This is a genomic window from Hymenobacter miniatus (assembly GCF_016427455.1).
In the GTDB taxonomy this organism is placed as follows: Bacteria; Bacteroidota; Bacteroidia; order Cytophagales; family Hymenobacteraceae; genus Hymenobacter; species Hymenobacter armeniacus.
Window position 1 is genome coordinate 56,794 of record NZ_JAELXR010000016.1, and the last position, 54,649, is coordinate 111,442.

Consider the following 54,649-nt stretch of genomic DNA (forward strand, 5'->3'; position numbering starts at 1 on the left):
GACGCCCTAAAAGATTCACTCCCCTTCGATTTGGAGGCCCTTTTTGCCTTCGACTGGGAGTCTCCTGCGGCCCCGCCCGTTTAACCTTTGTACCAAACTTTTAACCAAGGCCAACCTTGGCCAGCAGCTCGGGCAGGCGGCGCTGCCCGGCGGTGCGGCGGGAAGACATTTCTACTTCAATCCACTCGTCGAGGGTCCAGCGGTGCTCGACCAGATAGCGGGCGATGAGGCTCTTCTGGCTCTCGGCCGATTGGGCGCTCGTGGAGACGCGGACGTAGCCAAATAGCATGGGCAAAACGGGCAGGTTAGCGATAAGGTAAATGCGCTTCGTAAAGGTACCGGTTTTCGATGCCTTTACATGGACGTTAACGCTATCATTGGTGGGTAGAAATAACGGTCGTTTATACCATCGCCTTCTGGGTAGCTTATGGCCACGCACCTGCGGATTCACCTGGGCAAGGAACGTGAGCTCTACGAGCAGCCCCCGCTGGTACCAGCGGCCGAGCAGGCCCGGGTCTTTGCCGTCCCGGATTGGGCGGATGCGCACCTGGCCCGGATGCTGGCGCCGGCCAACCGCGTCGGGTTTGTCTTGCAGCTGGGCTACTTCCAGATTAGCCAGCGCTTCTACGTGGCCACCCGCTACCACGCGGCCGATGTGGCGTACGTGGCCCAGCAGCTGGGCCTGGGGCCCGCCGACTTTGACCCGTTGCGCTACGCTGATGCCCGCTATTATGCCCACCAGCAACTCATCTGCGAGCAACTGGGTATTGCGCGGTTCGAGGCGGCCGCCACGGAGCGTTTGTACCAGGAGGCCGTGCGCCTGAGCAGCCAGCACCTCAAGCCGTCGACTGTCTTCGACTACCTGGTGCTGTTTCTGCACGAGCACCGGCTGGAACTGCCCACCTACAACACGCTGGCCGACCTCATCACGCGGGCCCTGCTCGCGTTTGAGAAACGGCTGCTCCACCGCTTGCAGCAGCACCTGCAGCCCGGCGAGCAGCGCTTGCTGGACCGGCTGCTGGCCGCCGACGACCCCGACGCCCGCGAGGCGGATGCGGACCGGCGCTACCCGCTCACCTTTCTCAAGCGCATCCGCCAGGGCCTGCGGGCCGGGGAAATCCGCGAACGGGTCACCCATTTCGCCTCCCTGCGGCAGCTCTTTGAGCAGCTGCAGCCGTTCTGGCAGCGGTTGCGCCTCTCCGACCAGGCCGTCACCTACTACGCCGAGTACGTGCTGCGGGCCCAGGCCGCGCAGCTCTACCGCCGCGACGAGCGGCGCTACCTCTACCTGCTCAGCTTCGTGGTGCACCAGTACTACGAGCTGGGTGATGCCCTGGTCGATACGCTGCTGCAAACCATGACCAGCGCCGCCAATCAGTGCCGCGAGCAGGTCAAGGAGACGCTTTACCAGCAACGCACCGCCACGCAGCAGCTAACCAATCAGGTCACGGGCCGGGGCTACCGGCACCTGCAGGCCCTGACCCAGATTCGCGCCCTGGTCGACGCGCCCGACGTGCCGGCCGAGCAAAAGCTGGCCCGTATCGACGCGCTGCTGCAGCGCCACCAGGTCACGGCCGCGCAGCTGAGCGAAGACCACCAGCAGCTGGAGCAATTACGCCAAGCCACCGAGCAGCAGGCGGGCGAGGCGCTGTTTCACGAGGCGTTGGCCGGGGCGTCGCTGCGCCTGCAAACCAAGCTCGGGGCCCTGGTCAAAGCGCTGGTCGTCGACGAAGCGACCACCCGCGCCGACCTGTGGCGGGCCGTGCACTACTACCAGCAGCACGACGGGCACCTGGGCGCGCAGGTGCCGCTGGACTTTCTCTCGCTCACGCAACGGGCCTACGTCCTCGATGCGCAAGGTCGGTTACGCACCTCCCTTTATAAAGCCCTCCTTTTTTTGGAGATGGCCACGGCCATCAAGTCCGGCCAACTCAACTTTACGTGCTGTTACCAGTACCGGGCGTTTGAGCACTACCTGCTGCCGGCCGCGCAGTGGGCCAAGCAGCACGAGGCCTTGCTGGAGCAGGCGGGCCTGAGTGCCTGGCGCGACTTTGCCACGGTCCAAACGACCCTACAGGCGCAGCTGAGCAAACCGGCGTAGGGCCGAGTCGGAGGTTTTACCCTATTTGTTTAACAACACCCTGGGAAGCCGTTCAGGTCGCCAAGCGCGGCGGGCAGCTGCCGTTGGGAGATGGGTGGAAATCGAAGTATGTGGAGCCGGAAGCGGTGGATACGGAAGAACTGCCGGAGCTTCCCGCAGGATGGGCTTGGGCAAGTCTACCAGAGCTTGGTGAATTGAACCGCGGAAAATCAAAGCACCGGCCTCGTGACGATAAACGCCTTTACGGCGATGCTTACCCTTTTATTCAAACCGGTGATGTTCGTCATGCAAATGGCGTTATCAGGTCTTATACCCAATCATATAGCGAGTTTGGATTAGCCCAGAGCCGTTTATGGCCTACAGGGACCTTATGCATCACCATCGCGGCGAACATCGCTGAAACCGCGCTACTAGGGTTTGATGCTTGTTTCCCAGATAGTGTTGTAGGTTTTCTCACCCCTAAAAATCACAGCAATATCAAATTCATCGAATTCTTCTTGAGAACCGCCAAGGAGAACATCGAGCGTTATGCACCAGCCACCGCACAGAAGAACATAAACTTGGAAATCCTCTCCAAGGTGGGTGTTCCTGTTCCATCCTTAGAGGAGCAGAAGCAAATTGTAGATGAAGCTGAAAGCCGCCTCACTGTGCTCGATGCGCTGAGTAAGACCCTCGCCGACGAGTTGAAACGCGCCGAGCGCCTGCGCCAGAGCATCCTGCACCGCGCCTTTACCGGTCGCCTCGTGCCCCAGGATGCCACCGACGAGCCGGCCGCTGCGCTGCTCGCGCGGCTCCAGAATGAGTCCACGGCCCCGCCGAAAGCCCGCAAGGCCCGGGAGCCCAAAACCTCGCCGGCATCAAAGCAGCTCTCCATGCCCTTATAGGCGCGTGCCTGCTTCTGGTTACCTTACCCCTTCCTAACCCCATGCGTCTTTCAACTCTTCTGGCCCTGGCCATTCTGCTGGCTCCGTTTCGCGGCTTCTGCCAGAGCTACTCCTCGCTGCGCTCCCATTTCGTGGACGCTCTGTTTAGCGACGACGCGGACCGGTACAAGCACGATGTCGAGTCGTTCATCAGCGAGCCCGAAAATGCGGCGCAGAAAGCCGATGCGGAGGCGCTGCTGTCGGTGTTCAAGCTCCTGAACGATGACACCAGCGAGCAGCCCTACGTGTGCCAATTCAACCAGATAATGCGCGAGGTGGGGCTGAGTTATAGCGCCGCGGCCACGACCAACCCCTACCTGCAGGTCCTCAAGGTGAAGGTGAACGGCCGCTACGTGGTGATTTTGAAAAACACCCACCGCCAAAGCGGCTACATGGCCAATTTCACCGGCGCTTCGCTCGATAAAACCAGCACCTCGCGCATCAGCCGCGGCATCGGTCTCTACAGTTGCGCCCGCATGACCCGCACCGACAAGCCCTTCTCCTACGCCTACGTCGGCGCCAAGAAGAGCGAGTACCTCTCCAACGAAACCGTCCCCTGCCCGTAACGGCCGCCCCTTATCACCGGTCCCCGTACGGGGCCACCCCTCTTTGCCACCTACGCCATGCTCCACCCAACCTTGAATGCCACCGCCCAATCCCTCGTCCAACGCGTCTGGGGCTACGCCACCGTGCTCCGCGACGACGGCGTGGGCTACGGCGACTACGTCGAGCAAATCACCTACCTGCTCTTTCTGAAGATGGCCGACGAGCAGGCCGGCGCGCCCAACGCCCCGGCCGTGCCGGAAGGAAAGGACTGGGCCAGCCTGCGTCCCCTCGAAGGCGACGCGCTGGAGGTGCAGTACCGCCACCTGCTCACCGACCTGGGCAAGGAGCCCGGCATGCTGGGCGTCATCTTCAAGAAGGCCCAAAACAAGATTCAGAACCCGGCCCGCCTCAAGCACCTGCTGGCCCTGATTGACCGCGAGAACTGGTCGGGCCTGGGCTTCGACGTGAAGGGCGAGATTTACGAAGGCCTGCTGCAGAAGAACGCCGAAGACGTGAAGGGCGGCGCCGGCCAGTACTTTACCCCGCGCCCGCTCATCCAAGCCATTGTGGAAGCCGTGGCCCCCGCCCCGGGCCAGACCATCTGCGACCCGGCTTGCGGCACGGCCGGCTTCCTGCTGGTGGCCCGCGACTACCTCGTCGACACCCACGGCAAGGACTTGGACCGCGAGCAGCTCAAGTTCCTGCGCGACCACACCTTCCACGGCACCGACATCGTGGACTCGGTGGTGCGCCTGGCGGCCATGAACCTGTACCTGCACGGCGTGGGCTCGACCGAAAGCCCGGTGCAGAACCGCGACTCCCTGCTCTCCGACCCCGGCGAGCGGTACGACTTTATCCTGGCCAACCCGCCCTTCGGCAAGAAGAGCAGCATCACGGTGATGAGCGAGGAAGGCCAGACCAGCAAGGACACGCTCAGCTACGAGCGCACCGACTTCGTGGCCACCACCAGCAACAAGCAGCTCAACTTCGTCCAGCACATTTATACCATCCTCAAGGTGGGCGGCACGGCCGCCGTGGTGCTGCCCGACAATGTGCTATTCGAGGGCGGGGCCGGCGAAACCATCCGCCGCAAGCTGTTGCAGGACTGCAACGTGCACACCCTGCTGCGCCTGCCCACGGGCATCTTCTACGCCCAGGGCGTGAAGGCCAACGTCATCTTCTTCGAGAAGCGCGCCGCCGCCGAGCAGGCCCAGACCAGGGAAATGTGGGTGTACGACCTGCGTACCAACCAGCACTTCACTCCCAAAGGCAACCCGCTCACCCTGGCCCACCTGCAGGATTTCATTCAGTGCTACGGCCAGCCCGGCCAACGGGCCCAGCGCCAGGAAACCGAGCAGTTCCACCGCTACGAGCTGGCTCAGCTGCTGGCACGCGACAAGGTCAACCTCGACATTTTCTGGCTCAAGGACGACGCCCTGGAAGACAGCGCCACCCTGCCCGCCCCCGACGTGCTGGCCCTAGAAATCACCGAGAACCTGCAGGCGGCGCTGACGCAGTTTGCGAGCATTGCGGAGGAGCTGGAAACTGAAGTTTAAGTAAGTAGAACCTTAGTGACTGTTGGAGCAATTCACCAACTGCCCTCGCTTTCTTAAGTCTTGAAGGTTTTAAGCCATAGGAGTTGCGTCTGAAACGAGGCCAGCGCCTCGGCATCCGTCAACACAAAACAAGGGGTCTTACTTGTAGGGGGAAATCGGAGCAGTTGCGTCGGCATGTCTAAGCTACCGAGCACGCGCTGCACTAGGCGCGGCTCTTCGCGCTTGAGTTTGCCGTTTTTCAGGTTGACGATGTTGGTGTAGGTAAGCTGATGGGCCTCACAAAAAGGCTTCAATTCCCCACTGCCCAACATTTTTAACCTTGATTGGGCATAGAGCAGTGCATCAGCATAGGAAACAGTCAAACTCAGGTCTGGGAATGGAAGAGGGGCAACGTCGGCCTGGCGGGTTACTTCTTCAGTCATGTGTGGTGTATCTTCTTCCTGGCTACGCCGTGCGGGGCTCAAGAGTAATTGTTAAGGTCAGTCAGGACGGTAACCGTGAGGTGCTTTTGGCGCAAAGGAAACAAGTCAAAGCGGTTCGACCTACGTCCCAATGCCCTTCAGAGGCACGTAGAAGCCACTTGTTAGTGCTGATATGCTTACTGCCGCCTAGTTGCAGTCCAGGAAACTTGATAATGCCTCGCTGCGCTCTTCTTTAGCACTTCAAAACCTACTACCAGATGATGCTACCCCGCATTTTGGCTTATAAAACCTATTAGTTCACTTACCTGCTCAGCTGAACTGTAGGCCGTCAAGCCTGCTAAAAAATAGGTTTTATAAGCCCAGAGAGTCCTGTGAGCATTGTTATCATGCCCAGCGGCCCCTTCCTGGTCTGTTTCGGGTGCTGCTGAAGAAGCTGTCGAGAGCATCTTATGAGACTTATAAAATCTATTAATGAGCCGTCTGTAAGCTTTCAGCGTAGTATTTGACTTACCTTTGAGTTATACAGAAATGCTCTAATTAGTAGAAAAAGGTAAAAAAATCTTTAAAAAGTGCAATCCCATTTTGTGCTTGTTTAGACTCCCTTTTTTGTTGTTTTCGTTCGGGTATCGCCCTAAACCACCACTTTATAAGCTTTTGTACTTCAGCTTCAACAAGCTTGTGAGTATTTTAAGTATTTAAAGTATTTGCAGGGCTCGCAACTTTTTGTACCTCAGCGTCTTAAGCAGCTTTAGTAATAGGTTTTATAAGCCAACTAATAGGTTTTATAAGCCGGGTAATAGGTTTTATAAGCTGACTAATAGGTTTCATAAGCCAAACTAATAGCTTTGATAAGCTAATTAATAGGGCCAGAATCCGGGACTATCACTACCCCTCCTTTCGGCGAACTAATAGATTTTATAAGTCACGGGTAGTTAGTGGTTTTCGAGACTCCCTGCTGGCTGGCTTCCAACTAATAGCTTTTATAAGTCTAACTAATAGCTTTTATAAGCCTCGGCAAAAACTCGCGGCGGGCTAACTAATAGGTTTCATAAGTCTAACTAATAGCTTTTATAAGCAGGTGAAGCTACCAGCTTTCCGCTTACTCATAGATTCAGGATTTGGCTCTATTAGTTTCCGATTTAAGCCGTATGTTTGCTTTGTTTCACCACAGTAGCTGCGTATGGCCGCGCCCGAATCCACCGTCCCGATAGAAATTCGGCAGCATAACGCGCTGACGACGGCCCGCTACGAGATGAGTGCCTGCGAGATGGACATCGTCTTCTCGCTGCTCTCCAAGCTCACCAAACAGGACAAGTCCGGCACCATCTACGAAATCCGGGTGCAGGAGCTCATGGAGCTGACCGGCCGCACCTGGAACTACAAGCAGCTGCTCGAATCCACGGAGAACCTCAACAGCCGGGTCTACCACATCGAGACCGGCAAGACCCTGCTGCAGGTAAGCCTGTTGGCCTCGGCGCTGTACCGCAAGGGCGAGGGCACCATTGAGTTGGAGATATCCGAGCGCATGCGCCCCTTCCTGATTGACCTGAAGAGCAACTTCACGTCTTACCGGCTGCAGGCGGCCTTTAGCCTGAGCAGCAAGTACGCCAAGCGCATCTACCAGCTGGCCTCGCAGTGGAAGGACATAGGCGAAACCAAGACCTACTCGTTGGATGAGTTCAAGGGCATGCTCAAGCTCAAGGACCCCGCTGGCAAGGAGCCCGAGCAGTACGCCCAGATTTCCTCGCTGCAGAAGTACGTGCTCGACGTGGCCACGACGCAGATAAACGAGCACACCGACCTGCGCATCAAGTACGAGCTGCTTAAGAAAGGACGCTCCTTCCAGAGCATCAAGTTCTACGTCAACACCCAGGTCCCCCAGCAGCTGCCCATCCCCTTCGAGCTGGAGGCGGATGACGCCAAGGTGCAGCTGGCCCGCAAGCACCTGGAAACCCTAGGTATTGCCGAACCTAAGCTGGTGCAGGACATCCTGCAGTCGACCAAGCACGTGGATGCCTTGTTTGCCTTCATCTACAAGCTGAAGACCGATAAAATCAAGGCTACCAAGAATCCGGGAGGCCTTTTCCTGAAAATGCAGGGCCTACGCTAGCAGGCTTGAAATCGGTTCCTTTTGTCGCCCACTATTTGGTGGTATAGCAAAACTGTTACTCCGACATTTCCAGCTGCATCCACGAGCGACGGGTACCACAAGCGGTGCATTCCATCAGTAACTCCGTAGCGTGAGCATACCGCTCTAGCACCTCCACATGGGCGTGTAGCGTCTCCTGTCGACAGGTGGCACAGGGTAGCAATTCAGTAGCCTCAAGCTGTTCCTGCAGAAACTGGAGTTCATCATCCTTCATCGGTGCCAAGGTAGCCATTAGCTGCGGTTGAGTGTAGACTACTCTTCACGCACCTAGTTTTCCCGGGCAGCTAAGGCCTCCTTGGCTTGAGCCAAGTTGAGCAGATACTGCCGGGACAAAGCAGGATTTTCGCGGTGGGCCCAGGCCCTAGCCCGACGCGCCTCATCAATCGGACCTTTGGGCAGACGCGGCGGCTCCGGCGTGGGCCAGTGGCAAGCGCCCTGCCGAAAGAACTCCTCAATCGCCGCCAATAGCGTCAGCGTGCGCTCAGCTTGCTGCGGCCACTGGTCCAGTAGCTGCTCCAGCTCCCAGCTGGCTGCTTCGTACTCGGCTTCGATGTAGAGATTCATAAACGGGTCGAAAGGTTGAGTATGGGAATACCGGGTGCTTACCGTTCGGGGCCATCATTGTCCCGGCCCGGCGCTGGTGGGGCTACACTCCGCTGTGTTTCCTGCAAACTGCGCCCGGCACCACGCAGGGCAGTCGCGTCGTCGGTCAGTGCGGGTATCTTCTCCGCCCTAGTTAAAGCCTCGCTCACCGCCTGCAAATTGGCGCCGCCCAGGTAGGAGGATTTCTCGACAGCCTTGGCTGCCCGCGACAAGGAATCGGCCGGCCCGGGGTAGCCCTGTTCCTCCAGTCCCTCGACCAACCGCTTAGCGGCTTGCACAAACGCGGCTGTCCCCGCGGGCGGTGGTGCAGTAGTAGGCAAAGCCGGCGGGGACACCAGGGCTTTCGTTGGCTCCGGGAGCTGCAAGACCGCTAGCGCGACTCCAAAGCGCGCCGCCTCGCGCTGCGACTGCGGGTCCTGAAAGCGTTTGTCCTGTACGACCTCCTGTAGCAGCTGCTGCAGGCCGGTTCCATGCTGGGCCATGCCCGCCGGCGGGTTGCGGTCGATGTCGAGAACCTGGCTCAGCAAGGCGTCCGCGCGCTGGTTGCGCCGGTAGTCCACACCGGCCACCAACTGCTGCAGGGCCGGGGTGGCGGCCACCAACTCGCGCAGCTGCTCTATCTGCCGGACAGCGGGGGTCGGTCCGTCAGGCAGGGGGCGGGCCTGGCTGGGGTGGCGAGCCGCCTCGGCTTCCGGCCCGGGCAGGGGCGTGGTGTTGCGGGCAAACAAGTCGCGTAGGGCCTGCAAGTCCTTCTCGCGGTGCGGCGCTCCGTGCATACTCACAATGCCCTGGTCCCGGGCGGGGTTGAGCAGTTCGTGCTCCCGGCTAAAGTCAACCCGATAGCCCGCCTGCTGCGCCAGCTCACTAAAAGCGGCCTGCAGGGTGCGCCCGTTGCCCTCGCGGAAGGCGTGTACGTGGTTGTAGTGGTCAAAGTAGTAGGCCGCCCGCTCGGCAAAGGCGGCCGAAGTGGGCAAGCCCTTAAGGTTGTTTTCCTGCTTGAGCTGCTCACCAAGCGCGTTGAGGCGCTCGTCGATGCGCTCGTAGGACGCGAAGTGCATGGGCCGCTCCATGCCCGGCAAATCGGCCGCTTTGACCCCTTGAAAAGCACCCTCCCGGCGGGTCTGTCCGGCCCACTCAAACGTGTCCTGGAACAGGTACTGGTGCGTCGCGCGCAGCCGCGCGGCATCGAAGCTGTCGCCTTGCGGGCCGCGGCCGGCGGCCAACTCCGAGAGCCGGCGCAGGGAAAGGCGCTTGGTTTCCCGGTCCAGCTCGTCAGGTTCGGTGAGGCCGAGTCGGTTGTAGAAAACGCCGGTTTCCGGATTGGTGAAGCGGTCAGTCATAGGCGTGCCGTGCCCGGCGCTCGGCAACCGAGAAACGCCGGGGCAAAACCGCGCGGCGCTGGTGGCCGGGCTGAGGTGTCACGAAAAAGAATTACTTGCTTACCGCGGCGGCATGCGCCTGGCTCGCGATGAGCTGAGCGCGGTATTCGTCGTGACGCGCTCCCACGTAGTCCAAGTCAACGAGCCCAGCTATGTACTGCTCGTGCAGCGCGGCCTGCCACTCCGGTACTTCGTAGGAACCCTGGCTGCGGGTGATGCCCAGCGACTGGCTGATGATAAACTGCCGCTGCTCGCGGGTCTGCTCGCGGGGGCCAAACTGCGGGGTCGGATAGGCGGGCGTTTCCATCATGCAAAATACGTAAATGGGAGGAAATAGAGGCATTTAATTAACAAAAAATCGGCCCTGAAGGTGCCTCAAATGCCGCCTAAAGTATGGGCTCATTGTCCGGCATCTGGCCCGGCTTGAGGGTGTTAGCGTACTGCCCCACAATGCCGGCTACGTCCTCGCGTATCAGGGCAAAGTTGGCCTGAATGACGGCCTGCAGGGCGCCGACCGCCTCGGCTGCGGGCTGGCTCCCGGCCTGCCGCGCCGCCCGGCGCTGGCTCAGCCAGTCCCGGCTGGGCTCCTCCCCTGCTGGTGCCGCTTCCAGTACCGGCGCGGGCCCGCCCTCGAACGTGGCCAAGGGGTGCAGCGGGTAACTGCCCGGCGTGGCCTGACGTGCCACTTTCCCCTGGAAAAAGGGCTGCTCCGTTTCCACGGTCTGCCCGATGAACTCGCCGGTCTCCAGCGTAATGGTATCCTGCAGGCGCACCAGGTTGCGTTCCTGCCAGCTCACGCTCTGGTTGCTGCTGCTTCCCGCGCCGCGGGCGCCGCCGCTTTGGCTACGGCCCAGGCTGGCCGACACCATCTCCCGGTCTTCCTTGCCCACAAGCTCCGACACAAATTTGGCAGTTTCCAGGGAGTTGACCTTGCCGAAAAACTGGTTATTGAGGTTGCTCACCATCACCTGCATCTTCTCCCGGCCATAGGCGTCAATCATCTGGCTCAAATCCTGAGTCATGTAAATCATGGCCACCTTGTTGCTGCGCGCCGTGGCCGGTATCACCTCCAGGTTGGGCACGTAGATGGTGGCGGCCTCGTCGAGAAACACGTAGCTCGGGTGCTTGTGCTGCTGGTTCATGAGCTTCAGGGCCACGGCCACGATGCAGCTAATGACCGGCGAGAAGGTTTCCTTGAGCGTGGGGTCGTTGCCCACCACCAGCACCTTGGGGGCTTTTTTGTCGTTCAGCTCCAGGCTGAACCCCTCCCCTCTCGCCTCGTCGGGCGTGAGCACCCAGGCAATTTCCGGCGAGTTGATGCGGGTGAGCACAATCTGCAGCGAGGCAATGACGCCGGCCACCTGCTTCTCAGCCCGCTGCTTGACGGCCGTAGTGATGGAGCGCACCATATCCCCGCACTCGGGGTCCGAGTCGAGCATGCTCAGCACGTGGGTAAAGTCCGGGTGCAGGGCCGTGTTCACCACGTGGGGCAGGGTGCAGAACGTGGGAAAGTTCTTCTTGTAAAACCAGATGATGGCCGTGAGAAAAGCGTTGGCGCTGGTGTCAAAGAAGTCCATCTTTTTGATGCTCTCCGGGTTCAGGTTGGCCATGATGGCGCGGGCGTACTCGTTGGCGTACGCCACCACCGGCATCTTGTCGGCCCGCAGCGGGTTCACCCGCTCGCTGCGTTCCAGGTCTTTAAAGTTGATGATGTGCAGCTGCACTTGAGCGGGCTCCTGCCCGGCCGCCCTGGCTTTGGCATCGGCCAGCACAAAAGCCTTCTGCGCGGCCTCGGCCAGCACTGGAAACTTAAAGTCGTAGATGAGGCCGGCAAAGCCCTTCTCGGTGAATTGCTCAATCAAAGGCTCACCGATGGAATACGACTTGCCCGCCCCGGCGCCGCCCAGCACCAGCGTGCCCCGGAACGGGTTGGGAATGTTAATCCAGCCCCCGTCGGTCGTGGCCAAACTAAAGCCGTGCTCGGACTGCTGCTGCTGGCGCTCGGTGCGCAGCCCAAACCGCTCGGTTTTGTGCAGGGCTCGCACCACCCCCGCAACCAGGCCCGCGCCCAGTACCAGCCCGGCGGCCGTGGGGTAAAGCCAGGCGATAACGCCCGCCGAAAACGACGCCAGGGCCAGCAGCAGCGTCCCGCTGAGTGAACCCACTCCCGCGGCCGCCAGCTGCACGCGCCGCAGCTGCAGCTGCGTGGGCTGCCAGCGCCGCTGCCCGGGCCGGGCGGGGGGCATTTTCAACAGCACGGCCAGCAGCCCCCCTCCTACTAGCACCGCACCGCGGACCAGTAGGCCGTAGCGCCGATAGAAGCTCCCCAGCCCGCCCAGCAGCCGGGTGGTAATCGAGGTGCCCAAGTCCGCTTTCGGGCCCGCAGCGGACGCGGCCCCCGCCACCAGGTCCGGGTGGGTCAGAAAGTAGTACTCGCCGCCGGCCAGCACCATCAGAAGGAAGGTCAGGCCGACGTAGAAGCCAGTCAGGCGGTGGTTGCCCGGCTGCCGAGGGGCGCTCATCATGCTCATGCAGAGTTTAGCTAAAGGGTAGGGTTTGATTGAATCACAGCTCGGCTTCCCACTGCCCGCGCCGACGCGGCTCGCCAATGTCTTCGGTTATCACGTGCTCGGGGCCTCTGTTGGCGCGCAGGACTTGGTGCAGGCTGTGCAGGGCCTGCCGCACCTGGTGCCCGGTACCGGAGCGGGCCGGCTCCTCGCGCCCCGTGGCCAATAGGTGGTAGGCGTTGTCCAGCGGCTGCCCTTGCCGGGCCCGGTCTTCCAGCCGTCGCAGCCGGTCGTAGAAAATGGGGTCGTAGCCTCGGGCCTGCGCGATGCGCTGCACCCGCTCCGCCTCCAGGCGCTGGCTTGGGTCCGCCTGCCGGTTTAATTGCTCGACACGCTCTGCAATCCGCGCGTTGCGTTTCGGGTTGGGCGCGGAAACGGCGGGGGCCTCTTTCCGTTTTGGGGCCGGACCCTGGTACTGAAACTGCCGCTCGAATTGCACCCGGGCCTCCTCCTGCCAGTCGCGCAGACTGAACCGGCTCACGCGCCCGCCGGGGTTGAGCGTGACGCGCTGACTCCGGTCCCGGGCCGAGACCACCACGTGGATATGGGCCTGCAGGCCGGGCCGTGGCTGGCCCGTTTTGGCCTCCCCTTCCTTCACGGCCGGGTCGGTGCCGCGGTGCGTGCGCTCCTGGTGAATAATGGCGCCCCACACCAGGTCTTCTTTGCCCACTGCCCCACCATCTTTCAGGCGGAAGTTCGCCGCGTAGGCCGCCATCACCTCCCGGGTGTAAGCCTGCAGCTTCGCCTCATCACCGCCCCCGATGTGGGCCAGCTCTTCCGGACTGGGACTAAGAACCAGGGAGTAGAAATTGGCCTCGCTGGCCCGCAGTCCCTTCACGTTGTTATCGAGCGCCGCCAGTACGAATTCCCGGTCCAGTGCCTCCCGCTGCCCGTCAAAGAAGTGCGCTTCCTGGCCGTTTTGCCGGGCCTCGTGGGTCAGGTAATTTAAGGCCTGCGCCGCACTGCCCTGGTTATTATAGGCTTTCTTGCCGCTGGCTTTGGGGTTAATTAGCTTGGCGTGCATGGCATTATTTCCCGTTACCAGGCTGTTTATTCAGCGACTTAATGTTCAGGGCCGCCATCCCAGCGGCAGTAGCTTCCGCAATACGCTCCTGATTTTTGCGCTGGATTTTATGCAGGGTCTCCCCTCCTTCCGGGGCCAATAAATTCTCCACGACTCGCAGTGTCTGCTCCTGCACGGCTTGCTGCCGCAGCTGGGAACGCACCATTTCCAGCAGCAAGCCCCTCTCCTGCTCCTGCAGGTAGGAGAATACCCGGTCGCCTAGTCGCTTCACTTCCGCCATGATGAGCTGCCCTTCCCGAGCCTGGGCTTCCACCGGGTTCAAGCTCCTTTCGGCAAAGTATCGAATGGCTGCGTCGGCGTATTCTGTGCGGGTTAGGCCCAGCCGGGCCGACTCCGCTCCTACCAGCCGGTGCGCCGGGCCGCTGACCGTAAGGTGCTTCACGGCCGGGCCCGTGCTCGCCGGGGACAACGATGATGGTTTTTGGTCCTGCATAGCTAATTTTTAACTGCTAGCTGCTGTCTGTTAAGGTTTTAGAGCTTCATTTTATTCTTTATCAACTCTGTTGATAAATAACTACCCTTTAATCAGCGCGTTAGCGCAATTAAAGGGTAGTCTTCTTGCTAACTACCCTGCTACCTTCTCTATTGGCATTTGTGAGGCTTATTGCTTGCTGACTAGGTCGATTTCGGCTACCGCTGCCTCCCCCGGTGGGCCGTGGTGATTCTGCTTTGGGTTGGAGCACGCTGTTCTGCTAGTGAGAGGTTAAGTCTGGTGCTTGTTCGGTATGACCTGCCGCACCGGTACTGCGCAGTTAGAAGGTTATGACCCCTTTTTATTATTTCTTAGGAAACAAGGAAAATAGAAACTATAACCTTGCATCCCTGCCGCTTTACGACCCGTATTCGGGTTTGTTTCTTAGGATTTTAGGAAATAAGTTTCTTAAGAGCTTTTGATAAATGTTTACTGAGAAGTTGGTAAACAATGATTTTTGTTTCCTTTGTTTTATGTTTTCTAAGAAATAAGTAATCCGAGAAATCAAGTAGCTTATTTCCTCGTAATATGATTGCTTTATTTTCTAGGAAACAAAAAAACAAGTTTACAAGTAAGTTTGAAAACTGAGAAATAAGATGCTTATTTTGCAACCAGCCAACGCCCGTTGCGGCTTTACCCGTTAGTTCCCCCGTTTTATGAAAATCATCTGCGTTGCCAACCAGAAGGGCGGCATTGGTAAGAGTACTCTCATCACCGTACTGGCCGGCGCTCTGGCGGCCGACTATGGCTACCGCGTGCTCGTGGTCGATGCCGATTCCCAGCAAACCCTGGCCGGGGTGCGCCTCACCAACGACCAGCCCAGCGTGGAGCAGGAGCGCCTGGCCGGCACGCTCGCCGAGCCGGCCTTTCCCTACGCCCTGGAATCCGTGGGCATGGGGCAGGTGTACGACCGGCTTGATGAAGTCAGCGACGACTACGACGTGGTGTTCATCGACGTGCCGGGCCGCTCAGACGACACGGCCATGATTGACGTGCTCAGCGGCGCCAACGTGGTGCTCGTGCCCGTGGGTGCCTCCGACGCCGAGCGCCTGGCTACGATTTCCTTTATGCAGCTGCTGCAGGAGATTTCCCGGCTCTCGCGGGAGCAGGGGCTGGACTTCCAGTTCTTCGGCGTGCACTCGCATCGTACCAACCTGAAAGAGGAAAAGGACATGGACGAATTCACCGATGCCCTGGGCTTGCCGCGCCTGCAGGCCTCGCTGCGCCAGCTCGGCTGCTACAAGCGTCTCTCAACCCGCTACAGCTACCTCAACCCGGCCTACCGGCGGGCAGTGGGGGCCGATGCTGCCGTGGAAGCGGAAGTGCGCGCCCTGTGCGACGAACTGATTGCCCGCGCCCAACTCACCTCTGAACTCGTATCGTAATGGCCAAGATTCAACGCCTGAAAATCTCCACGGACGAGAAAATGTCCATGCTGCGCGGGCAACCCGGCCACATGCCGGCGGCCCCAGCCACCCCGGAGCCAGCGGCCGCAGCCGCGGCACCCGTTGCAGCCCCTGAACCAGCACCAGCGCCAGAGCCGGTGGTGGTGGCCGCTCCGACCGTAACGCAAGCTCCGGCAGTAGCAGCAGTACCAGCGCCAGCCGCTCAGCCCGTAGCCAAGCCGCAGCTGGCCGCTGTAGCACCGGAAGCCCGCAAGGGGAGGGGCCGCCCCCCCAAGATACAAGCACCGGCACCGGCGGAAAGTGGGGCTGTGGGACTGCAACCTTCCTTAATTCGCCTGGAGGGGGAAACCCAGCGGGCCGCCTTGGCTTACATCCACGAGGAGCTCATGCACCACAGCCGGCGGGTGTACTTGAAAGAGCTGGTCGATGAAGCGGTTAACTACTACCTGCAGCACGGCCCGCCTGCCAAAGGCAAGTAGGGAAGGGGGGGTGATTCATAATGTATTCCGCAAAGTATGCTGACAACAATTCCACAGCCAGATGACTACAAGAATGTGGGCATTGAGTGCTTAATCCAAGCATACAAGGGTATTTACACTGTCGATAACAGCGAGATGCGTCCGGGTGTAGACAGGGGCGACATCTGGAAATACCATGAAATCGTCTTAAGAACATCGATTGTTCTAATACATCAGGGCATTGAACTTCTGCTTAAATCTGAGGTGGCAAGAAAGTCCCCGCTTCTACTCATAGACCAGAAGAGGGGGGAATGGAAGACCCTTCCTAATAGCGGAGACGAGAGCTTCACAGACCTTTATACAATCGCCGGGAATGACCTGCTGCGAACATTCTATGCTTGCATTCAAGCCGGTTCAATAAGTGAAAATTTTGTAGCTCATTTTGAAGACATCAGGGTTAAAAGAAACAAGATTGTCCATAGCATAGGAGGGGAAGAAATATCTCCAGAAGACGTATTAAAGCTGATTCTTTGGACTTTCACCTACCTGCTGGGCCAAGACAGCTTCTGGGAATCAGTGTTAGATAAGTTCTATAACCATCCGGGACATGACGTAGGTGATATGGAATTGGAGTTTGAAGAAATTCAGCAATACATCCACATCGCCTATTTAGAAGGAATTCTTGGTAGAGGAGAACTCAATAATCACTTTAAAATCGACTTAAAGTCAAGAAGGTATCATTGCCCTGACTGTTCTGCTAGAGATGGGGTCTTGGTCAGAGGGGATGGAACTGTAGAAGAATACCCCTCAGGAAAATGGGCTTTTCTTTCACCTAATGCTCCAGATTCTACAGGTCTAGAGTGCCTAGTATGCCGTGAGTATTTCGAAATCGAAAGAAAGGACTGTGTTCCAACTGAAGGTGAGCCCTGTAAGGGCAACGTCATCTATTTAGATGAACCAGGAGATACTGATGAGGACACTGGGGAAGTATACGAGGAGGACTCGTACATATGTCTTTCCTGTATGCGTGACCAAAGCACCGAAACTAAGCAGGTACCTACTGAATAGTTTGTTCACCCTCGCTAAGTCTGGCTGCTTGGACTTCGGATAACACTACCGCGAGAATATCTTCAACAGGCTCATCTAGTAGGTTTGCAACCCGCAGCAGCTCGGCGATGGTGAGCGTGGACGGGTCGGCCTCGCGCTGCTTGATGGTGCGGTAAGTCATCCGCAGGTGCTCCATCAACTCGCGCTCTGTGAAAGTGTAGCGGCCGTGGCGAAGCAGGTCGGTAAAACGCCGCGCCGGCTTCGGGGCATCGGTGGGCGGTAGGGGAGGGGAGGCACGCATAGAGAACCGATAAGGAAGCATGGGGGAGGACCGGAGACGGTGGAACGGTACCCCACCGCCCCCGGCCCCGCCGATGAAAGAAGATATAAGCAGCGGCTAGGGGTTAGCACTCGTCATGCGGGTAGGGGCGCGGGTTTTGCCGCGCCTCCTCGGCCAGGGTTTGGTCTTCCCACTCGGCCACCCGCTGCATGATGTTGGTCAACCAGCGGCCCAGCCGGGCGGGGTCCGTTTCGGCTAGAATGCGGCCCGTGGCCGTGCGGCGCTGCTCATCGGTAAAGGCGGGGTGCTCCAACAGGCGGGTCAGCTCTATGCGCTGCGTGGCCACGACCACCGTAGTCAGGGAAGGCAAGGTTTCCTGCCCCAAAATCACCGGCGACAGCGTGGGTAGCACCGGGCGGGCCGGTACTGCCCCGGTTTCTCCGCAGGATGCCGGCTGCGCCTCGTCAGGGGTCACGACCTCAGCCGCAGGGGCGGGGCTGGCGGGGGTCGGTTGCGGGTCGGGCTCGGCATCCTCGGGAGCCTGGCTGCCTAGTATCATTTCCGCCGCCCGCTGGGCCCGGCTGGCGGCCTGCACCACCAGCTTTTTGTCCCCGCGCAGCTGCTCCAGCCAAAATTGTAGGTAGGCGGCCGTGTTGTCCAGCGTGGCACCGGGGTCCAGTCCGGCGTGGCCACAGAGAAAGGCAGCGCCCATCTCGGCGGTCAGCTCCTCGCGGGCGTATCCGGCGCGGCCGCTCGGGCGCAGGGCTTCGGCTAGGTCGGGGCGGTCCAGGCGGCTGGCGTGGCCAGTGGCGTGGGTCAGCTCGTGAAACAGGGTAGAATAGTAGGCTTCGCCGCTGGTGAAGGTTTCCGGGCGGGGCACTTGTACAAAGTCGGGACCGGGGGCGTAGTAGGCCTGCGCGCCGCCGTGCTCGATGCGGGGACACGTCGCCCAACCGGCTACCAGGGCTTCGGCGGCGGCCAGGGGCTCGTGGGCCCGGTCCTGGGGCTGCTCGGGCAGGACGATGTCCACGCCTTCCACGTCGTCCACGGAAAAGACCGTGTAGTATTTGATAAAGGGCGTTTTCTCTTCCTCGCCGGTTTGCTTGTCGGTGCGGGTCGTGACGTTGTAATAAATCACGGGCATGCCCTTGGCACCCTTGCGGATGTTGCCGCCCAACTCCTTGGCCTGCCGGAATGTGAGAAAGAACGGCGTGCCGCCGACCAGGTGCAGCAGAAAAGCATTGATACCGGTGTAGGCCCGGCCGCTCACGTAGTTGCGGGGCAAGCCGTAGGCCGCGTGCCAGGGCTTGCGCCAAACAATTTGACCAGCTTCGAGGGCCTCAATTACCCGGTCGGTGACAATCTGGTACACATCGGGGCGGGCAGTGTTTTGGGCGGCGGAGCGGGCTTGCTTTTTCATCGCTGAATAAGGGCTAAGTGACTGTTTATAAATTCGTTTCCTTACTTATTAAACGCATTTTAAGCGTCATTTGTTGCTTTTTTAACAACAATTATTGATTTATTTGCCCTTAGTAAAACATTTCTCCCCCACTGCCCCTGGCGCCTGAACTGCCTTGGGTAGGGGTCGCATTTGTAACCTGGGAATGGTGGAATGGCGCGGCCTTGTGCGCCCGAATAGCAGACCGGCGTTTGGGCTTTAAAACGAAAACGCCCGATTGGATAACCAACCGGGCGTTTCAGCGAGCCGAGCCGCGACCTACTGCGCGGAGCCAAATTGCTGTTTGAGAAACTTGAGCAGGCCTTGACGGGAAGCTTCCCCAATTTGAATCAGCGGGGCGCCGTCGTTGAGGTAAAACAGGATGGGGTTGGCCTTGGTAACGGCCTCGGACCAGGCCTCGGCAGACAGAGTTGGTGGTAGTTGCAGCAGGGGTTGGTATTCGTCCCGGATAAGCTGTAAAATCAGACCTTTCATGGCCGGGCAGAAGTTGGAAAATGGCCGGTGACCGGTAGATATCATAACGGAGGGTACTAGCGTGGAAGGGAATACAAAGAGGGTTCCGGCTCGCCCGCACTAGCGGGGGCCGAAAAAAACAGCCCCATCCGCCGGCTATAAGCAAGCCGCGGGCAGCCGCAGAGTTGCGGTGGGGCGTTTACCAGGAAGTTGGATTAGCCTCGATGCGGACCCACAAACAGGGCCGGGCGCTCGGAAATAGGCAGCGGCCGCAGAGCAGCGGGTGCCAGGGTCTGGTCTGCTAAGAGCAGGCCAAACGGAGCATGAGAAGAAGTGGAACCTGATTTTGCCAGCATGGTGGGCAGCTTGCTATTCCTGCAAAACTAAAGAATCAGCGCACATGTTCGGTCGCCTGGCCTTGGAATCAGCCGGCTTTTACCGCTCGGGACCGGCGTTGCGCTCGGTCAGGTTGCTGGCCGTAACGCCGCTCGGTGCCAGGTGCTGCCGCTCGGCTCGGTCAGCCGCGTGCTCGTGCAGTTGGGCGCCAGGCTGGCGGGCCACGTCATCGAGCGCGGCACTTACCCGCGCCAGGTTCGGCTGGTCGAGCCGGTAGCTGACCTCGATTTCGCTGTGGCGCTGGTGAGTGGCCGTGTCGGTAGCGCTGCGCAGCGAGCCGGTGTTTAGGCCGGCAGCGCGCAGCTGCTCTGCTACGGCTTCGGCCTGACTGGTAGCCCCCGGCCGCGGCTCGGGTTCGTCGATGCGAATGATGGCCGTTTTCGTCACCGATTGCTGCTCCGGGAGCGCGGCGGCCAGTTGGCGGCGCTCGGCCTGCTCTTGTACGGGTTCCTGGAGCGCTACGAGCGGCGACTTATCCAGCGCATCGAGTGTCTGGCTGAGTTGACGCAGGCCGCCGGGGGTACCATGGGGATGGTAGCGGACGTCGAGCTCACTGCGCAGCTGGCCACTGGCGGGGTCCGTTTCCGCGCGCAACTCCACTTGCGCCCCGGCCTTGCGCAGCAACTCGCGCATCTGCTGGGCCTGGCTGGGCGTGGCCTCGTCCGCTGGGGTGGGTTCGGTCACTGTCAGCTGCACCGCCCACTGCAGAGTCGGGTCGCCGGTGGCCGCTGCGACCGCGAACCCAGCGGCCTGGCGCTGCTGCTCGGCCTCTCGGCGCTGGGCTTCGGGAGACTGGACGGCTTGCTCACGCTCCGCTTCCCGCTGCTGGGCCTGCAGGCGCTGCTCCTGCTCTTGACGAGCCTTTTCCTGGCGCTGCTGCTCCTTGGCCAGCTCGTCGGCGCGGGCCTGCTGGGCAATCTGCTCCCGGCTGAGGCCCTGGCTTGACAACTCCAGGTCGCGGTTGAAGTCCTTGCTAATGGCGTACTCGGTGCGAATGAAGTTCTCGGGCTGCCGGCCGGGCTCCTGAGGCTGGCGCTCCAACTGCTCGCGCTGCGTTTCGCGCTGGGCGTGCAGGGTGCGGGCTAGGTCTTCTAGGGCGTGGCTGTCAGCGTTGGGCACGACCAGGCGCACGACGGTTTCCTGCCGGGTGGCCCGCTGCACTTCCAGGGCCACGGCTTCGTCCGCCGCCGGCCGCAGCTGCTGCACCTGAGCGGTGAGCTGGCTCAACTGCTCGGTGCCCTCGGCGCGACTGGCGTGGTGATGCTCTACGCGCAGGGCGGTGTGGTACTTGCCAGCGGCCGTGGCGTGCCACTCCACCTGGCGCGGGGCCTCGTCGTAGGCCACCTGCCCGTCGGCTACTTCGCGGGCCCGCCGCGGCACCTGCAGTTCGTTGAGGTAATTGATGTTGAAGCGCCGGCCAGCCGCGTCGTTGTCGTTGGCCAGTACTACTTCCTTGGGCTCCTGCTTGTCGATGAGCTTTTGAATCAACTCCACCTGCCGTTCGGTGACGGTGCCGCTGGTGGCCACGTACAGCGTGTTGGGCTGCCCTTGGGCGCCGCGGTGGTGCAGCTGGTGGTAGCTCATGGCATCCACGGGGCTCTCCGACACCACTAGGCGTTGCACCGGCGTGTCCTTGCCCTCGGTAGGATGCGACACCCAGACCCCGGTTTTGGGCAGCTGCAGCAGGTGCTTGTACTCGTTGTTGCGCTGTTCCACCGTGGCAATGCCGTGTTCGTTGTAGAGGGGAAAAGCCGTGTTGCGGAAGTTGCCCTGCTGGCTGGTGAACACCCGCCCCTGAAAGGCGGGGCTGTCGATGGTCTCATCCGACAAATGCCGTTGGTGCAGGTAGCTGCGGTCGGTCAGCGAAGCGTGGGTGCCCATCACCGCCGCGACGAGGCGGGCCCGGCGCTCGGCCTCCGATTCCATCTCGGTCGGCCCGGTGGGCTTGGGCGCGTACGCCGCCGGGGCGGGCGGTGGGGGAGAGGTGGCCGCCTGCCAGCCTTGCTCGGGCTCGCCCAAGTACTGGCGCAACGTCTGCCGCACCTGGCCCAGCGTTTGGTTTTCGCGGGTTTTCACGAAGTCGATGATGGAGCCCGAATCCCGGTCGTCGCCGGGGTTCAGGTACACCTGGTGGTCGCCATTGCGGGAGACGATGAGCATCTCGCCGTCCTTTTCCAGCTGGTGCCAGTGGCCGCGGGGCCCGGCCTTTTTCACGTCGTAGCCGTGGCGCCGTGTAGCGTAGTCTACCAAGTCAATGGATTGCTTGAAGCGGTCGAGCTCCTGGGGGTCGTTGTCGCGCGGGGGAGGAGTTGCGGGCATAAAAAGAGAAAGGAAGGGGTACAAACTAGCCGCGCCGCCGGAATCCGAGGCGGGATTTAGAGCCAGAAGGCAACAGGGGAGGGGCGGCTAGCTGACCCGCTGCTCGTGGGCGGCCAGCTGCTCGCGCAGGGTCGCGAGCAGGGCGGCGTCGGCAAAGAGGTAGTGCTCGCAGAGCTGGCCGCTCACGTACAGGCGCACCAGCTCGGTTTCGAAGCCGAACACGCGCAGGTGCTTCTGCACCAGGCGGTATTCTTCGCGCTGCAGGCTGCCGGTTTTCAGGCCCACGCTGGTCGTGTAGGGAAAGCCAAAGGCGGTGCAGGTAGCCCGCAGGCCCCCGTGGGGCAGGCTGCGCAGTCGCAGCTGCACGTAGCGCCGGGCCTCGTCATAATCAATGGCCAGGGCCGGATTGGGCAACTGGGGGCCCAGGGCGGCCGGGGTAGTCGCAGGTTTAGCCGGGCGGCGGGAAGCAACGGAAGCAGGCATAGGGAAAAGAGCAACGTGGAGCGGTCAGGCTCCAGGGCCTTTCCGCTAGTTAGGGGATGAAGTGGGCGTAGTAGCAGACGCCGGGGCGTCGAAGGGTGGGTTGTCGAAGAGGTTGAGCTCGGCTTTGAAGCGGGTCAGGCTATCAGGCGAGGTGAAGAGGAAAAAGTGGCGGCGCGACTGGTGCACGATGATGCGCAGCAGCTCAGTGGGGAACTGGAAGTGGGTCATCAGGCGCTGCAAGAGCACGGCCTGGGTTTCCTCCTCCAGCTTTTTGATTTCTATCAGCCGGGCGTAGTTGAACTTGTGCTGCTGGGCCCAGGGCTTGAGCTGCCCGTGCAGTAGCGTATTGAGGCGGTGGCGGATGTAGCGCAGAACAGTGGCATAGGAAACGATGAGCGCGGGGTCAGGAAAGCCCGCATTGACCGGCTCTACTGGGGTGGTAGCCGGGGGAGTGGGAATAGAAGTGTTCATGCAGCAGCAATTGTAGGGCGCGCAAGGTAGCAAACCAGCCGGCCGTCTGCACTACCGCAAGTGCTGCGGGCATTTAACCACGTCGGCTCCGGGGCAAGAACACCCGCAAAGCTTCGGCGTAGCTGCTTCAAAACTTCTACTAAAGCAGAACTTATACGGAAGTGCTCCGTATAGTTGCCGCAATTGCTCATAAAAAACTTCGACCTGTTGCTTGAAACCCATGCTGTGGTTGGTGCTCTTTCTGCTCCTAGTGGCCCTGGGCGGGCTTTGGTGGCGCTACGCTATGCCGGCTGGTGTCGGCAGCGCCCTGGCCCCGCCCGCTCTCGACGGCAACCACGCCTCGCTGCGCACCCGGCACTATCGGCTGGCCGACTTCCAGGATGCGCCGCCGCAAGTGCCTCCCGCAACAGCCACGGTGGTCGACGTGGCAGAGGCAGAAGCAGCCGCGACGGACGCCCCGACGGAAGCGGCCGCGTCAATCGCAGATGATAATCAGGCCGAAGACCAGACTCCCGCGGCTACGGCAGAAGCAGGCCAGCTGCCCGAAGGCGCCAAGCACAACTACATCACGGCCCCGGCGCCCACGGCGACCGACGCGCACAACCGCGGCGTGGAGCTGACCGCCGCCGAGCGACGGGCCAAAATGCGCCTGGTGATGAACGAGGCGCTGGAAAACCAGCGCGCCGCACCCGCCACTGCCTGAGGCGCGGGCCTTTACGCTCACCCTATTCACCTTTTCACCCTCCTACTTTTTCCATGCAAACACCCCTGTTCACCTCCCTGCGCCGCGGCGTGACTACTGCCGCCGCCCACGGCCTGAATCTGCTGGCGGCCGGCCAGACCTACCAACCCTCCAAGCTGGAGCAGCGCGGCTACGCGCTGCTGACGGTGCTGACCCTCTCGACCGGCGCGGCCCGGGCTCAAAGCGCCGAAGCGGCCCTCACCCAGGTCAAGGAAAAGGTGATTGGCATCGTGCAGGTCATTTTTGCCATCATCCTCATCATCGGCCTGATTCGGGTGGTGATGAAGTTCATCCAGGGCTCTCCCGACGCGCTGGGCTCCCTGGGCTGGCTCGTGGGCGGGGTGCTGCTCTGGTTCGGCTTCCAGCTCTTCAAGGATGACCTGGTGAGTGCCGTGGGCGGCAGCGAAGGCGGGGGCTTAACCAACTAAGCCGCTGCCATGCGCTCCTATAAATCCATCGAGCGGCCTGCCCAGGTGCTGGGCATGAACCTACAGGACCTGGGCCTGCTGGTGGGCCTGTTCATCGGCTCGGTGCTGCTGCTCGGCTTTCTGGGCATGGCGGTCAAGATTCCGCGCATGGTCTACCTGCTGGTCATTCTGTCGGAAATCGGACTCATCCTGGGCTTGCGCTACCTCACCCGGACGCAGGCCCCCGGCTTCCTGATGGGGTGGCTCTCCTACACCTTCATTCAGCCCCGCCGCCTGGCGGTGGGGCTATTACCCCTTCCCGCCCATGGCAAAAACACCCAAAACAACCGCGTTTAACGCGGTGATGCCGGTGCATTCCTTTGAAGAAGACAAGGTGGTCTTCAAGGATGGCCGCGTCGCCGTGGGCTTCGTGATTGAGCCGGCCGAAATGGAAAGCTGGACGGTCGAAGACTACGACGCCTTCCAGACGGCGCTCGTGGGCGTGATGCGCCCGCTCCCCGTGGGCACCATCGTGCAGAAAACCGACGTCTACTACGACCGGCCTTACCGCGAAGACAAGACGCAACAGACCTACTTTGAGGGCAAAATGAACAAGCATTTCTTCGAGCGGCTGGTGCTGTTCCAGAAGTCTTACCTGTTCCTTTCCTTCGCCCCGGTCAATGTGAAAACCACCCGGACCAATGCTGTGAATGCCCTGGTGGCCCGGGCGGGGGAAGCCATTATCAAGAATCCCTTCGCGCAGCTCGTGCACACCCTGGAGGTGGCCGAAGCCAGCGCCGTGGAGTTCACCCAAGGCATCAAAAACCTAGGCGGCGTGGCGTTTGAGCGCATGAGCAGCCGCGAGATGCACAAACTCTACCTGCAGTACTTCAACCTCAATTTCGACGGCCAGCCCACCCGGCAGGAGCGCGAAATCGGCAACGGCCTGGGCACGCTCAGCGTCGGGGAGCACAAGGTCAACATCCTTTCGATGGTGGGCCAGGGCAGCGAGGCCCACGCGGCGGTCAAGAACAGCTACGGGGTCACGGCGCCCATGCTCTACCCGCTCACCCACGTGCTGCAGTGCCCGCACGTGCTGACGCAAGCCCTGCTCGTGCAGGACACCCGCGCTGAGCTCAGCAGGCTCGATACCGACCGCAAGCTGAACGCCTCGCTCTCGTTTCTCTCCACGCAGGACAATGCGCTGCGGGCCGCCGAAGTCGAGGAGTTCACGGCCGAGGTACGGGCCGAAAACAAGCAGATTGTGGGGCTGCACCTCTCCCTACTACTGTGGGATACCAATGACAACAGCCGGCGCGAAAACGTCGAAAAGGCCACGGCGGCCTTCCGCTACATGTTCGGCACGGAAAGCGTGGTGGAAAGCTACCTGGCCCTGCCCGTGTTTTTTGGCCTGCTGCCGGGTAATGCCTGGCAGGTGCCGGACCGCTGGCTGACCTGCTCTTCCGACCGGGGCGCGTGCTACACGCACTGGACGGCGACTTATAAGACGGACCCGGTGGGGGAGTACCTCACGGACCGGTTTCGGAATCTGGTGCAGGTAAATCTCTTTAACACGGCCCTGGACAACCAGAACGCCATTGTCATCGGCCCCTCCGGCTCGGGTAAGAGCTACACCTTCGGCAACCTGATTGTGCAGCGCTTCGAGAAAGGGGCGCGGCAAATCATCATGGACGTCGGCGGCACCTACCGCAACGTGCTGCAGTCGCTCAACGGCGAGGACTTCGACAACACCTACTTCGAGTACGACCCGCAGCGACCGATAGAGTTCAACCCCTTCATCGTACCCCGCGACGCTTCGGGCAAGTGGCTCTACAACGACGAAAAAACCAACTTCCACCTGGCTTTGCTGGCCGCGCTCTGGAAGGGCGGCAAGGATACCGGCCTAGATAAGTCGGAACGGACCATTCTGAGCCGTTTTTTGATAGAGTACTATGCTTGCCTGAACGAGAGCGACCGACTGAACCAGAAGGACGAGGAGTCTCCGGGAATGGAAAGCTTCTACCGCTTTGTCGAGCAGTTCGACCACGAGATGCAGAAGCCCGTGGCTGTGCCCGGCGACGGGGTGGAAGCTGACCCACTGGATGGGGCGCGTCGGCAGTACCAGAAGAATCTGAAGTATATCGACATGCACCAGTTCTTCCTGGTGCTGGGCCAGTATATCACCGGCGGCCGCTACGAGCGGGTGCTCAACGCCCGGCGCGACGTGGATTTGTCGGAGTACCGGCTCATCTGCTTTGACCTGGCCAAGGTGCAGGCCGACCCCGACCTGTACCCCGTGGTGGCCATGCTCATCACCGAGCTGAGCCTGGATTTGTTCCGCAAGTTTCCCGACGACGTCAAGTACATCGCCCTGGACGAAGCCTGGACCATGCTCTCGGGCGTGCTCTCGGAATTCATCGAGTCGATGTACCGCACCATCCGCAAAACCAACGGCTCGGTCACCATCATCACCCAGGGCATCACCGAGATTACCAGCAGCAAAATCGGCCCGGCCATCATCAACAACTCGGCCACCAAGATTATCCTGCGCCACGTCAACCCCGACTCCCTGGCCCAGCTCCAGCCCCCGCTCGGCCTGACGGGCCACGAGATGGATTTAATTAAGTCGGTGCGCTCCACGGACGCGCTGCGTGAAATCTTCATCAAGCAGGGCGCCAAGGGCAAGATATTCGGGGTGGAAGCCTCGCCGCAGCTCGATGCCATTCTCACCTCCAAGCCCGTCGAGCGCAACTACCTCAACAAGCTGGTCAAGTTCTACCAGCAGACCAACCGCAAGCCGGTGCTCGACAAGAGCGGCCGGCTGCAGCTGGACGCCGAGGGCAACCCGCAGTACGAGCCCGTCAAGGTGCAGCGCCTGGACTACGCCGTGGACCAGTTTGTGGAAGATAAACAGGCCCGCACGGGCGTGCTGGCCAAATGAGCGGCTGCTACCTAATGGTCGCCTACGGGGCCGACCCAACTTTTCTGAGCGCCTGCGACCAGACCCTGCAAATCGTGCTGCGCGCCTGCCGCTTCATCACGCCCACCTTCATGCTCATTGCCCTGCTCTACACGGTCGGGCGGGGCTTCCTCTCGGGCCACGGTCTCTCCATGGACTGGGGTCCCATCCTCAAGGCGGTGTGGATATTCTTCCTGCTCTTTTTCTATAAGGAGCTGATTGACACGCTCAGCTCGGGGGTCGCCAATTTCACCCGGCTCTTTGCCACCCCGGACGGCTCGACGGCTGCCTCGGCGCTGGGCGCCACCATCAGCAGCGCCGACACCCTCTCGCAGAAAACGGTGGTCGAGCAAGGGGTGGACGAAATCAGCAACCTGCTCAAAACCATCACCTCGTTCAGCTTAACCAACATTCTGCTGCAGCTGGTGACCGGCGAAGTGGTGCTGCTGATCCGGCAAATCATGCAGTTTATCCAGCAGTTCATTCTCGGATTCCTGTTCGTCTGCGGCCCCATTTCCATTTGCCTCTCGGTCATCCCTTCCTTCGGCCAGCTGGCGATGAAGTGGCTGCAAAACTTCCTGGCCGTGCAGTTCTGGGGGCTGTCGTTTGCCCTGCTGGACCTGCTCTACACCTACTACACGTCCTCCAATACCACGTTCGGCGGGGTATTCGCGGGGCCGGCCGCCGTCGAGCAGGACACCAAGCAGCTGGTGGTGTCGGTCGCCTTCATCATGCTCTACCTCATGGTGCCCTACCTGACCAGCCTCATCATTGGCTCCTCGGCCGCCCAAAGCTTCGTGGGCTCGGTGGTGGGCATGGCGGCTTCGGCGGCCGCGGCGGGCGCCGGCGTTTCGGCGGGCATGAACGGCGGCGGCCACGGCGTATCCGGCGCCATCGGCCGCGCCATGGGCGGCGGAAGCAAAGCAGCCGGCGGCAGCGCGGGCGGCGGGGGTAGTGATGGGGGTGGCAGCTCCGGCGGCGGAACACCGGCACCGAGTGGCGGCAGCTCAGCCTCGGCGGGCCTGCCCACCATCACCATGTCGGACGCGCTGAATCCTTCCTACCGGCAACGCCCCTCCGGGCTGTGGACGGTCTAACCAATCCTTCTTTTTTCCGATGAACCATTCAACCCGTTACCTGGCCCTGCTCGCCCTGGGCCTGGCCAGCGCCTGCCAATCCCACGAGGAAAAGGCGGCCGCGCAACTTGTCGACGCGCTCAAAACCAACGCTAGCAGCCCCGCTGAGCAGGCCAAAGCGGACGCTTGGAAAGCAGCTACTACGCTACCCCCGGCCCTGCCCGCGTCGGCAGTGAACGTAGAGCCCGGAGTAGCCCAGATGCTGCCGGAAGAAGGCTATCTGGAGTTGGTTTCAGTCACCAGCCAGACCCCGGTCGCGGCCATCCTCGCCCTGCCCGCCGGCTTGCGCAGCGCTCAGCGGGGCTACCCCAAAGTAGGACCGGGCTACCGCATCCCCTTTGCGGCCGTGCTGCGCTGGAAGCCGATGGGCTTTGGCAAAAGCAAGCCCGGCATCGGCAAGCTGCAACTGCCCTCTGCCCGGGATTCGCTGCGCGGCTTTTTCATCAGCGACATCGACCGGGGCGGTCAAGTGGTGCCGATGCGGCCCGCGCAGCCCGTCACGGTTCAGGGGGTGCTCTATGCCTACGCCAGCCCCGATGGCGGTAAGGACGCCGGCTTACTAACCTATCCCTACCGGGGCCTGCAAATCTCCCTGCCCCTGGCCAAATAAGGGGCCGTGGGGAAGAAAATCCCGGCCTCCTACATCCCCTATTGATGACTTAACCCGCATTCTCAATGGATTCTGCCAAAGACCTAAGTACCTCTTTCTCCACCATGCGCAACCTCGCCATGGGCAGCGTGCTGGCCCTGCTGCTCGTGGCCCTGGCCGCCGGCTTTCTGGTGTACCGCGCCTACGAGAACAGCGGCCGCCGCGTGTACGTGGTCGGCCAGACCGGCTCGGTGGCCGCTCTCTCGGCACCCACCACCGAAACGCACACCGCCTACGAAGCCCGCAACCTGGTGCGCAACTTCATGCTGACCATGTTCGGGCACGACCAGTACACTTACAAAACCAACCTGGACGCCGCCCTGCCCCTCATCGAAGGCCGCGGGGGCCGGCGCATCTACGACGGCTTCACCCGCGGGCAGGTGCTGCAGAACTACGAGCGCTACGCCGCCCGCAACGTGGTGACGGTGGACAGTGTGAGCATCGACATGAACCACCGGCCCTGGTCGGGCCGGGTGTACATCAAGCAGCGCATCTTTATCGGGGGCGAGCAAAAGGAGCCCCTGCCGCTGGCCGCCAAGTTCAACCTGGCCGAAACCAACCGCTCGGACGCCAACCCTTACGGGCTGCTCATCACCAACTTCGACTACATCCCCTACAACCCACAGGTGTCGCACGAAGAGCTGCAAGCCCTGAAAGAGCAGGAAGCCGACCGGCAGCGCGCCCTGCTTGAAGCCCAGCGCAGCGCGGGCGCCGCGGCTCCCGACGCCGGCATCGCTCCGGTCTCCCCCGTGGCCCCTGATCAGGCCTCCCCGGTATTGCCCGGCAAATAAGTCTCTCCCTTCCTAAAGCGTATTTCCATGTTTTCTAAACTTCTGCTGGCCCTGGGCCTGCCGGTGCTGCTGGCTTCGGCCAGCTCAGCCCAAACCACTTCTCTCCCATCGGCCATGCTGCGGCCGTCTTCCTCTGCGGTGCACGCCGCCCCCACGCTGCTGGACGTGGCCGTGTCGGACAGCTCCACCACCTACCTCGTGTTCAGCGGCCCCGTGTCGCTGGTCGACGTGGGCATGGCCAATAACTACCTGGTCAAGATTGAAGCCAACGCCGTGTTTGTGCGCGCCCGCCGCAAGTCCGCGCCGCCCACCCCCATGCTCATCCGCTTCGGCAGCAAGTACTGGATGGGGCGGCTCGTGTACGTGAACCGGCCCGTACTGCAGCTCTACGACTTCCAAAAAGACGGGGCCCTGGGTCTGAGCAATAGTGCTGGCTCCGTGACGGGCTCGGCACCTGAAAATGGGCTGGCACTGGACAAGGAGCGGGAAAAGAAAGCCGCGGTGGAAGGCAAGCTCTCCGCGCTGCGCAAGTCCCGGGAGGAGCATCAGTCGGTGGCCGTGGTCGACAACGATCTGGTGCTCTCGCTGGCCAACGTGCGCAACGACCGGGACTTTACCTACCTGCGCTTCAAAGTCATCAACCACTCGGCCATCGACTACAACGTCGATTTCACCGACTTCCAGCTGGTGGAAAACGCTCAGAAGAAGTTTCTGGCCAAGAAAAAGAACGAAGCGCGCCGCCCACTGGCCCCTTCCGGCGGCGGGACCAATCAGGTCGTGTCGGGCCGCACCACTGGCTACCTGACCTACGCCATTCCGCTTTACGCGGCGACTGACCGGGGTTATCTGGAAGTGACCCTGCGCGAGTTGAACGGGGCCCGGGTGCTGGTGCTGCCAGTGCCGTCGCGGGTCATCAATCGGGCCTCCACCATCTAACCCAGCCCCACTTATGGAACCTGCAAACCCACATACTCACTCTCATTCCACGGGCTCAGCCGAGCACGACGACCACGAACGCCTGGGAGCGGACCGGCCCGCTGCGGACAAGGCGAAAGCAACTCCGCTGGAGCTGCTGCGCAACAACTGGATACCCCTGACCGGCCTGCTGGTCTTGCTGGTCGCCGGGGGCCTGTTCCTCTGGCTGCGCTCGGCCACGCAGGCCGCCCAGCAACAAAAGGAAGTTGTGGCGGCAGCTTCGGAGAACATCGAACCGGAAATTAAGGCCGCGCCCACCGAGCCGGCCGCGCCCGTTTCGCCCTCGGCGCAAATCGAGCAGCAGCGGCGGCTGGAACTGGAAGCCCAGAGCACGCCGGTTCGCCCCAACACCGATGAAGTAGTGGAAGCGTTTGTGGCCGATACCCTGGGCCAGGCCCTGCGCCGCAAACGGCGGGCCGCGGCGGCCACCCTGGCCGCCCGCCGCCGGCAGGAGGAAGCCCGCTTGGCCGCGGCCGACGTGGACACGATTGAAACGACTCTGCAGGACCCCACCACGGGTTCTTATCACGCGCAAACGCTGGTGGTCCCTCGGCGTCGCCCCGGCCAGATAGTAGGCGCTTCGGCCCGCCAGGCGAGCTACCGGGTTGGTCGGGGCTTGCGGGCCGGGCTGCTGCCCGCGACCGATACCGACGGCACCCCGTTTGAAACGGACCCGGACGTGCTGGCCATGCTGGGCTCCTCGCCGCCCGAAACCCGTGCCGCCTACGAGCGCATGACGGGCAAGCGTTTCCGTGACCCCAAAGCAGCCGCTCAAACCCTGGCCAATCGCGCCAACGCTGCCGGCCGGGATGGCTTTAATACCGTCAAGGTGGGTAACTCCGCCCGGATGATGGCCCAGGGCACCCAAGCGGAGCTCACGCCGGACGTGTTTTTCAAGTGCGTGATAAATGGGGAGCAGAAGGTGCGCACCGGCTCGGTGGTCCTGCTGCGCCTGCAGGAAGATGCGGTGGTGTCGGGCGTAACCTTCCCCAAGAATTCCGTTTTTGCCGGCATTGCCAGCGTGGGCACCAACAACGTCATGCTGGAAGTCAATCGCCTCGGGCCCACCCGGGTGGCGGCCAGCATCTACGACTACAACTACCTGCCCGGCATCATGATTGACCCGGTCAAGCGGGTTGCCAAGGATGCCAGCCTGGCCGGCCAGGACCTGCAGCAGCAATCCATGCAGGAAGTAAGCACCGCCATCGACCGCTCGGCCTCGGCCGCCAACTCGGTGGTGGGCGTGGGCGGGCGCGTGGCCATGAACGTGCTCAGCCGCCCGAAAACCCGCACTAAGCTGCGGGAGGTGCTGCTGCCCGACGGCTACCCCATCCTCATTACCACGGCCGCCGCTGGCCAGCTGGGACCGGCCACGGCGTCGGGACGCTAACCCTTTCCATTCATCAACTCTACAACCATGAAAAAGACTCTTTTTCCGGCCCTGGTGGCCGCCGCGTTGGTATTCGCTCCGGCCGGTTTAGCCCGGGCCCAGATGGTGGTCAATGACCCGCTGCACATGGGCGTGCAGATTGGCGAGTTTGCTAAGCGTCTGCAGCAGTGGTCTTCCACCGTGCAGAACTACCAGGTCGTGAAGGATGCCCGCCAGATTGCCGGCGTCACCAAGGACATCACCAGTGAGGTCCGCAGCCTGACGCAGGAAGCCCTGGACTTGCAGAAGCAGGTGCAGGCAGACTTGCGCAAGGTGCAGAGCATCCAGGATTTGCGGCTTTCCAACCCGCAGGAGCTGTTTGCGCGGGCCCTGGCCATGTCGGGCCGGAGCCAGACCAACCAGATGATGCCGGTTTACGCCAAAGCCCAGCGCCTGCGACAGGCCCTGCAGCTGACCAACCCCGCGCAGGACGTGAACACCATGTACGATGTGTTCTCACGCTTTGGGTCCAGCTCCACCGACCCCAACGGCAACCTGACCAGCGACCAGTACCAGGCCAAGCGGGAGGAGTCGACGGTTTCCCTGTTTGCGGCCGAGGAGATGATGGCCAAGCGCAAGCTGGCCATGGCCGTGAACTACTACAAGATTGCCGACGAGATGACCGCGCAAAGCGTGGAGATGCAGGCCACCTTGAAAAACCCGGGCCGCTACGCCATGACGGAGGGGGAGCGGATGGCCGCCCTCAATTCCTCTAACGACAACATGATTAAGGCCATGCAGCTGCGCGAGCAGGGGGACCGCCTGTTCATGGAAGCCTCGCAGGCGGGTCCGGCCCACCAGGCGGCCGAAGCCGTGTACGCCTCGACCCTGAGCCGGAATGCGCTCATTAAAATGGACCGTAACCGGCCGCGCTAGCCCTATGAAAAAGCTTCTTTTGATGGTGCTCTTGACCGCCGGGGTCGGCATCTTGCCGGCCTCCGCGCAACGCCACGTTAAACACCTTGCCGCCTGGGGCACCCACGTCGGCCGCTCGGAAACGGGCGACTACTACGAGCTGAGCTACACGCCCATGCTCAGCGACCGTCTGGGCCTGCGCCTGAGCGGGGGCTACGAACACGGCACCCTGCCGGCACGCGGGGAGTACTCGGTTTACCAGGGCCGTGTGCTGCTCTCCCCCCAACTGTTCCGCCTCGGGGAGGTGGCCTACATCCACCTGCTGCTGGGCGGGGGCGCCGGCTACGAGTGGACCTACCAGAACGGCAGCGGGGAGCTGCCTACCGGCTCGGGTGAGTCCCAGCGCTTCACCTACGGCCCGCAAGCCGGTCTCGAAGCCGATGTCTTCCTGGGCAACCGCCTCTCCCTGGTCGCCACCGGCACCAAAGGCTACCTCTTCAATAACCCGCTCATCGACCGCTGGCCGGGTATGGCCAGCGTCGGCCTGCGCTATCACTTCCGCTAACCTTTCCTTTCTGACTTATGAAACGACTTGCCTATCTGCTGCTGAGCTGCGCAGCCCTGACCGCGGCCTCCGGCTGCTCAAAAGATGACGCTACTCCCACTGGGCCGAAAGAATACCAGGTAGAGTACAAGGTCACCTCAAATGCCCCGGTATCGGACTACCTGAGCTACACCAACGAAAGCGGCGGCAACACGACGCTCAACAACACGCCCCTCCCGGCCAGCTACCGGTTTAAGCGCACCATGAAACGGGGCGACAACCTGACCATCCTGGCCAGCATTGACGGAGGCACAACGGCATCTGAAATCACCTGCGCCATTTTGCTGGATGGCAAAGAGGTGAAAAAGGAAACGGGCCGGGGCGTCGATGCGCAGGCGGTGCCGGTCTACGTTATCGGACAGTGATTCATTTCGCCTCCCGACCCCAATTACAAGATGCTCAACCACATTCTGGTTGGGCATTTTGCTTTTACTACCAGTAATGTTGACACCGGGCCTTTCCTTTAAAAAGCATGGCTTTTGTCTTTTTACATTAACTGCCGATGCGCCTTGCCTATAGCCACGGTACGTTCTGGCGTCATTCCCGCCGCGACGGCAAACTCCGGCCACCTTGCCACCTGCGTGAGCACGTCGGTCACGATATCGTCGGCCCCGCGGATGTTCATCTCCCGGGCCACGGCCTTGAGGTCGGCCCGGGTGAAGCCGTCGCGTTTGCCGTTCAATGACATCTGGTGCTGGCTGGTCCAACGGTTGCCGGGCTGGTAAGCGTAGGCCACGTCGTAGGCCGGGGCCAGCTGCCACTGCCCGGCCGCGTCCATCAGAAACGAGATGTTCTTGGTGTGGTCGTCCTGGTTGCGGGCTACCACGTTGAATACCATCCGTCGGAAAAACTGCTCGGCTGCGGTGTAGGAGAGGCGCAGGGTGCGCATCACCTGGAAGGCCTGCTCGTAGGAGTAGGCCGCGGGCTGATTGTAGTCGTAGTGGGCCAGCGCGCACAGCGTCTGGGCGTGGATTTTTTCTCCCTCGGCCGTGCGGTCGAAGCGCCGGGTCATGAAGTGGGCGCGGGGGCCCTCCTCGTACAGCCGGCACTCGCTCATCTTCAAACCGCTGGCCATGGCCATCAGGTGGTAGGCGTACTCCAGCCGCCCGAAATCCTGCGGGTCAGCCAGGGCCTGGTCGCGCACGCCGTCGAGCTTGAGCAGCCAGTAGCCAAAGCCCGCGGGCGCGGTCACCTGGCCCGAGCGCACCTCCTGGGTGGCCTCGTTGAAGGCAATGATGGCCTTGGGCCGCGCCCCGCCCGCCGAGGTGCCCACCGCCAGCAGGGCCGCCAACCCGTCCGAAGATTCATCGCGCAGGCTGGCCTGAAACCCTTCGCGCTGGTTGAGCACGTCCTGGGCCAGGTGCACCAAGGCCTCGACTTCCAGGGATTGGGCCCCGGCCGCGCTATTGCCCACCTGAGGCTCAAACTCCAGCGCTCCCATACCGCGGTTAGCGATGTAGCACAGGCGCTCCAAGGGCGAGAAGTCGGCGGGGTTGCGTCCCTGGGTGGCCAGCCATGCGTTGATGAGTTGGTTGCCGAACCGGTCGGGCAGGGCATCGGCGAGCAGGCCCGGCAGGCCGTGGTAGGTGTCCGGGTTGAGGCGGGGAAAGGCGTACACCTGGTCGGCGCGGGCGGGCAGGGGCATCATCAGCGGCGCCACGCGCAGGCCGGACTTGACAAAGGCGGGGTCGTAGGCAAACGTGGCCACGGCCCGGCCGGCGTCCCAGCGCACGGCGCCCACCAGCTGGCCCCACAGACGAACAAGCGCGAGGTCTACCATTCCGTGGAGGCAGGCGGTGGGGTGGGGGAGGCGGGCGAAGCGTTGCGGCGCTGCTTTTTGGCCAGACGCGCCATGGCCAAGGGACTGATTTCGGCTTTGGTAACCAAGCTATCGAGTAAATCGAGCTGCTCAAGCGTGCGTAGCAGTTGCACGAAAGTGAGCAGGGAGGTGGGCCGGCCGTGCTCAATCTGGCTCAGGGTGGCCCGGTCGATGCCCGCCGCGTCGGCCACTGCCTGTTGGGACTGATTGCGGTTCAGGCGAACCTGGCGCAGGCTGCTGCCCAGTTCACGCAGGATGGCTAAATCAGAGAGGGCGTACCAATTCATGTTGTACAGACGCAACAAATACGGCCAAATATAACCATTTTGTTGCGTCTGTACAACACATGTAAAACGCTTTTAATGTAGTTAGCCTACCACGCTCTTCGCAATCTTGCGCATCGCCGCCGGCGAGTCGCCAAACTTGCACAGCGCTTCGCAGTGCTGGCGTAGCTCCGAGAACAGAATGTAGTGGATAGTCGCCCCGGCGGCCCGGATGGCCGGCCGCGAGAGTTGGGCCTGTACTTCCTTCTCGCGGGCATCGGGCACGACCAGATACAAAGCCGTTTCGTTTTCGGGCATGGAAAACGCCAGGTCCGTCAGGCGCAGGATGCCGCTGTAAATGCTGGTGCTCTTTTCCACCTCGAAAGCGGCCACCACCCGGCTCGTGCCGGGCGCAAACCACACGATGTCAATCAGGCGAATGGTACTGGCCACGTCGGCCGGCACGGGCAACTCGGGGTGCTGGTCGAGGCAGAGAAACGAAAGCTTCTGGCCCCCGCTCAGGCGGTTGCGGTCGTTGATGGCCGTGGTCACGTCGCAGCCCAGCGCCTTGCCGATGCGCAGCAAATGGTGCTGCATCTCGGTGTGCTGGTTTTCCTCCTGCGCTTCGCTCTGCACCTCTTTGTGGCGCTTCTGAGCCTGCTGCTGGTACTTGTCGCGGTCCTCGTCGGTGGCAAACTGCTGGTCGCCGGCAATCATCTTTTTCACGCCCACATCGAAGAGCAGGCCGCTCAGCGCCCCGTAGTCCAGGCTCAGGTGCTGGCGGTGCTCCTGGTTGAGGTCGCGCAGCCGGGCGCGCATCCGCAGGTACTCCGACCAGGAGCCGAGCTTGATTTTCTCCCCGAACAGGGCGTTGAACCCGTTTACGATGGCCGTGTTGCAGGGCGGCATCAGGGTAGGATGCAGGAAATACAGGATGCTGGCCACCGCCGGGCCGAGGCCCTTGATTTTGCGGCGGTCCAGAATATCGATTTCCTTGAGCAGCTGCTGCTCGGTGGTGGCGGCCAGGCAGCTTTCCAGAAACTGGCCGAAGGCCCGCTTGTTGTCCTCGTGCTCGTAAATATCGGGAATGCGCAGCTTGGGCTTCCAGTAGAAGGGGTGGGCCGCGCCCTGAAATACCTGTTTCTGCTCGCTGATGACGCTGAGCACGAATTCCAGCGAGGTGCCCTTAAAATCGTTGCCGAAGCTGCCGGCTTTGATGTCCTTGACCACCTGCTGCACCCCGCGCCGGATGGAGCGAAACGCCTTGAGCCGCTCCTCGTTGTTGATAAACCAGGTGTTGTAAACGGACTCGGAATCGGCTTTGTATTGCTGGATGAGGGGCGGGAGCGCGGCAGACATAAAAGGACGTAGGGCTAATAAAGCAGCTAAGTTGCACAGAACTCGCGCCCCAATCACCATCCTGCCGTCGTGAGCTGACGCCTGCCCCGCCCGGACCGGCTACATCCGGTGGCCCGGCATGGGCATGCCGGGCATGTCACCCATGGCCTCCCCCGGCCGCATCGACAAGTCGCCGTAGCGGTCGGCCAGGTAGTAGCCCGCCGCCAGCATAAGCAGCGTGAGCAGGGTAACAACAGCTTTACGAAGCCCAGAAACCTGTGCGCCATCCCCCATGTCCATGCCCGGCATCGCGGCCATGTTGTGGCCGGAGTGCGCGGCAGCCGGGGCAGGCGCCAGAGTAGCCGCTGGTTCACCGTGACTCATGCCGGCCATGCCCATCATCGCCATATCGTGGCCCGCATGCGCGGTAGCGGGCGCTTCCGGCAGGGGCGCGCCGCCGTGGCCCAGGGCGCGCTCGGTGCCCATGCCGTGCTTGAGCTTGTTCTTCACCAGCCAGTAATTCACGGGGTAGGCCACCACCACGCCCACCAGCGTGGCCGCCGACATGGCGGCCCAGAACCAGGGCGACGTGGCCTGCATGGCGCGCATGTCCCGCGTCATCAGAATCACCATGGTGGGCAGCATGCCGGCCATCATGGCATTCATCGACATCCATTCCGGCAGAAACGAGCTGCGCAGGGCCTCGCCGTAGCTTACGCCCATCATATCCTTCATGAACAGCGCCTGAAAGATGAGCAGGCCAAAGGCGAACCCGGCCGCGTATTCCAGCCAGATGTCCACGCCCATGCGCAAACTGAAAAAGCCGGTGATAACCGCCGCCACGATGATGCCGGTGGCGTCGCCCGCCGCGCAGTGGATGGTGGAGCCCACCGCTTGCTTCCATAGGGGGGCAATGAACTGCTCATGGGTGCCCGGGGAGGGCTCGCGGCAGGAAAACCAGTAAATCAGCAAACCCACGGGCCCGGTGTAGAGCATAACCAGCACCCAGCCCCACTTCATGACCTTCATCTCCGGGGTGCGGGTGAACAGGTCCCAGGCTACGTAAGCGACCGATAGGGCCGTCAGGCCAAACCATACCCATAACAGGTAGTCCGGAAACAGCGGGGGAGGAGTAGGCATGTCCTTCATAGGGGCATGGGGAAAAAAGTAAGGGACGAGGAGAACGGGCAGCTGGCTCAGGCGGCCGGCAGCCGCAGCTTGGCTTCCATGGCAGCCGTGACCGAATCGGCGTACACGCCATAGGCGTTGACCAGCACCCCGCGCAGGTCGAGGCCGGTGGTGCTGATGGCATACAGGATGGACTGGTCGGCCGGGTCGGTTTCGCCTTCAAAGCGGAACACGGAATCGACCCGAAAGCCTTCCGGCGGCAGCTGCACGTCGTAGGCCGCGCAGTACAGGCAGTCGGGACGCAGGTTAAAATCTTCGGTGTAGCCTTGGCGGCGCAGGGCTTGCAGGGCTTCGGTCAGCGTGTCGTAGGATTCCATAAGCGTTGGGAGCGTTGGGCAAGGAAATAATGCTTTTTACTCGGTGACTCACCCCGGCAGCAGCACGCCCAACTGCAGGCACTCGGCGTAGTCGAGGACCATGTGCAGCAGAAAGCCCACGGCCCACACCCGCGTCACGGTCGGGAACAACATAAAGGCGTAGTTGCCCATGGCCCAGTAGGTGTGCAGCGGATGGAAATTGATGCTGCACCGATTGGGGTCGAACATTGGGGTTGCCCAGAGGTGGTCCACGTCAAGCAGCAGGGCGGCGGCCAGAATCAGCCACGCCCGCTGCCAGCGCGGCCCATAGAACAGCAACGCCACCACGCCGGGCACCAAAATGTGGAGTAAGGCATGCACCATAAATAGCGGCTTGTTCGCCTCAACAAGAGCGGCTCCTGTAAAGCCGCTCTTGTTGAGGCGAACAAGCCGCTGCTTAGTACTTTTTATTGGCTAGCAGAAAATCCTGGAGCATCTTGATTTCCATCTTCTGGTCCGTGATGATTTGCTGGGCCAGCGCCTTGGTGGTGTTTTCCCGGCCGTACTTGAGCAGGGCGTCGGAGTTCTCCACGGCGGCCTGGTGGTGGTCAATCATGAGTTGTGCAAAGTCGAAGTCCGGGTCACCGGTCAAGGGGCGCAAATCCACGGCTTTCATCATCTGCATCATGTTCATCATTTGCAGGGTGTTGAAATCGGGTACGGCCGGGGCGTGCGCCGGGTGGCTCGACAGGAAGGCGTTGAACTGGGCAATTTCCGCCTGCTGCTTGTCGATAATCGACTGGGCCATGGCCTTCATCTCGGCGCTTTTACCACTTTTAAGCTCCTCCTGGCTGTTTTTGATGGCCACCTGGTGGTGCATAATCATCATGGAGGAGTAGTCGTTGTCTGGGTCCTGGGTTTTGGGCATGGCCTCCATCATGGTCATGGCTTCGTGCATGTTGCGCATGTACACGCTGTCGTCGTGGGCGATGACCATCAGGCCATCGGCGTCGTCCTTTTTACAGGAAGTCAGGGCACCAAAGGCGAACAGGGAAGCCAGCAAGGGGAGGCGGAGGGAACGTAGCATGGGAAAAGGATTTTAAGTCGGAATGATGGAGGAAATGCTCCTTCTTCTTAACGGACTAAGCCCCACCTTGTATGCTCACAATTCGCCCTCCGGCGTTGTAAAGTTTCCAGCTTTACGCCAAGTCGTGCAGGCTCAGCCGGCCCGCGCTGCCGGGCCCCAGGGCCTGAAAGTCGGACGGCGACATGCCCGTCACCTGCCGGAACTGGTTGGTCAGGTGCGCCGCGCTGCTGTAGCCCAGCAGGCGGGCCACTTCGGCCACCTTGGCGTCCTGGTAGCTGAGCAGCTCCTTGGCGCGCTCCACTTTCTGGCGGATGATATACTTCTCCAGCGTCAGGCCCTCGCGCAGCGAGAACTGGTGCGAGAGGTAGGCGTAGGACCGGCCCAGCCGCTCGCTGATGAAGTGGGAGTAGGTCTGGTAGGGCTGCTGCTCGGCCGGGGTGTAGTGAATGAGCTCCACCACCAGGGCCTTGACCTGCTCCACCAGCTGGTCGCGCGGGTCGTCGACGAGCGCGAAGCCGAACGCCTGCAGCGCGGCTTCCACCGCCGGCAGGTCCACCGGACTGCCATCGGCCGTGCGCACGTTGGCGGCGCCCAGGGCCACGTTGTCCACCACCAGCCCGGCCTTTTCCAGCTCGCGCTGCACCACCCGCAGGCAGCGGGGGCACACCATGTTGCGAATGGAGAGGCGGGTAGCACCGGCCACGGGGGCCGGCAACACCGAAGTAGCGGACTGTAGCATCACCCTTATTTAACGACCAGGCTGCCCCGCAGCATGTGCATGCCGCAGGTGAACTCAAAGGTACCGGCTTGCTTGGGCAAAAACTCAATGGCCGTGGTTTTAAATGGGGCCAGGTCGCGCCGGATGTTGAAGTCGGGCAGCAGCAACTCTTCCGAGCAGGTGCCTTCCTCGTCGCGGTAGAAGTTGAGCTGCACGGGCTTGCCGTGCTCCACCTCGATGACGTTGGGCGAGTAGCCGCCCTTGACCACGATGTCGACCTGCTGCACGCCCGCCGACGAGGACACGGCGGCCGCCACCCGGTGCGGCGCCAGAAAGAAAAACCAGCCGACAAACGCCAGCAGGCCAACGCCCACCAGGGTCACGATTATCTGAGAAGTATCCATGAGAACGAGAACAAAAGGGAGAGAAATAGCCCGGCTTAGGCCTTGGCCTGGTAGCCGCGCAGGCGCAGCGAGTTGGTGAGCACCGACACCGAGCTCAGGGCCATGGCCGCAGCCGCGAGCATGGGCGAAAGCAGCCAGCCCGTGAAGGGGTACAGCAGCCCCGCCGCGATGGGAATGCCAAGCGTGTTGTAGATAAAGGCAAAAAACAGGTTCTGCTTAATCGTGCGCATGGTTTGGCGCGAGAGGTCGATGGCCGTCACCACCCCATGCAGGTCCGAGCGCATCAGGGTGATGCCGGCCGCTTCCATCGCCACGTCGGTACCGCCGCCCATAGCCAGGCCGATGTCGGCCTGGGCCAGGGCGGGGGCGTCGTTGATGCCGTCGCCCACCATAGCCACCACCCGGCCCTCGGCCTGCAGCTCCTTCACCTTGCTGGCTTTGTCGGCCGGTAGCACCTCGGCAAAGAAGCGCTTGATGCCCACTTGCTCGGCCACTTTCGCGGCCGTTTGCTGGTTGTCGCCGGTCATCATCACCACCTCAATGCCGTCCGCCTGCAGCGCCTGAATGGCCGCCAGGCTCGACTCGCGCACCGTATCGGCCACGCCAATCAGGGCCGCCACGTGCCCGCCGATGGCGGCGTAGAGTACCGTTTTGGCCTGGCTCAGCAGCTGGGCCGCGGCCTGCTCCGTTTCCGAGGAAAGCACCACGTTGTTTTCGCTTAGCAAGCGCCGGTTGCCGAGCAGAATAACCTGTCCGTCGACAGTGGCGCCGGCGCCTCGGCCCTCGTAGGCCTGAAACGCGGTGGCGGTCAGCGGCGTGGTGCCAGCTGCGGCCCCTTGCGAATCAGCGTAGCGCACCACGGCTTCGGCCAGCGGGTGCTCGCTCTGCCGCTCCACGGCCGCCAGCAGGGGCAGTAGGTGGGCGGGCGTGTCGCCGTTGGTGGGCACAAAATCCGTCACGGCGGGCTCGCCGCGGGTGATGGTGCCGGTTTTATCGAGCAGCACCGTGGTCACTTTCTCAGCTTTCTCCAGCGCCTCGGCGTTGCGAATCAGCACGCCGTGCTCGGCGCCCTTGCCGGTGCCGACCATGATGGCCGTGGGCGTAGCCAGCCCGAGCGCGCAGGGGCAGGCGATGATGAGCACGGCTACGAAGCCCACGAGGGCCAGCGGTACACGGCTGGCTTCGGGGGCGAAGTCAAACCAGACCACGAACGTGGCAATGGCAATCATGATGACCACGGGCACGAACACGGCACTGACCTTATCGGCCAGCTGCTGAATGGGCGCGCGGCTGCCCTGCGCTTCCTCGACCAGTTTCACAATCTGGGCCAGCATGGTTTCGGCGCCCACTTTGCTCACGCGGAAGCGGAACGAACCGGTTTTGTTAAGCGTGGCGCCAAACACGTTGTCGCCTTCCTTTTTCTCCACGGGCAGGCTCTCGCCGGTGAGCATGCTCTCGTCCACGGCCGAGCTGCCGGTGAGAATCAGCCCGTCGGTGGCCACCTTCTCGCCGGGGCGCACCAGCACTTCGTCGCCCACCAGCACCTGCTCGATGGGCACGTCCAGCTCCTGGCCGCCCCGCACCACGCGGGCCGTTTTGGCCTGCAGCCCCATCAGCGCCTTAATGGCGGCCGAGGTTTTGGACTTGGCCCGGCTCTCCAGCACCTTGCCCAAGAGAATCAGGGCAATGATGGTGGCCGTGGTATCATAATAGACCTCCGGCAGGATGCCGTGCTGCCGAAACCAGTGCGGAATCAGCGTCGCGGCCAAGCTGTACAGGAACGCCGCGCCGGTGCCCACGGCAATGAGGGTGTCCATGCTGGCCGTGCGGTGCAGGAAGCCGTTCCAGGCGGATACAAAAAACTCGCGGCCGCTATAGAGCAGCACGGGCAGGGTCAGCGCCAGCAGCACGTAGTTGAGCACGGGCATCGACACGCGGCTCATCATGGCGGGCCAGAGCATGAGCATGCTCAAACCCATCACCACAACCGCCAGGGCCACGGCCACTTGGAAGCGGCGCTTCAGGTTCTCGTAGGCGGCCGCTTTGCGGGCGTCGAGCTCCTCGTCGGAGGCCAGCACGTTGGCGGCCACGGCGGGGCTGGCCTCGTGCACGCCATAGCCGGCCTGCTCCACGGCGGCGCGTAGGCCGGCGCGGTCAATCTGGCCCGGCAGGTACTCGATGGTGGCCTTTTCACTGGCCAGGTTGACGGTGGCGCTTTTGACGCCGGGCGTGCGGCTCAGGGCCTTCTCCACGAAGTTGGAGCAGGAAGCGCAGGTCATGCCCTCGATGTTGAGGGTCGCCGTTTCGGTCCCGGCAATGGGGGCCGGGGGCGGCCCCACGGGCGCGGCAGGAGCCGGATGATGATGCTGGGTGGTTTCCATAACAGGTAAGGTACAGTGCGCAGCCGCGGGAATCCGCGGCTGACTTATCAACACTTGCTAAACTCCTTTCCGTTGGCAATAGATGTGTAGAATTGAGCTTAGCGCTTGCAACATTCGCGCGCCCCGCCATTATTCAGCGGCGGTTGTACATGATTAAGCCGCCGGGCTTGTAAGATTACCAGAGGTGAGTTCCAACTGACCAATTTGGCAAGGGCTCGGCTAGCGAGCGGCAACCCCTATTGACGGCCTAAAATCCGCATTTACAACCGGATAGGCTGGGAGTGCCGCCGGCAGCCACCCAAGGGAATCCTTTCCTGCGAGTAGCGCGGCTTTCAAACCTTTCCAATAATTTTGTCGTTGCTTCGTACCAATGTTCCGACTCAAGACCCATTCCCGACGCACGATGGCGGCCTCCTTGCTGGTGGTCTTCCTCAACGTGTTCTTTGGGCAGGTCGTCTGCGCGCTGGCCATGCCCACTGCGCCGGCTGTCGGACATGCGCATAAGCACCCGGCCGGTACGCCAGCGCACGAGCATAAGCAAGGGCACGAGCACCGGGTACCCCATTCCCACGGAAAGGAGCACGGCGCCACCGCCAAGCACCACCACGACGAGCACGAAACGCCGGGTTCGCATAAGCACGGCCCCAAAGGAGCCTGCTGCCAGGACGATGCCGCCGCCGTGTGGGCCTCGCTGGCGCACCCGCCCAAAGCCGGCATCGAGAAGATGGCGTTTATGCCGGTGGCCCTGCCCCCGGCCCCGCTGGCCCTGATGGTCCGTTTTCAACAATGGGACCGCACGCGGCCCGTGCTGCTGGTGGCTCGCCGGCAGCTGAAACCCAAAATACCCGACATCCGCATTTTCATTCAGTCGCTGACTGTCTGATTGCCCCGACGCGCTAAGGCTCGCGCCGGCACAGCTATGCTGTGTCCGGGGCGGGCCTTTTCGTTTGCCCGTCGCGCCGTTTAAAACGGCTTTTTCCTCCCCCTCCATCTTCCGGGTTACCCCTGCTCCGCAATGAAAGATTGCTGCGAACCGGCCGCCGGCCCGCCACCCCGCGGGCCGCTCCGTCGCCTGCTCACGGGCTTGCTCTACGCCGTGCTGGCCGCGGCCCTGGGCTTCGTGCTCTGGCAGCAGTGGCAGGCCTGAGCCGGCGCCACTGACCCCGGGCCGCCACTGCTGGCGCGCCCATTTCCTTACCCATACCCCATTTTATGTTCCGCTTACCCATTTCCCTGCTGGCCGTGGCCAGCCTGCTCACCGCGGCCAGCTGCTCATCCGATTCTACGTCGAGCAGCGCCACCAACACCGTTACGACGCCTACGGATGGACCGGCCGAAGGCACCGCCGACCACGCCAGCGGCCACACCTACGCCTGCCCCATGCACCCCGAGGTGACCAGCACCAAGGAAGGGGAGAAGTGCCCCAAGTGCGGCATGAAGCTCGAACACAACGACCAAGTGGCCAACGGCAAGACCTACGCCATGAAGTTCGAGCCGCAGCCCATGCAGCTCACCGCCGGTCAGCCCTCGCAGCTGGTCTTCACGCCGCAGGAAGTGGGCAACGAAGCCGCACCCGTGCCGCTGGCGGTGGTGCACGAGAAGAAGATTCACCTCATCATTGTGAGCAAGGACCTGGGCCAGTTCTACCACGAGCACCCCGAGTACACCGCGCAGGGCAACTACAAGGCCGCCTACACCTTCCCCAAGGGCGGCGACTACGTGCTGTTTCAGGACTACACGCCCACGGGCTCGGGCCACCAGCTGGGCCGCCAACCCATCTCGGTAAAGGGCCCGGCCTACGCGCCAGTAAAGTTCAAGAACGACGACATGCAATGGGAAAAGGACGGCTACTCGGCCACCCTGGCGTTTGACAAGCCCCTGAACACCGGCCAGCTGCTGGGCATGAAAATCACCATCAGCAAGGACGGTAAGCCCGTGACCGACCTGGACAACTACCTCGGGGCCCTGGGCCACGTCGTGGTCATCAGCGAAGACACCGAGCGCTACCTGCACGTGCACCCCAACGACCAGGCCGACAAAGGCCCCGCCATTGGCTTCAACACCAACTTCGAAGCCCCCGGCCTGTACCGGGTCTTCCTGCAATTCAACCACGCCGGCAAGATTCACACCGGCGACTTCACCATCAACGTGCAGGGCCCGGCCGCCAGCTAAGGTGCCCCCCGTTTTTCAATTCCAATTCCCAACCCTCAATCAATCCAAAACGCATGAAAAAGTCCGCTTTTTTCCTCGCCGCCCTCTGTTCGGGCACCCTGCTGCTCGGCAGCTGCAGCAGCGACAAAACCGCTGATACCACGACCACGGAAACCTCCACGGCCACCACGGAACCCGCTACGGGGGACATGGCCGGCATGGACCATTCCAAAATGACTGAGAGCAGCACCGCCGGCGACTCGCCCCTGATGGCGTCCATGAACGACATGATGGGCAAGATGAGCGCCATGAAGATGAAGGGCAACACCGACCACGACTTCACCCACATGATGTTGGAGCACCACAAGGGCGCGGTGGCCATGGCCGACATCGAGCTGCGCGACGGCAAGGACGCCACCATGAAGCAGATGGCCGAGAAAATCAAGGCCGACCAGCAGAAGGAAATCGGCGAGATGGAGCCCATTGCCGAGCGGCTGGACTCCGCCCCCAACAACTACAAGCCCATGGACCCGGCCGACCCTTTCACCAGCCAGATGAAGGCTTCGATGGACGGCATGATGCAGAACATGCCCAAAATGGTGGCGGACCCGGACATGAACTTCAACATGATGATGACGGTGCACCACCAGAGCGCCGTGGACATGGCCAAGGCCGAGCTGGCTCACGGCAAGGACACCAAGCTCAAGGAGATGGCCCAGAAGATGATTGACGCCCAGCAGAAGGAAATCGCCGAATTCAAAGCCTGGCACGACAAGAACGCCGACAAGATGTAATCCGGGCAGCCGGCGGCGACGCCCGAAATGGCCGTTACCGGCCCCTCATTCTCCCCCCTCACCATACCCCCATTTACCCGTTTCCCATGAAGCTTTTTGGAATTTCCCTGGCCGTTGCGGCCCTTTTCGCCCTGACGCCGCTGGCCTCGCAGGCCCAGCACGCCCACGCCGATGGCAAGCAGGACGCCCACATGGCCCCCGGCGAAACCCACGCCCACGTGGCCCCGCACGGCGGCGTGGTGCGCTCGGCCAGCCCCTACCACATGGAGCTGGTGCAGCAGGCCGGTGAGCTGCACATCTATTTGCTCGCCGCCAAGATGGCCCCCGTGCCCAATAAGTCGCTCTCGGGCACGGTGATGGTGCAAACCACCGATAACAAAACCACCACGGTGACGCTGGCAGCCGGTGGCGACGACCACCTGGTGGCCAGGCTGCCCGCCGGGGCCAAGGTGCGCACTGCCATCGTCAGCCTGCAGGCCGACGGCAAAGCCATCAACACCCGCTTCGACAAGCTCGACGCGGCCGCCCCGGGCAGCAAGGCCGTGGGCGCGGCCTACGAGTGCCCCATGAAGTGCGAAGGCAGCGCCAGCACCAAGCCGGGCAGCTGCCCGAAGTGCGGCATGGCCCTCGTGAAAAAGGCGTAGGCGGAGCCTGTTTTTCGGACGCAGTGCGTCCGGACCCTCTCCTCCGTCTCGGGCCGTCCGCTGCTGCAACGGTGGGCGGCCCCTAGCCGGACTCTAATCGGATAACATGAAGTACCTCAAAATGAAATGTGCGGCGCAAGGGCTGCTGGTGCTGGCGCTGCTGCTCGGGCTGCTGCCGGAAGCTGCGCGGGCTCAAACCCCCATCAGCCTGGACAGCGCCGAAGCCCTGACGTTGCGGCGGCATCCGCGGCTACGGCAGTCAGACCGCGAAATCGAGGAGCAGCGGGCCCTGAAGCGGGGCTCCTTCGCGCCCGCCAACCCGGACTTTCTGTTCTCGGCCCCCACGGGCGAGCGGTGGGCGCCGGGCGTGGTGCAGACCATCGACCTGCCCAACGTGTACCGGCGCCAGCGCCAGGTGGCCGAGGCCGGCATCACGCTGGCCGAGCGCAACCGCGACGTAAGCCGGGCCTCGGTGCTGCGCGATACCCGCCTGGCCTACCTCAGCCTGCAGTTCGCCGAAGCGCAGGTGCGGCAACTCACCTACCAGGACAGCCTGTTCCGCGCCTTGCGCGTGGCCACCGAGCGCTTGTTTGCCGCCGGCGAAGTCACCTCCCTGCAGCGCATCAGCACCGACGCCGAAGCCCGGCAGGTGAGCGTGCAGCTGCAGCAGGCCGCTGCCGACCGGCAGGCCGCCCAGCGCCGCTTGGGCTTGCTGCTGGGCCAGCCCACGGCCGCCTTGACCACCAGCACCGACCTGCGCCGCAGCGGCCCCGAGCTGGTGCAGACGGGCGGGGCACTTCTCGCGGGTCTGCCCACCGAGGACAGCTCCGCCCTGGTGCGCAGCCCCACGCTGGCGGCGGCGACCCAGAACGTGGCCCTGAGCCAGTCGGGCATCAGCCTGGTGCGGGCCCGGCGCACCCCGGCCCTGACCGTGGGCTATCAGAATCAGGCCTTTGAAAACTCGGCCCTCAAGTATCGCTTCCAGTTTGGCGTGTCGGTGCCCATCTGGTTCTGGACCTACCGCTCGCAGCTGCAGGCGGCCACGGCCCGCTCGCAGGCCGCCGGCTACCAGCTGCAAACCCAGCGCCTGGAGCTGAGCACCCTTTACCAGCAGTCCCTGGCCGACACGCGCAAGTTCTCGGCTTCGCTGGGCTACTACGAGCAGACCGGCGTGCCGCAGTCGCGGGCCATCATCAGCCAATCGCAGCGCCTGTTCCGGGCCGGCGAAATCAGCTACTTGGTGCTGATTCAGAGCCTGAACCAGGCCTTTACCATTCAGAATACTTACCTGACCACCATTCGCGACTACCGTCAGGCCCTCATCGAACTTAACTACCTGCGGGGTGAATAACATGAAACAACTCCTGATTTTGCTGCTGGGCCTGCTGCTGAGTGGCGGGGCCTACGCCCACGGGGGCGAAGACCACGGCGCGCCCAAGGCGTCGACCCCGGCCGGCGCGACCTCCTTTTCGGTGGCGGCCCTCTCGGAGCAGTTCGAGGTGCTACTGCGCTACGAGCCGCTGGAAGGCGGCAAGCCCGCCGACCTGCGCCTGTTCCTGTCCGACTACGCCACCAACGCCCCCATTAAAGGGGCCAAGCTGACGCTCACCAACCCGGAGGATGCGAATCTGAAATGGGCGGTGACGGAAAAAGAGCCGGGCATTTACCTCGTGGAGGGCCAGTTTCCGGCCAACAAAGCCTACAGCTTCGCCGCCAACATCGTGGCCGGCGACAAGGCCGATTTAATGCTTCTCGAAGGCATTAAAGTGGGAGAGAAGCTGCCCGTAGCGGCCGAGGTCGCCCACGCCGACGGCTCGCTTTTCTCCTCCTGGAAAACCATTCTGGCGCTGGTCGGCGCCTTCGTGCTCGGCATTGTGCTGACGGCCCTGCTCATGCGCCGCCGGCGGCCGGAGCCCGCGATGCAAACCTCCGAGCAGGCCCTGACGGCCAGCCGCCGCACCCCCTTTCCTTAAAGCTCAACGGACATGAAAACCACTCATAAAATTCTGGCCGTCACGGCCGCGGCTGGCTTGGTCCTGACCGTGCTGCTGCCGCCCCCGGCCCTGGTGCAGGCGCACGGTGGCGAAGACCACGGCGGCACCGCCAAGGCCAGCACCGGCGTGGCCCTGACCGACGAGGTGCTGCTGCCCAAGGAAAGCCAGTTCCTGTTTCAGGTACAGACCACCCTCGCGGCATTCTCCACTACCTACAGCCGGGCCACGCTCTACGGCACGGTGTCGGCCGCCGCGGGCGGGGAAGGCCGCATCGTGGTGCCGCAGGGGGGGCGCATCGTGAGTCTGGCCGCGAAAGTGGGCCAACCCGTGCGGGCCGGGCAGACGCTGGCCGTCATCGAGCAGACCCTGGACGCCACCCAACAAATCGGGCTCAGTACCGAGCGGGCCAATGCCCAGGCCGAGCTGCGCGCCGCCCAGCAGGACTACGCCCGCCTGCAGAGCATCGCCGACATCGCCGCCCGCAAGGACGTGGTGGCCGCCGAGCTGCGCCTGCGTCAGGCCCGCCAGAACGCCGGCATCCAGAACGGGCAGGCCAGCCAGCGCCGCGTTAGTATCACCTCGCCGGTGAGCGGCACCGTGGACGTGTTTAATCTGGCGGTTGGTCAACAAGTAAGCCAGGGCGACGAGCTGTTCCGGGTCATCAACCCCGGCAAGCTGCGCGTGGAAGCGCAGGTGTTTGCCCAGGATTTGGCCAAGGTCACGCCCGGCGCCGTGTTCCGGGTTGAAGGCCTGCAAGGCCAGGCCGGGGAGCCCGCCCGGCTCGTGGTGTTCTCAAACGTAGTGAACCCCGTGAACCAGGCCCGCCAGCTGGTGCTGGAGCTCGACGCGCAGGAGGGCACCGCCTACCGCGCCGGCCAGGCCGTGAACGTGCAGGTCGTGGGCCAGACCGGCGGCGGCAAGCCGCAGCTGACCGTGCCCACCTCCGCCATCACCGACCTCAACGGAAAGCCGGTGGTCTTCGTGCACACCGAGCCCGAGCGCTTCAAGATTCGCTTCGTGCAGCCCGGGGCCGTGACCGGGCAGCAAACCGTGCTGGTGCAGGGCCAGGTCAACGAAAACGACCGGGTGGTCACGACCGGCACCTACCAGCTCAAGTCCATTTACCTCAATCAGTAATTTCTGTCCCTGCCTGCTATGCGTCGTTTTCTCGTTGCCCTGCTCGCCGTGCCCGCTTTCGCGGCCCCAGCCTTCGCCCAAACCGCCGCGCCCACTGCCGCGACTACTCCGCTCGTTTCGGCCGACGAAGCCGCCGTGCGGGCCGTGCTCAAGCAGTACCAGCAGGCCGTGCAAAAACTCGACACCACCGGTACCACCCGGCTGTTCGCGGCCAACTCCGTGGTGCTGGAATCGGGCAGCCGGGAAGGCACCTACGCCCACTACCGGGACCATCACCTCGGGCCCGAGCTCAAGGAGTTCAGCTCGTTTACTTACAGTGACTACAAGGCCGACGTGACGGTGGACGGCCCCTACGCCTTCGCCACGGAGAGCTACACCTACACCATCGGGCTAAAAAAAGGGCCCAAGGATGCTGCCACGCCGGCCCCCATCAAGCGGCGCGGGGTAGCCACGAGCGTGCTGCGCAAGAACGCGGCCGGCCAGTGGCAATTCGTGAGCAACCACAACTCGGCGCGCAAGTAGCCGCCTGCCCGCGCATGTACAATTACTTGTTTCGTCGCCTTCCGGGGGGCCGGCCCGCGCTGCAAGGCGGCGGAATCGGCCTGGGCCTGCTGCTTGGTCTGACGCTGCCCCTGGCCGCTCAGCACCAGCGGGCGGGTGGGCGCCTGCGTTCGTCGCCGCCGGGTAGTGCCCGGTGTATGGTGGCGCTGGACACGCTCACGGCCCGCCCCCTGCTTTACGCGGTAGGGGAGGCCGAAGGGGGCGGCGAAATACTGGTCGTGGCTGGCCAGGCCTACACCACCCAGCTGCGGCCCGATGGGGCCACCGAAACCACGGCCGGCTTTCGGGGCCGGGCCACCTGGCTGCTGCAGAGCCGGGTGACGCGGTGGCGGGACGCCGGCCCGGTGCCGGACACGCTTACCACGCCGGGGCAGCTGGCCAAATTCATTCACGCCACGGCCGCGCGGGCCGGCCTTAAGGCGCGCGGGGCGCAGCCCTTTCGGCTGCTGGGCGAGCCGCTGGCGGTGTGGTGGCACGTGGCCGCTTATCCCACCGCCGGCCCGGCCGACGAAGCGGCTCCCGAGCTGGGAGCCCACGGCCGGTTTGCCCGCGGGCCCCTGGAGCTGGTGGGCTTCCTGCTGCCGCCGGCCCCACGCCGTGCCCCCAAGCGGCTGCACCTGCACGGGTGCCCCGGCGCTCAGCCCTTTGTGGCGCACGTGGACAGCCTGCGGCCCGGCCCCGGGCTGCGCCTTCTCTTACCTGCACTTCCCCAATAACTCATGCTTGACAAGATAATTCGCTTTGCGCTGCAGAACCGCCTGCTCATGCTGGCCTTCGCCGTGGGCCTCATCATTGCCGGCACTTACACGGCCAAACAGCTGCCGGTGGACGTGCTACCCGACCTGGACCGGCCCCGCGTGACCGTGTTCCTGGAAGCCCCGGGCATGGCCCCCGAAGAAGTGGAAGCCCTGGTGACCCTGCCCGTGGAAACCGCTTTGAACGGTGCCACCGGGGTATCGGCCGTGCGTTCTAACTCGGCCATTGGCCTCGGGATGGTGTTTGTAGAATTCGACTACGGCACCGACATCTTCACCGCCCGCCAGATTGTGAGCGAGAAGCTGCAAACCACCGGCGAGCAGCTGCCGCAGGGCATTACGCCCGTACTCGGCCCCATCTCCTCGGTGATGGGCCAGATAATGCTGGTGGGGCTATCGGGAGGAAAACAGACCAACGCGGCCGATTTGCGCACGCTGGCCAACTACACCGTGCGCCAGCGCCTGCTCAGCATCCCGGGCGTGGCGCAGGTCATTCCCATCGGGGGCGACAACCTGCAGTACCAAGTGCTGCTCGACATGCCGCGCCTGAACGCCACGGGCCTGACGGTGAACCAGGTGGAAGAGTCCCTGCGCAAGTCCAACCTGAATACTACCGGCAACTTCTTCGACCGCAACGGCTCGGAAGTCCTCATTCGCAACCTGGGCCGGCTGCGCTCGGTTGCCGACATTGAAAACATCATCGTCGGCTACCGCGAGCAGTCGCCCATCCGCGTGGCCGACGTGGCCAAGGTGGAGTTTGGCGCCCGCTTCAAGCGCGGTGACGGCAGCGTCAATGGCAAGCCGGCGGTCATTCTCAGTATTGAGAAGCAGCCCGGGGCCGCCACCGTGGGCCTGACCGCAGCCGTGGAAAAAGCCCTCGTCGAGCTGAAGCCCTCGCTGCCCAAGGACGTGCAGGTGAATACCCGCCTGTTCAAGCAGTCGGAGTTTATCGAGTCCTCGATTTCCAACGTGGAGGAGGCCCTGCGCGACGGGGCCATTCTGGTGGTCATCGTGCTGTTTGCCTTCCTGCTGAACGTGCGCACCACCTTCATTTCGCTGGTGGCCATTCCGCTCTCGCTGCTGGTCACGGCCCTGGTGTTCCGCGCGGCCGGCATCAGCATCAACACCATGACGCTGGGCGGGCTGGCCATTGCCATCGGCGAGCTGGTCGACGACGCCATCGTGGACGTGGAAAACGTGTACCGGCGTCTGCGCGAAAACAAGCAGCGGACGAATCCGCAGCCGGTCTTAAAGGTCATCTATGCCGCCAGCTCGGAGGTGCGCAACTCCATCGTGTACGCCACCATCATCGTGGTGCTGGTGTTCCTGCCGCTGTTCGCGCTGGAGGGCATGGAAGGCCGCATTTTCGCGCCGCTGGGCATTGCCTACATCACGAGCATCGTGGCCTCGCTGTTTGTGTCGCTCACCGTCACGCCGGTGCTGTGCTATTATCTGCTGCCCAAGATGAAGCAGATGGACCACCCCGAAACCGACGGCGGGCTGGTGCGCTGGCTGAAAAAGAAAGATACCCGCCTGCTGGGCTGGGGGCTGCGGCATCCCAAGCTGATTCTAACCTCGACTGCCCTGCTGTTTGTAATGGCCGCGGCCCTGGTGCCCTTCTTCGGCACCGAGTTTCTGCCGCCCTTCAACGAAGGCTCGCTCACGGTCAACTTCTCGGCGCCCGCCGGCACCTCGCTCACCGAGTCCAACCGCCTGGGCACCCTGGGCGAGCAGCAGATGCTCAAGATTCCGGAGGTGGCCTACACTGCCCGCCGCACCGGCCGAGCTGAATTGGACGAGCACGCCGAATCGGTGAACAACTCGGAAATCGAGGTGGCCTTCAAGACCGAAGCCGAGCTGGAGAAGGAAGGCAAAACCATGCGCAGCCGCGACGAAATCCTGGCCGACATGCGCGACAAGCTCAGCCTGATTACCGGGGTGAACGTGAACATCGGCCAGCCCATTTCCCACCGCCTCGACCACCTGCTGAGCGGGGTGCGGGCGCAGGTGGCTATCAAAGTGTTCGGCAACGACCTGCTGGAGCTGCGCCGCTACGCCAACGAAGTGCGCGCGGCCGCCGGCACCGTTCCCGGCGTGGTGGACCTGCAGGTGGAAAAGCAGGTGCAGATTCCCCAGCTGCTCATTCGCCCCAAGGATGATGCCCTGCGGGCCTATGGCATGGAGCGCGGCGAAGTGGTGCGCGACCTGGAAACGCTGTTTCAGGGGGCCGTCGTCTCGCAGATGCTGGATGGGCAGAAGCGCTTTGACCTGGTGGTAAAGCTGCCCGAGGCCCAGCGCAACGACATCGCCGCCATCGGCCAGACCCGCATCGAAACGCCCAACGGAGCCATGATACCCGTGAGCCAGGTGGCTGACATCGTTTATGAACCGGGTCCGAATACCGTCAACCACGAAAACACCCAGCGCCGCATCACCATCTCGCTCAACGTGGCCGAGCGCGACCTGGGCTCCACGGTCAAGGAGATTCAGGCCAAAGTGAATGCGCAGGTGAAGCTGCCCCCGGGCTACTACCTCACCTACGGCGGGCAGTTCGAGAGCCAGCAGTCGGCTTCGCAGAAGATTCTCTGGCTGAGCTTGTTTTCGCTGGCCGGCATCTTCCTGGTCTTGTTCTCGCACTTCAAGTCCAGCTACATGGTCGGGCAGATTATGCTCAACATTCCGCTGGCCCTCATCGGCTCGGTGGTGGCGGTGCTGCTTACCGGCGGCACGTTCAGCATCGCCTCGCTGGTGGGCTTCATCACCCTGACAGGCATTGCCTCGCGCAACGGCATCATGATGATTTCGCACTACATCCACCTCGTGGAGCACGAGGGCGAGAAGTTCGGGATGCCCATGATTATCCGCGGCTCGCTCGAACGGCTGGTGCCGGTGCTGATGACGGCCCTGGTGGCGGCGCTGGCCCTGGTGCCCCTCACCCTGGCCAAGGACGCGCCGGGCAAGGAAATTCTGTATCCGGTGGCCACCGTCATCCTCGGCGGCCTGCTCAGCTCCACTTTCCTCGACATCATCGTCACGCCGGTCGTCTTCTGGCTGGTAGGGGAGAAGGCCCTGGCCCAATACTTCGCCTCCCACCGGGAAGTGGGCCTCGACGAGCACCCGCAGGAACTGGACGCGCAGCCGCTGACGCCGCCCGCCGACCAGAACGCTGTATCGCCGGCCCTGTAATCCACCCTTCATGGCCTCCACACTCCTTTATATCCGGCACATGGTCTGTGTAAAGTGCATCCTGGTGGTGCGCGAGCAGCTCGTGGAGCTTGGGCTGGTGCCGCTGCGCGTAGAGCTGGGGGAAGTGGAGCTGCGCGACGACGCCGCCACCATCGACTGGCCCCGGCTGCGGCAGTGCCTGGAAGCAGAAGGCTTTGAAATCCTGGACCAGCTTTCCCCGCAGCAGCGGTTGGTGGCTCAAATTAAGGGAATCATCGCCCTCTTGCTGGCCACCGAGCCGGCGGCGCTGCGCAGCGGGCACTTTTCGCGGCAGCTCAGCGAGCGGCTGCAGCGTCGGTTTGCCTACCTGAGCGACGTATTTTCGGCTACCGAGGGCCTGAGCCTGGAGCACTACGTCATCCGGCAACGCGTGGAAGCGGCCCGGTGCCTGCTGCGTGAAAGCACCCTGCCCGTGGGCCGGGTAGCGCGGGAGCTGGGCTACAGCAACTTGGGGCACTTGTCGCGGCAGTTCCAGCGCGAAACGGGCACTTCGCCCACCGAGTATCGGCAGCAATGCCTGACCACATCGGTAAGTCAGCTGAGCGATGAGCAATAGAACGCTTTTAGTAAACCGTGCGAATCATGCAGGGCAGAACTGGCCATAGTGCATAACAAGGTCGGCTTTGGGATGTAAACGCTTGTATACCATTGCCGACCACAATTTTTTCCCCATGCACGCTCAAAACCAAAGCCTCTTCGACGCCCTCAACGCCTGCATCGCCGCCTGCGAACATTGTGCTACTGCCTGCCTTAGTGAACAGGATGTGCAGATG

The 54,649-nt window shown here is 62.5% G+C and carries 56 protein-coding genes; 32 read left to right on the forward strand and 24 right to left on the reverse strand.

All coding sequences use genetic code 11. The features are described from left to right. Nucleotides 1-100: 100 nt before the first annotated feature. Nucleotides 101-289: a recombinase family protein gene (locus JAO73_RS19840; RefSeq protein ID WP_206986350.1), complete on the reverse strand. Its 189-nt coding sequence runs from the start codon at nt 287-289 to the stop codon at nt 101-103. A gap of 138 nt (nt 290-427) precedes the next feature. On the opposite strand from JAO73_RS19840, the gene JAO73_RS19845 reads away from it, so the two are divergent. The 4 genes from JAO73_RS19845 (at nt 428) to JAO73_RS19860 (ending at nt 5,126) form a co-directional block, all read left to right on the forward strand. Beyond that, entirely contained in the window at nt 428-2,101 is a 1,674-nt protein-coding gene (locus tag JAO73_RS19845) for a DUF4158 domain-containing protein (protein WP_198979007.1), read from the forward strand. Between the two features lie 110 nt (nt 2,102-2,211). Beyond that, complete coding sequence (locus tag JAO73_RS19850; protein WP_198979008.1) at nt 2,212-2,985, forward strand: restriction endonuclease subunit S; 774 nt, start codon at nt 2,212-2,214, stop codon at nt 2,983-2,985. 41 nt (nt 2,986-3,026) lie between these two features. Next, the gene (locus tag JAO73_RS19855) at nt 3,027-3,590 is read left to right on the forward strand and encodes a hypothetical protein (RefSeq protein ID WP_198979009.1); all 564 of its coding nucleotides are present in this window, start codon (nt 3,027-3,029) and stop codon (nt 3,588-3,590) included. Nucleotides 3,591-3,647: 57 nt separating this feature from the next. Further along, nucleotides 3,648-5,126 carry a class I SAM-dependent DNA methyltransferase gene (locus JAO73_RS19860; RefSeq protein WP_198979010.1) on the forward strand — a complete coding sequence of 493 codons (1,479 nt, stop codon included), beginning with the start codon at nt 3,648-3,650 and terminating at the stop codon, nt 5,124-5,126. Between the two features lie 53 nt (nt 5,127-5,179). On the opposite strand, the gene JAO73_RS19865 is transcribed toward JAO73_RS19860, so the two are convergent. Beyond that, entirely contained in the window at nt 5,180-5,548 is a 369-nt protein-coding gene (locus JAO73_RS19865; protein ID WP_198979011.1) for a hypothetical protein, read from the reverse strand. 1,180 nt (nt 5,549-6,728) lie between these two features. Here JAO73_RS19865 and JAO73_RS19870 point away from each other — a divergent pair. After that, entirely contained in the window at nt 6,729-7,658 is a 930-nt protein-coding gene (locus JAO73_RS19870) for a replication initiation protein (RefSeq protein ID WP_198979012.1), read from the forward strand. Between the two features lie 306 nt (nt 7,659-7,964). On the opposite strand, the gene JAO73_RS19875 is transcribed toward JAO73_RS19870, so the two are convergent. From JAO73_RS19875 to JAO73_RS19900, 6 genes are all read right to left on the reverse strand, one after another. Beyond that, a complete protein-coding gene (locus tag JAO73_RS19875; protein WP_198979013.1) occupies nt 7,965-8,261 on the reverse strand; it encodes a hypothetical protein in 297 nt (98 codons plus the stop codon). A gap of 38 nt (nt 8,262-8,299) precedes the next feature. Next, complete coding sequence (locus tag JAO73_RS19880) at nt 8,300-9,640, reverse strand: Fic/DOC family protein (RefSeq protein ID WP_198979014.1); 1,341 nt, start codon at nt 9,638-9,640, stop codon at nt 8,300-8,302. A gap of 91 nt (nt 9,641-9,731) precedes the next feature. Next, nucleotides 9,732-9,989: a hypothetical protein gene (locus JAO73_RS19885; protein ID WP_198979015.1), complete on the reverse strand. Its 258-nt coding sequence runs from the start codon at nt 9,987-9,989 to the stop codon at nt 9,732-9,734. A 76-nt stretch (nt 9,990-10,065) separates the two neighbouring features. Beyond that, on the reverse strand, nt 10,066-12,204 hold the full coding sequence (locus JAO73_RS19890; RefSeq protein ID WP_198979016.1) for a TraM recognition domain-containing protein: 2,139 nt from the start codon (nt 12,202-12,204) through the stop codon (nt 10,066-10,068). Nucleotides 12,205-12,244: 40 nt separating this feature from the next. Next, nucleotides 12,245-13,270, reverse strand: a complete 1,026-nt coding sequence (locus JAO73_RS19895; protein ID WP_198979017.1) for a DUF5712 family protein — start codon at nt 13,268-13,270, stop codon at nt 12,245-12,247. Between the two features lie 4 nt (nt 13,271-13,274). Then, a complete protein-coding gene (locus JAO73_RS19900) occupies nt 13,275-13,763 on the reverse strand; it encodes a hypothetical protein (RefSeq protein ID WP_198979018.1) in 489 nt (162 codons plus the stop codon). Between the two features lie 695 nt (nt 13,764-14,458). Here JAO73_RS19900 and JAO73_RS19905 point away from each other — a divergent pair. Next, a complete protein-coding gene (locus tag JAO73_RS19905) occupies nt 14,459-15,187 on the forward strand; it encodes a ParA family protein (RefSeq protein ID WP_198979019.1) in 729 nt (242 codons plus the stop codon). Between the two features lie 536 nt (nt 15,188-15,723). After that, on the forward strand, nt 15,724-16,734 hold the full coding sequence (locus tag JAO73_RS19910) for a hypothetical protein (protein ID WP_198979020.1): 1,011 nt from the start codon (nt 15,724-15,726) through the stop codon (nt 16,732-16,734). On the opposite strand, the gene JAO73_RS19915 is transcribed toward JAO73_RS19910, so the two are convergent. The 6 genes from JAO73_RS19915 to JAO73_RS19940 form a co-directional block, all read right to left on the reverse strand. Next, nucleotides 16,724-17,014 carry a hypothetical protein gene (locus JAO73_RS19915; RefSeq protein WP_198979021.1) on the reverse strand — a complete coding sequence of 97 codons (291 nt, stop codon included), beginning with the start codon at nt 17,012-17,014 and terminating at the stop codon, nt 16,724-16,726. The two genes, JAO73_RS19910 and JAO73_RS19915, sit on opposite strands and share 11 nt — an antisense overlap. Before the next feature lie 103 nt (nt 17,015-17,117). After that, the gene (locus JAO73_RS19920; RefSeq protein WP_198979022.1) at nt 17,118-18,413 is read right to left on the reverse strand and encodes an ArdC family protein; all 1,296 of its coding nucleotides are present in this window, start codon (nt 18,411-18,413) and stop codon (nt 17,118-17,120) included. 297 nt (nt 18,414-18,710) lie between these two features. Next, a complete protein-coding gene (locus JAO73_RS19925) occupies nt 18,711-18,926 on the reverse strand; it encodes a hypothetical protein (RefSeq protein ID WP_198979023.1) in 216 nt (71 codons plus the stop codon). Nucleotides 18,927-19,340: 414 nt separating this feature from the next. Beyond that, nucleotides 19,341-21,620, reverse strand: coding sequence for a toprim domain-containing protein (locus JAO73_RS19930; protein ID WP_198979024.1), 2,280 nt, complete (start codon nt 21,618-21,620; stop codon nt 19,341-19,343). Nucleotides 21,621-21,707: 87 nt separating this feature from the next. Then, on the reverse strand, nt 21,708-22,103 hold the full coding sequence (locus JAO73_RS19935) for a hypothetical protein (RefSeq protein ID WP_198979025.1): 396 nt from the start codon (nt 22,101-22,103) through the stop codon (nt 21,708-21,710). Between the two features lie 45 nt (nt 22,104-22,148). Then, nucleotides 22,149-22,574, reverse strand: a complete 426-nt coding sequence (locus JAO73_RS19940) for a hypothetical protein (protein WP_198979026.1) — start codon at nt 22,572-22,574, stop codon at nt 22,149-22,151. A 220-nt stretch (nt 22,575-22,794) separates the two neighbouring features. On the opposite strand from JAO73_RS19940, the gene JAO73_RS19945 reads away from it, so the two are divergent. The 12 genes from JAO73_RS19945 to JAO73_RS20000 all read left to right on the forward strand — a co-directional run bounded on the left by JAO73_RS19945 (nt 22,795) and on the right by JAO73_RS20000 (nt 33,486). After that, complete coding sequence (locus JAO73_RS19945) at nt 22,795-23,277, forward strand: hypothetical protein (RefSeq protein ID WP_198979027.1); 483 nt, start codon at nt 22,795-22,797, stop codon at nt 23,275-23,277. A gap of 53 nt (nt 23,278-23,330) precedes the next feature. Next, nucleotides 23,331-23,744, forward strand: coding sequence for a hypothetical protein (locus tag JAO73_RS19950; RefSeq protein WP_198979028.1), 414 nt, complete (start codon nt 23,331-23,333; stop codon nt 23,742-23,744). Between the two features lie 9 nt (nt 23,745-23,753). Continuing rightward, nucleotides 23,754-24,080, forward strand: coding sequence for a hypothetical protein (locus tag JAO73_RS19955; RefSeq protein WP_198979029.1), 327 nt, complete (start codon nt 23,754-23,756; stop codon nt 24,078-24,080). Further along, entirely contained in the window at nt 24,049-26,664 is a 2,616-nt protein-coding gene (locus JAO73_RS19960; RefSeq protein WP_198979030.1) for a VirB4 family type IV secretion system protein, read from the forward strand. Before JAO73_RS19955 ends, JAO73_RS19960 begins: the two co-directional genes overlap by 32 nt. Before the next feature lie 14 nt (nt 26,665-26,678). Beyond that, the gene (locus JAO73_RS19965; RefSeq protein WP_198979031.1) at nt 26,679-27,779 is read left to right on the forward strand and encodes a conjugal transfer protein TraG N-terminal domain-containing protein; all 1,101 of its coding nucleotides are present in this window, start codon (nt 26,679-26,681) and stop codon (nt 27,777-27,779) included. A 19-nt stretch (nt 27,780-27,798) separates the two neighbouring features. After that, nucleotides 27,799-28,428 carry a hypothetical protein gene (locus tag JAO73_RS19970; RefSeq protein WP_198979032.1) on the forward strand — a complete coding sequence of 210 codons (630 nt, stop codon included), beginning with the start codon at nt 27,799-27,801 and terminating at the stop codon, nt 28,426-28,428. A 65-nt stretch (nt 28,429-28,493) separates the two neighbouring features. After that, the gene (locus JAO73_RS19975; protein WP_198979033.1) at nt 28,494-29,258 is read left to right on the forward strand and encodes a conjugal transfer protein TraK; all 765 of its coding nucleotides are present in this window, start codon (nt 28,494-28,496) and stop codon (nt 29,256-29,258) included. A gap of 27 nt (nt 29,259-29,285) precedes the next feature. Then, nucleotides 29,286-30,194 (forward strand): DUF4138 domain-containing protein, encoded by a 909-nt coding sequence (locus JAO73_RS19980; RefSeq protein WP_198979034.1) that lies wholly within the window; start codon nt 29,286-29,288, stop codon nt 30,192-30,194. Between the two features lie 13 nt (nt 30,195-30,207). Continuing rightward, entirely contained in the window at nt 30,208-31,623 is a 1,416-nt protein-coding gene (traM, locus tag JAO73_RS19985; RefSeq protein WP_198979035.1) for a conjugative transposon protein TraM, read from the forward strand. A 27-nt stretch (nt 31,624-31,650) separates the two neighbouring features. Next, nucleotides 31,651-32,538, forward strand: coding sequence for a hypothetical protein (locus JAO73_RS19990; protein WP_198979036.1), 888 nt, complete (start codon nt 31,651-31,653; stop codon nt 32,536-32,538). 22 nt (nt 32,539-32,560) lie between these two features. After that, the gene (locus tag JAO73_RS19995; protein ID WP_198979037.1) at nt 32,561-33,082 is read left to right on the forward strand and encodes a hypothetical protein; all 522 of its coding nucleotides are present in this window, start codon (nt 32,561-32,563) and stop codon (nt 33,080-33,082) included. 17 nt (nt 33,083-33,099) lie between these two features. Further along, nucleotides 33,100-33,486, forward strand: a complete 387-nt coding sequence (locus tag JAO73_RS20000; protein ID WP_198979038.1) for a hypothetical protein — start codon at nt 33,100-33,102, stop codon at nt 33,484-33,486. Nucleotides 33,487-33,608: 122 nt separating this feature from the next. On the opposite strand, the gene JAO73_RS20005 is transcribed toward JAO73_RS20000, so the two are convergent. The 10 genes from JAO73_RS20005 to JAO73_RS20050 all read right to left on the reverse strand — a co-directional run bounded on the left by JAO73_RS20005 (nt 33,609) and on the right by JAO73_RS20050 (nt 42,615). Continuing rightward, nucleotides 33,609-34,901 carry a type II toxin-antitoxin system HipA family toxin gene (locus JAO73_RS20005; RefSeq protein ID WP_198979039.1) on the reverse strand — a complete coding sequence of 431 codons (1,293 nt, stop codon included), beginning with the start codon at nt 34,899-34,901 and terminating at the stop codon, nt 33,609-33,611. Continuing rightward, the gene (locus JAO73_RS20010) at nt 34,895-35,227 is read right to left on the reverse strand and encodes a helix-turn-helix transcriptional regulator (RefSeq protein ID WP_198979040.1); all 333 of its coding nucleotides are present in this window, start codon (nt 35,225-35,227) and stop codon (nt 34,895-34,897) included. The genes JAO73_RS20005 and JAO73_RS20010 overlap by 7 nt, the downstream gene beginning before the upstream one ends. A gap of 81 nt (nt 35,228-35,308) precedes the next feature. After that, a complete protein-coding gene (locus JAO73_RS20015) occupies nt 35,309-36,562 on the reverse strand; it encodes a type II restriction enzyme NmeDI-related protein (protein ID WP_198979041.1) in 1,254 nt (417 codons plus the stop codon). Nucleotides 36,563-36,661: 99 nt separating this feature from the next. Next, nucleotides 36,662-37,681 carry a DUF4396 domain-containing protein gene (locus tag JAO73_RS20020; protein WP_198979042.1) on the reverse strand — a complete coding sequence of 340 codons (1,020 nt, stop codon included), beginning with the start codon at nt 37,679-37,681 and terminating at the stop codon, nt 36,662-36,664. Nucleotides 37,682-37,737: 56 nt separating this feature from the next. Beyond that, nucleotides 37,738-38,046: a phosphoribosylpyrophosphate synthetase gene (locus JAO73_RS20025; protein WP_198979043.1), complete on the reverse strand. Its 309-nt coding sequence runs from the start codon at nt 38,044-38,046 to the stop codon at nt 37,738-37,740. Nucleotides 38,047-38,094: 48 nt separating this feature from the next. Beyond that, on the reverse strand, nt 38,095-38,409 hold the full coding sequence (locus tag JAO73_RS20030) for a DUF6122 family protein (RefSeq protein ID WP_198979044.1): 315 nt from the start codon (nt 38,407-38,409) through the stop codon (nt 38,095-38,097). Between the two features lie 73 nt (nt 38,410-38,482). Next, nucleotides 38,483-39,112 carry a DUF305 domain-containing protein gene (locus JAO73_RS20035; protein WP_198979045.1) on the reverse strand — a complete coding sequence of 210 codons (630 nt, stop codon included), beginning with the start codon at nt 39,110-39,112 and terminating at the stop codon, nt 38,483-38,485. 112 nt (nt 39,113-39,224) lie between these two features. Beyond that, nucleotides 39,225-39,851 (reverse strand): helix-turn-helix domain-containing protein, encoded by a 627-nt coding sequence (locus JAO73_RS20040; protein ID WP_198979046.1) that lies wholly within the window; start codon nt 39,849-39,851, stop codon nt 39,225-39,227. A 5-nt stretch (nt 39,852-39,856) separates the two neighbouring features. Next, nucleotides 39,857-40,234 (reverse strand): cupredoxin domain-containing protein, encoded by a 378-nt coding sequence (locus tag JAO73_RS20045; protein WP_196956808.1) that lies wholly within the window; start codon nt 40,232-40,234, stop codon nt 39,857-39,859. A gap of 35 nt (nt 40,235-40,269) precedes the next feature. After that, the gene (locus JAO73_RS20050; protein WP_198979047.1) at nt 40,270-42,615 is read right to left on the reverse strand and encodes a heavy metal translocating P-type ATPase; all 2,346 of its coding nucleotides are present in this window, start codon (nt 42,613-42,615) and stop codon (nt 40,270-40,272) included. Nucleotides 42,616-43,018: 403 nt separating this feature from the next. Here JAO73_RS20050 and JAO73_RS20055 point away from each other — a divergent pair, with 403 nt between their 5' ends. The 13 genes from JAO73_RS20055 to JAO73_RS23535 form a co-directional block, all read left to right on the forward strand. Then, nucleotides 43,019-43,498 carry a hypothetical protein gene (locus JAO73_RS20055; RefSeq protein WP_198979048.1) on the forward strand — a complete coding sequence of 160 codons (480 nt, stop codon included), beginning with the start codon at nt 43,019-43,021 and terminating at the stop codon, nt 43,496-43,498. A 132-nt stretch (nt 43,499-43,630) separates the two neighbouring features. Further along, complete coding sequence (locus JAO73_RS23270; protein ID WP_262490459.1) at nt 43,631-43,762, forward strand: hypothetical protein; 132 nt, start codon at nt 43,631-43,633, stop codon at nt 43,760-43,762. A 65-nt stretch (nt 43,763-43,827) separates the two neighbouring features. Further along, on the forward strand, nt 43,828-44,787 hold the full coding sequence (locus tag JAO73_RS20060; protein ID WP_198979049.1) for a DUF8832 domain-containing protein: 960 nt from the start codon (nt 43,828-43,830) through the stop codon (nt 44,785-44,787). A 53-nt stretch (nt 44,788-44,840) separates the two neighbouring features. Further along, on the forward strand, nt 44,841-45,560 hold the full coding sequence (locus JAO73_RS20065) for a DUF305 domain-containing protein (protein WP_198979050.1): 720 nt from the start codon (nt 44,841-44,843) through the stop codon (nt 45,558-45,560). A gap of 86 nt (nt 45,561-45,646) precedes the next feature. Then, nucleotides 45,647-46,204 (forward strand): heavy metal-binding domain-containing protein, encoded by a 558-nt coding sequence (locus tag JAO73_RS20070; RefSeq protein WP_198979051.1) that lies wholly within the window; start codon nt 45,647-45,649, stop codon nt 46,202-46,204. Nucleotides 46,205-46,310: 106 nt separating this feature from the next. Continuing rightward, nucleotides 46,311-47,555: a TolC family protein gene (locus JAO73_RS20075; RefSeq protein WP_198979052.1), complete on the forward strand. Its 1,245-nt coding sequence runs from the start codon at nt 46,311-46,313 to the stop codon at nt 47,553-47,555. Nucleotide 47,556: 1 nt separating this feature from the next. Then, nucleotides 47,557-48,177, forward strand: coding sequence for a hypothetical protein (locus JAO73_RS20080; protein WP_198979053.1), 621 nt, complete (start codon nt 47,557-47,559; stop codon nt 48,175-48,177). A gap of 12 nt (nt 48,178-48,189) precedes the next feature. After that, a complete protein-coding gene (locus JAO73_RS20085) occupies nt 48,190-49,335 on the forward strand; it encodes an efflux RND transporter periplasmic adaptor subunit (RefSeq protein ID WP_198979054.1) in 1,146 nt (381 codons plus the stop codon). 18 nt (nt 49,336-49,353) lie between these two features. Beyond that, nucleotides 49,354-49,857, forward strand: a complete 504-nt coding sequence (locus JAO73_RS20090) for a YybH family protein (protein ID WP_198979055.1) — start codon at nt 49,354-49,356, stop codon at nt 49,855-49,857. A gap of 26 nt (nt 49,858-49,883) precedes the next feature. After that, nucleotides 49,884-50,612, forward strand: coding sequence for a hypothetical protein (locus JAO73_RS20095; protein ID WP_198979056.1), 729 nt, complete (start codon nt 49,884-49,886; stop codon nt 50,610-50,612). 3 nt (nt 50,613-50,615) lie between these two features. Then, nucleotides 50,616-53,837 carry an efflux RND transporter permease subunit gene (locus tag JAO73_RS20100; RefSeq protein WP_198979057.1) on the forward strand — a complete coding sequence of 1,074 codons (3,222 nt, stop codon included), beginning with the start codon at nt 50,616-50,618 and terminating at the stop codon, nt 53,835-53,837. A 10-nt stretch (nt 53,838-53,847) separates the two neighbouring features. After that, complete coding sequence (locus tag JAO73_RS20105; protein WP_198979058.1) at nt 53,848-54,432, forward strand: AraC family transcriptional regulator; 585 nt, start codon at nt 53,848-53,850, stop codon at nt 54,430-54,432. Nucleotides 54,433-54,547: 115 nt separating this feature from the next. Beyond that, the coding region (locus tag JAO73_RS23535) for a four-helix bundle copper-binding protein (protein WP_502213696.1) at nt 54,548-54,649 on the forward strand (102 nt) is incomplete at its 3' end.

Excerpts from the sequence above, each read along its gene's own strand:
- JAO73_RS20030 (WP_198979044.1), bottom strand. The coding sequence starts at position 38,409 with ATGGTGCATGCCTTACTCCACATTTTGGTGCCCGGCGTGGTGGCGTTG.
- traM (WP_198979035.1), top strand. The coding sequence starts at position 30,208 with ATGGAACCTGCAAACCCACATACTCACTCTCATTCCACGGGCTCAGCC.
- JAO73_RS19935 (WP_198979025.1), bottom strand. The coding sequence starts at position 22,103 with ATGCCTGCTTCCGTTGCTTCCCGCCGCCCGGCTAAACCTGCGACTACC.
- JAO73_RS19970 (WP_198979032.1), top strand. The coding sequence starts at position 27,799 with ATGAACCATTCAACCCGTTACCTGGCCCTGCTCGCCCTGGGCCTGGCC.
- JAO73_RS19945 (WP_198979027.1), top strand. The coding sequence starts at position 22,795 with ATGCTGTGGTTGGTGCTCTTTCTGCTCCTAGTGGCCCTGGGCGGGCTT.
- JAO73_RS19955 (WP_198979029.1), top strand. The coding sequence starts at position 23,754 with ATGCGCTCCTATAAATCCATCGAGCGGCCTGCCCAGGTGCTGGGCATG.
- JAO73_RS19950 (WP_198979028.1), top strand. The coding sequence starts at position 23,331 with ATGCAAACACCCCTGTTCACCTCCCTGCGCCGCGGCGTGACTACTGCC.
- JAO73_RS20060 (WP_198979049.1), top strand. The coding sequence starts at position 43,828 with ATGTTCCGCTTACCCATTTCCCTGCTGGCCGTGGCCAGCCTGCTCACC.
- JAO73_RS19885 (WP_198979015.1), bottom strand. The coding sequence starts at position 9,989 with ATGATGGAAACGCCCGCCTATCCGACCCCGCAGTTTGGCCCCCGCGAG.
- JAO73_RS19900 (WP_198979018.1), bottom strand. The coding sequence starts at position 13,763 with ATGCAGGACCAAAAACCATCATCGTTGTCCCCGGCGAGCACGGGCCCG.
- JAO73_RS19865 (WP_198979011.1), bottom strand. The coding sequence starts at position 5,548 with ATGACTGAAGAAGTAACCCGCCAGGCCGACGTTGCCCCTCTTCCATTC.
- JAO73_RS19965 (WP_198979031.1), top strand. The coding sequence starts at position 26,679 with ATGGTCGCCTACGGGGCCGACCCAACTTTTCTGAGCGCCTGCGACCAG.
- JAO73_RS20010 (WP_198979040.1), bottom strand. The coding sequence starts at position 35,227 with ATGAATTGGTACGCCCTCTCTGATTTAGCCATCCTGCGTGAACTGGGC.
- JAO73_RS19910 (WP_198979020.1), top strand. The coding sequence starts at position 15,724 with ATGCTGACAACAATTCCACAGCCAGATGACTACAAGAATGTGGGCATT.
- JAO73_RS20035 (WP_198979045.1), bottom strand. The coding sequence starts at position 39,112 with ATGCTACGTTCCCTCCGCCTCCCCTTGCTGGCTTCCCTGTTCGCCTTT.
- JAO73_RS20000 (WP_198979038.1), top strand. The coding sequence starts at position 33,100 with ATGAAACGACTTGCCTATCTGCTGCTGAGCTGCGCAGCCCTGACCGCG.
- JAO73_RS20090 (WP_198979055.1), top strand. The coding sequence starts at position 49,354 with ATGCGTCGTTTTCTCGTTGCCCTGCTCGCCGTGCCCGCTTTCGCGGCC.
- JAO73_RS19990 (WP_198979036.1), top strand. The coding sequence starts at position 31,651 with ATGAAAAAGACTCTTTTTCCGGCCCTGGTGGCCGCCGCGTTGGTATTC.
- JAO73_RS20040 (WP_198979046.1), bottom strand. The coding sequence starts at position 39,851 with ATGCTACAGTCCGCTACTTCGGTGTTGCCGGCCCCCGTGGCCGGTGCT.
- JAO73_RS19930 (WP_198979024.1), bottom strand. The coding sequence starts at position 21,620 with ATGCCCGCAACTCCTCCCCCGCGCGACAACGACCCCCAGGAGCTCGAC.
- JAO73_RS23270 (WP_262490459.1), top strand. The coding sequence starts at position 43,631 with ATGAAAGATTGCTGCGAACCGGCCGCCGGCCCGCCACCCCGCGGGCCG.
- JAO73_RS20070 (WP_198979051.1), top strand. The coding sequence starts at position 45,647 with ATGAAGCTTTTTGGAATTTCCCTGGCCGTTGCGGCCCTTTTCGCCCTG.
- JAO73_RS19995 (WP_198979037.1), top strand. The coding sequence starts at position 32,561 with ATGGTGCTCTTGACCGCCGGGGTCGGCATCTTGCCGGCCTCCGCGCAA.
- JAO73_RS19845 (WP_198979007.1), top strand. The coding sequence starts at position 428 with ATGGCCACGCACCTGCGGATTCACCTGGGCAAGGAACGTGAGCTCTAC.
- JAO73_RS19905 (WP_198979019.1), top strand. The coding sequence starts at position 14,459 with ATGAAAATCATCTGCGTTGCCAACCAGAAGGGCGGCATTGGTAAGAGT.
- JAO73_RS20055 (WP_198979048.1), top strand. The coding sequence starts at position 43,019 with ATGGCGGCCTCCTTGCTGGTGGTCTTCCTCAACGTGTTCTTTGGGCAG.
- JAO73_RS20075 (WP_198979052.1), top strand. The coding sequence starts at position 46,311 with ATGAAGTACCTCAAAATGAAATGTGCGGCGCAAGGGCTGCTGGTGCTG.
- JAO73_RS19925 (WP_198979023.1), bottom strand. The coding sequence starts at position 18,926 with ATGAAAGGTCTGATTTTACAGCTTATCCGGGACGAATACCAACCCCTG.
- JAO73_RS19840 (WP_206986350.1), bottom strand. The coding sequence starts at position 289 with ATGCTATTTGGCTACGTCCGCGTCTCCACGAGCGCCCAATCGGCCGAG.
- JAO73_RS19975 (WP_198979033.1), top strand. The coding sequence starts at position 28,494 with ATGGATTCTGCCAAAGACCTAAGTACCTCTTTCTCCACCATGCGCAAC.
- JAO73_RS19980 (WP_198979034.1), top strand. The coding sequence starts at position 29,286 with ATGTTTTCTAAACTTCTGCTGGCCCTGGGCCTGCCGGTGCTGCTGGCT.
- JAO73_RS20080 (WP_198979053.1), top strand. The coding sequence starts at position 47,557 with ATGAAACAACTCCTGATTTTGCTGCTGGGCCTGCTGCTGAGTGGCGGG.
- JAO73_RS19875 (WP_198979013.1), bottom strand. The coding sequence starts at position 8,261 with ATGAATCTCTACATCGAAGCCGAGTACGAAGCAGCCAGCTGGGAGCTG.
- JAO73_RS20065 (WP_198979050.1), top strand. The coding sequence starts at position 44,841 with ATGAAAAAGTCCGCTTTTTTCCTCGCCGCCCTCTGTTCGGGCACCCTG.
- JAO73_RS19880 (WP_198979014.1), bottom strand. The coding sequence starts at position 9,640 with ATGACTGACCGCTTCACCAATCCGGAAACCGGCGTTTTCTACAACCGA.
- JAO73_RS20050 (WP_198979047.1), bottom strand. The coding sequence starts at position 42,615 with ATGGAAACCACCCAGCATCATCATCCGGCTCCTGCCGCGCCCGTGGGG.
- JAO73_RS20105 (WP_198979058.1), top strand. The coding sequence starts at position 53,848 with ATGGCCTCCACACTCCTTTATATCCGGCACATGGTCTGTGTAAAGTGC.
- JAO73_RS20045 (WP_196956808.1), bottom strand. The coding sequence starts at position 40,234 with ATGGATACTTCTCAGATAATCGTGACCCTGGTGGGCGTTGGCCTGCTG.
- JAO73_RS19855 (WP_198979009.1), top strand. The coding sequence starts at position 3,027 with ATGCGTCTTTCAACTCTTCTGGCCCTGGCCATTCTGCTGGCTCCGTTT.
- JAO73_RS19915 (WP_198979021.1), bottom strand. The coding sequence starts at position 17,014 with ATGCGTGCCTCCCCTCCCCTACCGCCCACCGATGCCCCGAAGCCGGCG.
- JAO73_RS20020 (WP_198979042.1), bottom strand. The coding sequence starts at position 37,681 with ATGCCTACTCCTCCCCCGCTGTTTCCGGACTACCTGTTATGGGTATGG.
- JAO73_RS19860 (WP_198979010.1), top strand. The coding sequence starts at position 3,648 with ATGCTCCACCCAACCTTGAATGCCACCGCCCAATCCCTCGTCCAACGC.
- JAO73_RS19960 (WP_198979030.1), top strand. The coding sequence starts at position 24,049 with ATGGCAAAAACACCCAAAACAACCGCGTTTAACGCGGTGATGCCGGTG.
- JAO73_RS20025 (WP_198979043.1), bottom strand. The coding sequence starts at position 38,046 with ATGGAATCCTACGACACGCTGACCGAAGCCCTGCAAGCCCTGCGCCGC.
- JAO73_RS20005 (WP_198979039.1), bottom strand. The coding sequence starts at position 34,901 with ATGGTAGACCTCGCGCTTGTTCGTCTGTGGGGCCAGCTGGTGGGCGCC.
- JAO73_RS19940 (WP_198979026.1), bottom strand. The coding sequence starts at position 22,574 with ATGAACACTTCTATTCCCACTCCCCCGGCTACCACCCCAGTAGAGCCG.
- JAO73_RS20015 (WP_198979041.1), bottom strand. The coding sequence starts at position 36,562 with ATGTCTGCCGCGCTCCCGCCCCTCATCCAGCAATACAAAGCCGATTCC.
- JAO73_RS20085 (WP_198979054.1), top strand. The coding sequence starts at position 48,190 with ATGAAAACCACTCATAAAATTCTGGCCGTCACGGCCGCGGCTGGCTTG.
- JAO73_RS19895 (WP_198979017.1), bottom strand. The coding sequence starts at position 13,270 with ATGCACGCCAAGCTAATTAACCCCAAAGCCAGCGGCAAGAAAGCCTAT.
- JAO73_RS20100 (WP_198979057.1), top strand. The coding sequence starts at position 50,616 with ATGCTTGACAAGATAATTCGCTTTGCGCTGCAGAACCGCCTGCTCATG.
- JAO73_RS19890 (WP_198979016.1), bottom strand. The coding sequence starts at position 12,204 with ATGATGAGCGCCCCTCGGCAGCCGGGCAACCACCGCCTGACTGGCTTC.
- JAO73_RS19870 (WP_198979012.1), top strand. The coding sequence starts at position 6,729 with ATGGCCGCGCCCGAATCCACCGTCCCGATAGAAATTCGGCAGCATAAC.
- JAO73_RS19920 (WP_198979022.1), bottom strand. The coding sequence starts at position 18,413 with ATGAAAAAGCAAGCCCGCTCCGCCGCCCAAAACACTGCCCGCCCCGAT.